This window comes from Burkholderia sp. SR8 (assembly GCF_052851275.1).
In genome coordinates, this window is the sequence record NZ_JAULUC010000029.1 from 1 (window position 1) to 57,671 (window position 57,671).

General features: G+C 67.0%; 49 protein-coding genes and 1 pseudogene (1 of these 50 running past the window's edge). 17 read left to right on the forward strand and 33 right to left on the reverse strand.

What is annotated here, in order from left to right; translation table 11 throughout:
- Positions 1-283 precede the first annotated feature (283 nt).
- Positions 284-1,405 carry a molecular chaperone DnaJ gene (locus Q3A80_RS27310; RefSeq protein ID WP_446331930.1) on the forward strand — a complete coding sequence of 374 codons (1,122 nt, stop codon included), beginning with the start codon at positions 284-286 and terminating at the stop codon, positions 1,403-1,405.
- Positions 1,406-1,420: 15 nt separating this feature from the next.
- Here Q3A80_RS27310 and Q3A80_RS27315 read toward each other — a convergent pair whose 3' ends face one another.
- The 6 genes from Q3A80_RS27315 to Q3A80_RS27340 all read right to left on the reverse strand — a co-directional run bounded on the left by Q3A80_RS27315 (position 1,421) and on the right by Q3A80_RS27340 (position 7,014).
- Positions 1,421-2,326, reverse strand: a complete 906-nt coding sequence (locus tag Q3A80_RS27315) for a LysR family transcriptional regulator (RefSeq protein ID WP_446331931.1) — start codon at positions 2,324-2,326, stop codon at positions 1,421-1,423.
- Positions 2,327-2,405: 79 nt separating this feature from the next.
- Entirely contained in the window at positions 2,406-3,650 is a 1,245-nt protein-coding gene (locus Q3A80_RS27320) for an acyl-CoA dehydrogenase family protein (protein WP_446331932.1), read from the reverse strand.
- A gap of 39 nt (positions 3,651-3,689) precedes the next feature.
- Positions 3,690-4,448: an SDR family NAD(P)-dependent oxidoreductase gene (locus tag Q3A80_RS27325; RefSeq protein WP_446331933.1), complete on the reverse strand. Its 759-nt coding sequence runs from the start codon at positions 4,446-4,448 to the stop codon at positions 3,690-3,692.
- A 7-nt stretch (positions 4,449-4,455) separates the two neighbouring features.
- Positions 4,456-5,220, reverse strand: coding sequence for an SDR family oxidoreductase (locus Q3A80_RS27330; protein ID WP_446331934.1), 765 nt, complete (start codon positions 5,218-5,220; stop codon positions 4,456-4,458).
- A gap of 67 nt (positions 5,221-5,287) precedes the next feature.
- Positions 5,288-6,319: a phosphotransferase gene (locus Q3A80_RS27335; RefSeq protein ID WP_446331935.1), complete on the reverse strand. Its 1,032-nt coding sequence runs from the start codon at positions 6,317-6,319 to the stop codon at positions 5,288-5,290.
- A gap of 20 nt (positions 6,320-6,339) precedes the next feature.
- On the reverse strand, positions 6,340-7,014 hold the full coding sequence (locus tag Q3A80_RS27340; protein ID WP_446331936.1) for a histidine phosphatase family protein: 675 nt from the start codon (positions 7,012-7,014) through the stop codon (positions 6,340-6,342).
- 219 nt (positions 7,015-7,233) lie between these two features.
- On the opposite strand from Q3A80_RS27340, the gene Q3A80_RS27345 reads away from it, so the two are divergent.
- On the forward strand, positions 7,234-7,389 hold the full coding sequence (locus Q3A80_RS27345) for a DUF3309 family protein (RefSeq protein WP_006749320.1): 156 nt from the start codon (positions 7,234-7,236) through the stop codon (positions 7,387-7,389).
- Positions 7,390-7,540: 151 nt separating this feature from the next.
- Here the strand turns inward: Q3A80_RS27345 and Q3A80_RS27350 are convergent, their stop codons facing one another.
- The 19 genes from Q3A80_RS27350 to Q3A80_RS27440 form a co-directional block, all read right to left on the reverse strand.
- Positions 7,541-8,830, reverse strand: a complete 1,290-nt coding sequence (locus Q3A80_RS27350; protein WP_446331937.1) for an acyl-CoA dehydrogenase family protein — start codon at positions 8,828-8,830, stop codon at positions 7,541-7,543.
- A gap of 180 nt (positions 8,831-9,010) precedes the next feature.
- A complete protein-coding gene (locus Q3A80_RS27355) occupies positions 9,011-9,685 on the reverse strand; it encodes a TetR/AcrR family transcriptional regulator (RefSeq protein WP_446331938.1) in 675 nt (224 codons plus the stop codon).
- Positions 9,686-9,852: 167 nt separating this feature from the next.
- Complete coding sequence (locus Q3A80_RS27360; RefSeq protein ID WP_446331939.1) at positions 9,853-11,340, reverse strand: FAD-dependent oxidoreductase; 1,488 nt, start codon at positions 11,338-11,340, stop codon at positions 9,853-9,855.
- 11 nt (positions 11,341-11,351) lie between these two features.
- Positions 11,352-12,593 (reverse strand): thiolase family protein, encoded by a 1,242-nt coding sequence (locus Q3A80_RS27365; RefSeq protein WP_446331940.1) that lies wholly within the window; start codon positions 12,591-12,593, stop codon positions 11,352-11,354.
- A 25-nt stretch (positions 12,594-12,618) separates the two neighbouring features.
- The gene (locus tag Q3A80_RS27370) at positions 12,619-14,172 is read right to left on the reverse strand and encodes an AMP-binding protein (RefSeq protein WP_446331941.1); all 1,554 of its coding nucleotides are present in this window, start codon (positions 14,170-14,172) and stop codon (positions 12,619-12,621) included.
- Between the two features lie 42 nt (positions 14,173-14,214).
- Entirely contained in the window at positions 14,215-15,345 is a 1,131-nt protein-coding gene (locus Q3A80_RS27375) for a saccharopine dehydrogenase family protein (RefSeq protein WP_446331942.1), read from the reverse strand.
- Between the two features lie 172 nt (positions 15,346-15,517).
- Positions 15,518-16,225, reverse strand: a complete 708-nt coding sequence (locus Q3A80_RS27380; RefSeq protein ID WP_446331943.1) for a c-type cytochrome — start codon at positions 16,223-16,225, stop codon at positions 15,518-15,520.
- Positions 16,226-17,704 carry a flavin monoamine oxidase family protein gene (locus tag Q3A80_RS27385; RefSeq protein ID WP_446331944.1) on the reverse strand — a complete coding sequence of 493 codons (1,479 nt, stop codon included), beginning with the start codon at positions 17,702-17,704 and terminating at the stop codon, positions 16,226-16,228. It abuts the gene before it with no gap.
- 42 nt (positions 17,705-17,746) lie between these two features.
- Positions 17,747-18,715: a WD40/YVTN/BNR-like repeat-containing protein gene (locus Q3A80_RS27390; protein WP_446331945.1), complete on the reverse strand. Its 969-nt coding sequence runs from the start codon at positions 18,713-18,715 to the stop codon at positions 17,747-17,749.
- Positions 18,716-18,745: 30 nt separating this feature from the next.
- Positions 18,746-19,030 carry a hypothetical protein gene (locus Q3A80_RS27395; protein WP_446331946.1) on the reverse strand — a complete coding sequence of 95 codons (285 nt, stop codon included), beginning with the start codon at positions 19,028-19,030 and terminating at the stop codon, positions 18,746-18,748.
- Positions 19,031-19,061: 31 nt separating this feature from the next.
- Positions 19,062-21,422, reverse strand: a complete 2,361-nt coding sequence (locus Q3A80_RS27400) for an efflux RND transporter permease subunit (protein WP_446331947.1) — start codon at positions 21,420-21,422, stop codon at positions 19,062-19,064.
- A gap of 61 nt (positions 21,423-21,483) precedes the next feature.
- Positions 21,484-23,328, reverse strand: coding sequence for a DUF1302 domain-containing protein (locus Q3A80_RS27405; RefSeq protein ID WP_446331948.1), 1,845 nt, complete (start codon positions 23,326-23,328; stop codon positions 21,484-21,486).
- 78 nt (positions 23,329-23,406) lie between these two features.
- On the reverse strand, positions 23,407-24,774 hold the full coding sequence (locus tag Q3A80_RS27410) for a DUF1329 domain-containing protein (protein WP_446331949.1): 1,368 nt from the start codon (positions 24,772-24,774) through the stop codon (positions 23,407-23,409).
- 215 nt (positions 24,775-24,989) lie between these two features.
- Positions 24,990-25,403, reverse strand: coding sequence for a RidA family protein (locus tag Q3A80_RS27415; protein ID WP_446331950.1), 414 nt, complete (start codon positions 25,401-25,403; stop codon positions 24,990-24,992).
- A 17-nt stretch (positions 25,404-25,420) separates the two neighbouring features.
- Positions 25,421-26,254: a phytanoyl-CoA dioxygenase family protein gene (locus Q3A80_RS27420; protein WP_446331951.1), complete on the reverse strand. Its 834-nt coding sequence runs from the start codon at positions 26,252-26,254 to the stop codon at positions 25,421-25,423.
- A 244-nt stretch (positions 26,255-26,498) separates the two neighbouring features.
- A complete protein-coding gene (locus Q3A80_RS27425; protein ID WP_446331952.1) occupies positions 26,499-27,122 on the reverse strand; it encodes a TetR/AcrR family transcriptional regulator in 624 nt (207 codons plus the stop codon).
- Positions 27,123-27,195: 73 nt separating this feature from the next.
- The gene (locus tag Q3A80_RS27430) at positions 27,196-27,870 is read right to left on the reverse strand and encodes a hypothetical protein (protein WP_446331953.1); all 675 of its coding nucleotides are present in this window, start codon (positions 27,868-27,870) and stop codon (positions 27,196-27,198) included.
- A gap of 35 nt (positions 27,871-27,905) precedes the next feature.
- On the reverse strand, positions 27,906-28,565 hold the full coding sequence (locus tag Q3A80_RS27435; protein WP_446331954.1) for a c-type cytochrome: 660 nt from the start codon (positions 28,563-28,565) through the stop codon (positions 27,906-27,908).
- Positions 28,566-28,575: 10 nt separating this feature from the next.
- Complete coding sequence (locus tag Q3A80_RS27440) at positions 28,576-30,060, reverse strand: flavin monoamine oxidase family protein (RefSeq protein ID WP_446331955.1); 1,485 nt, start codon at positions 30,058-30,060, stop codon at positions 28,576-28,578.
- A 418-nt stretch (positions 30,061-30,478) separates the two neighbouring features.
- On the opposite strand from Q3A80_RS27440, the gene Q3A80_RS27445 reads away from it, so the two are divergent.
- From Q3A80_RS27445 to Q3A80_RS27455, 3 genes are all read left to right on the forward strand, one after another.
- Positions 30,479-31,207 (forward strand): response regulator, encoded by a 729-nt coding sequence (locus tag Q3A80_RS27445; protein WP_446331956.1) that lies wholly within the window; start codon positions 30,479-30,481, stop codon positions 31,205-31,207.
- Positions 31,204-32,331 (forward strand): ATP-binding protein, encoded by a 1,128-nt coding sequence (locus tag Q3A80_RS27450; RefSeq protein ID WP_446331957.1) that lies wholly within the window; start codon positions 31,204-31,206, stop codon positions 32,329-32,331. The genes Q3A80_RS27445 and Q3A80_RS27450 overlap by 4 nt, the downstream gene beginning before the upstream one ends.
- A 233-nt stretch (positions 32,332-32,564) precedes the next feature.
- Positions 32,565-33,866: an MFS transporter gene (locus tag Q3A80_RS27455; protein ID WP_446331958.1), complete on the forward strand. Its 1,302-nt coding sequence runs from the start codon at positions 32,565-32,567 to the stop codon at positions 33,864-33,866.
- A 57-nt stretch (positions 33,867-33,923) separates the two neighbouring features.
- On the opposite strand, the gene Q3A80_RS27460 is transcribed toward Q3A80_RS27455, so the two are convergent.
- On the reverse strand, positions 33,924-34,130 hold the full coding sequence (locus tag Q3A80_RS27460; RefSeq protein ID WP_446331959.1) for a hypothetical protein: 207 nt from the start codon (positions 34,128-34,130) through the stop codon (positions 33,924-33,926).
- Positions 34,123-35,070: a LysR family transcriptional regulator gene (locus tag Q3A80_RS27465; RefSeq protein WP_446331960.1), complete on the reverse strand. Its 948-nt coding sequence runs from the start codon at positions 35,068-35,070 to the stop codon at positions 34,123-34,125. The genes Q3A80_RS27460 and Q3A80_RS27465 overlap by 8 nt, the downstream gene beginning before the upstream one ends.
- Positions 35,071-35,225: 155 nt before the next feature.
- On the opposite strand from Q3A80_RS27465, the gene Q3A80_RS27470 reads away from it, so the two are divergent.
- The 7 genes from Q3A80_RS27470 to Q3A80_RS27500 all read left to right on the forward strand — a co-directional run bounded on the left by Q3A80_RS27470 (position 35,226) and on the right by Q3A80_RS27500 (position 41,984).
- Entirely contained in the window at positions 35,226-36,272 is a 1,047-nt protein-coding gene (locus Q3A80_RS27470) for a 4-hydroxythreonine-4-phosphate dehydrogenase PdxA (protein ID WP_446331961.1), read from the forward strand.
- A gap of 50 nt (positions 36,273-36,322) precedes the next feature.
- Complete coding sequence (locus tag Q3A80_RS27475; RefSeq protein ID WP_446331962.1) at positions 36,323-37,495, forward strand: L-rhamnonate dehydratase; 1,173 nt, start codon at positions 36,323-36,325, stop codon at positions 37,493-37,495.
- A gap of 8 nt (positions 37,496-37,503) precedes the next feature.
- On the forward strand, positions 37,504-38,421 hold the full coding sequence (locus Q3A80_RS27480) for a dihydrodipicolinate synthase family protein (RefSeq protein WP_446331963.1): 918 nt from the start codon (positions 37,504-37,506) through the stop codon (positions 38,419-38,421).
- 106 nt (positions 38,422-38,527) lie between these two features.
- Positions 38,528-39,820, forward strand: coding sequence for an MFS transporter (locus Q3A80_RS27485; protein WP_446331964.1), 1,293 nt, complete (start codon positions 38,528-38,530; stop codon positions 39,818-39,820).
- A gap of 60 nt (positions 39,821-39,880) precedes the next feature.
- Positions 39,881-40,828 (forward strand): YncE family protein, encoded by a 948-nt coding sequence (locus Q3A80_RS27490; protein WP_446331965.1) that lies wholly within the window; start codon positions 39,881-39,883, stop codon positions 40,826-40,828.
- Positions 40,806-41,765 (forward strand): amidohydrolase family protein, encoded by a 960-nt coding sequence (locus Q3A80_RS27495; protein WP_446331966.1) that lies wholly within the window; start codon positions 40,806-40,808, stop codon positions 41,763-41,765. The genes Q3A80_RS27490 and Q3A80_RS27495 overlap by 23 nt, the downstream gene beginning before the upstream one ends.
- Positions 41,766-41,837: 72 nt before the next feature.
- Positions 41,838-41,984, forward strand: coding sequence for a hypothetical protein (locus Q3A80_RS27500; RefSeq protein WP_446331967.1), 147 nt, complete (start codon positions 41,838-41,840; stop codon positions 41,982-41,984).
- A gap of 111 nt (positions 41,985-42,095) precedes the next feature.
- Here the strand turns inward: Q3A80_RS27500 and Q3A80_RS27505 are convergent, their stop codons facing one another.
- The 5 genes from Q3A80_RS27505 to Q3A80_RS27525 all read right to left on the reverse strand — a co-directional run bounded on the left by Q3A80_RS27505 (position 42,096) and on the right by Q3A80_RS27525 (position 51,235).
- Positions 42,096-44,981 (reverse strand): beta-propeller fold lactonase family protein, encoded by a 2,886-nt coding sequence (locus Q3A80_RS27505; protein ID WP_446331968.1) that lies wholly within the window; start codon positions 44,979-44,981, stop codon positions 42,096-42,098.
- A gap of 270 nt (positions 44,982-45,251) precedes the next feature.
- Positions 45,252-47,186, reverse strand: coding sequence for an SMP-30/gluconolactonase/LRE family protein (locus tag Q3A80_RS27510; protein WP_446331969.1), 1,935 nt, complete (start codon positions 47,184-47,186; stop codon positions 45,252-45,254).
- A 442-nt stretch (positions 47,187-47,628) separates the two neighbouring features.
- A complete protein-coding gene (locus Q3A80_RS27515; RefSeq protein ID WP_446331970.1) occupies positions 47,629-48,936 on the reverse strand; it encodes a dicarboxylate/amino acid:cation symporter in 1,308 nt (435 codons plus the stop codon).
- A gap of 197 nt (positions 48,937-49,133) precedes the next feature.
- Positions 49,134-50,339: an MFS transporter gene (locus Q3A80_RS27520; protein WP_446331971.1), complete on the reverse strand. Its 1,206-nt coding sequence runs from the start codon at positions 50,337-50,339 to the stop codon at positions 49,134-49,136.
- Between the two features lie 278 nt (positions 50,340-50,617).
- On the reverse strand, positions 50,618-51,235 hold the full coding sequence (locus Q3A80_RS27525) for an LssY C-terminal domain-containing protein (protein WP_446331972.1): 618 nt from the start codon (positions 51,233-51,235) through the stop codon (positions 50,618-50,620).
- Between the two features lie 242 nt (positions 51,236-51,477).
- On the opposite strand from Q3A80_RS27525, the gene Q3A80_RS27530 reads away from it, so the two are divergent.
- The 5 genes from Q3A80_RS27530 to Q3A80_RS27550 all read left to right on the forward strand — a co-directional run bounded on the left by Q3A80_RS27530 (position 51,478) and on the right by Q3A80_RS27550 (position 57,350).
- Positions 51,478-52,908: a porin gene (locus tag Q3A80_RS27530; RefSeq protein WP_446331973.1), complete on the forward strand. Its 1,431-nt coding sequence runs from the start codon at positions 51,478-51,480 to the stop codon at positions 52,906-52,908.
- Positions 52,908-53,465: an FMN-binding protein gene (locus tag Q3A80_RS27535; RefSeq protein WP_446331974.1), complete on the forward strand. Its 558-nt coding sequence runs from the start codon at positions 52,908-52,910 to the stop codon at positions 53,463-53,465. Before Q3A80_RS27530 ends, Q3A80_RS27535 begins: the two co-directional genes overlap by 1 nt.
- A gap of 1 nt (position 53,466) precedes the next feature.
- Positions 53,467-54,417 (forward strand): FAD:protein FMN transferase, encoded by a 951-nt coding sequence (locus tag Q3A80_RS27540; RefSeq protein WP_446331975.1) that lies wholly within the window; start codon positions 53,467-53,469, stop codon positions 54,415-54,417.
- A 194-nt stretch (positions 54,418-54,611) separates the two neighbouring features.
- The gene (locus Q3A80_RS27545) at positions 54,612-54,899 is read left to right on the forward strand and encodes a cytochrome b/b6 domain-containing protein (protein WP_446331976.1); all 288 of its coding nucleotides are present in this window, start codon (positions 54,612-54,614) and stop codon (positions 54,897-54,899) included.
- A gap of 303 nt (positions 54,900-55,202) precedes the next feature.
- The gene (locus tag Q3A80_RS27550; RefSeq protein ID WP_446331977.1) at positions 55,203-57,350 is read left to right on the forward strand and encodes a TonB-dependent receptor; all 2,148 of its coding nucleotides are present in this window, start codon (positions 55,203-55,205) and stop codon (positions 57,348-57,350) included.
- A 217-nt stretch (positions 57,351-57,567) separates the two neighbouring features.
- Here the strand turns inward: Q3A80_RS27550 and Q3A80_RS27555 are convergent.
- A pseudogene (locus Q3A80_RS27555) lies at positions 57,568-57,671 on the reverse strand (sensor histidine kinase) (its annotated part continues 91 nt past the right edge of the window); the annotation flags it as partial.

The following is a 57,671-nucleotide window of genomic DNA, read 5'->3' on the forward strand; positions in this document are numbered from 1 at the left end:
CGTGAGTTCGCCGACCGCCGCGAAACTCGGCCGCGACCACGATGAACTGATCGACGCGATCGTGCGGCGCGATGCGGACGCGGCCGAACGCGCCGCGCACGAGCACACGATGCTGTTCCAGAAGCGCTTCCTCGATTACATGCGGCAGAACATGACGGAATCGATGGCGGTGCTGTAACGCTTCGGCATCGGCGTCGGCGCGCCGCAGGCCGGAACGCATGCGCCCGTCCGGCTAAAATACCGGCCTGCCGCGCCCCCCTGTCGCGGCCGGAGGATATTCACCATGACCGCACGTCGCGGTGCCGCGGTCGCCATCGCGCCCGATCACGAGACAGCCAGCCTGTCCAAAGCCCAGAAAACGTTCAATACGCTCGTCAAGCACATCGAAAAGCGGCGCGAGCGGCTCGGCGCGTGGGAAGCCGTGATGCCGGCGTTCCAGAAGAAGTTCGTCGACGGGCTGTTGCCGCTCGAACGGGAATCGACGTCGCTGCGCATCAAGCTGATCCATTTGCTCGACGACGCGTTCCTGCAGAAGGGCTGGAGCAAGGCCGAGCAACGCACGCTGTCCGACCTGATCGCCGACATGGCGCGCGATCTGCTGCAGGTCAGCGACGACGCGACGTTGAAGGTCATTTACAACCGGCATGTTGCCTCGGGGGACGTCGGCAGTGCGACGCCCGAACCCGAACCGGCGAAGGCCGGACGGACACCCGAACCTGAACCGCCGGAAGATCTCGATGCACTGTCCCCCGACGAACTCGCCGAGCGGATGCAAGCCGAGCTCGACGCCCAGTTCGAACGCGACATGGCCGCTCACGCGGCCCGCGAGGCGCAGCGCGCGAAGCGCAAGAAAGCGCCGAAGCAATCGGCCGCGCAGGCGCGGATCGAAGCCGAACAGGCCGAATCGAACAAATCGATCCGCGAGATCTATCGCAAGCTGGCGAGCGCGCTGCATCCCGATCGCGAAACCGATCCGCAGGAACAGCAACGCAAGACCGCGCTGATGCAGCGGGTCAACCGCGCGTATGAGAAGGGCAACCTTCTGCAGTTGCTGGAGTTGCAGCTGGAGATCGAACAGATCGACCGGCGTGCGATCGACGGCCTCGGCGAAGCGCGGCTCACGCGTTACAACGGCATCCTCGAGGAACAGCTGCGCGAACTGGATCAGGAGATCCAGCACGTCGAGAACGATTTCCGGCGCACCTACGGCATCGCGTCGTCGACCAAGGTCGCGCCCGATACCGTGCTGCGCATGCTCGCGCGCGACATCGCCGGCATGCAGCACAGCAACCAGGACCTGGCGGTTGCGCTGCGCGAGTTCGGCGATCCGGACAACGTCCGGGACTGGCTGAAGGACATGAAGCGCCGCCCCGCATCGTCGCGCTTCGACGACGATGCGTATTGAGCGGCCCCGCTTGCATCATCGCGGCTCGCCCATCCCGCCCATCAGCATCATCAACTGCTCGCGCAGCCACTGACTGCCCTGATCCTGATCGGCGCTGCGATGCCAGTAGCAGTAATATTCGAGCGTCGGCATCTCGAACGGCAGTTCGAGAATCCGCGCCGGATAGCGCTGCAGCAGCCTGAGCGGCGCCGTCAACGCGAGATCGCCGCGCATCGCGATCAGCGGCGCGACCATGTAGTGCTGCACGCGCATCTGGATGTTGCGGCGCAGCCCGAGCCGCGTCAGTTCCGCATCGACGTGCCCGCTGCCCTTGCGGCGGCTCGACACGTGGATGTGCCCCATCGACAGGTAGTCGTCCATGGTCAGCGTGTCGCCCTTGAACGGATGGTCGTCGCGGATCATGCACGCATAGCGGTCGCGCACGAGCAGCGCCTGGTGCAGGTGCGGGTCGCCGATCAGCGGCGCGTCGATCGCGATGTCGACGGAGCCGTTCGCGAGCGCGGTCGCCACTTCGCGGCGGTCCATCGTGTAGCTGCGCACGTGCATGCCGGGCGCATGCGTCTGCAGCAGTTCGCCGAGCGCGGGCAGCAGCAGCGCTTCGGTCAGGTCGCTCATGCTCAACCGGAACACGCGCTCGGACGAAGCCGGATCGAACACGTCGCCTTCATGCGCGCTCGAATCGAGCAGTTGCAGCGCCTCGCGCACACGGCCGACGATGTTCTCGGCCATCGGCGTCGGCATCATCCCGGCCGGCGTGCTGACGAACAGCGGATCGTTCAGCGTCTTGCGCAGCCGCGCCAGCGCATTGCTGACGGCCGGCTGCGTGAGGTTCAGCACCTCGGCCGCGCGCGTCAGGTTGCGCTTGTTGTAGATCGCCTCGAATACGACGAACAGGTTCAGATCAATCTTCGAAAGGCGCATCGCCGGATCTCCTTGCCGGCATCTTAATACGGCTTGCGCGTCCCGTTCGTTCACGTCGCTCTACCGCGCGCCGCGCCGCTCAACCGCGCGGCGGCCGCGTCAGGTACGGCTCCGTCGAGCCGCGCACCGCGTCCTTGATCTCCATCCGCGCGATCGCCTGCAGGTGCACCTCGTCCGGGCCGTCGGCGAAGCGCAGCGCGCGGCCCCAGGTCCACAGATCGGCGAGCGGCGTGTCCGGGCTCAGGCCCATCGCGCCGAACACCTGCATCGCGCGGTCGCACACGTCGGTATAAACCGTCGGCACGAGCGCCTTGATCATCGAGATCTCCTTGCGCGCGGCCTTCGCGCCGACCTTGTCGATCATCCACGCGGTCTTCAGCACGAGCAGCCGCGCCTGGTCGATCTCGATGCGCGAGCGCGCGATCCATTCGCCGATCGTGCCGTGCCGGTTCAGCGGCTTGCCGAATGCCTCGCGCGACTGCGCGCGGTCGATCATCAGCTCCAGCGCGAGCTCGGCCGCGCCGATCGAACGCATGCAGTGGTGGATGCGGCCCGGCCCGAGGCGCGCCTGCGCGAGCGCGAAACCGCTGCCTTCTTCGCCGAGCAGGTTGCGCGCCGGCACGCGCACGTCGTCGAACGTGATCTCGCAGTGCCCTTCCGGCGCGTAGTGATTGACCACCGTGATGTTGCGCACGACCGTCACGCCCGGCGTGTCGCGCGGCACGAGGATCATGCTCTGCTGCCGGTGCGATTCGGCGTGCGGGTCGGTCTTGCCCATCACGATGAAGATCCTGCAGTTCGGATGCGCGGCGTTCGTGATGAACCACTTGCGGCCGTTGATCACGTAGTCGTCGCCGTCGCGCTCGATGCGCGTCGTGATGTTGGTCGCGTCCGACGATGCGACGTCCGGTTCCGTCATCGCGAACGCCGAGCGGATCTCGCCGCGCAACAGCGGCAGCAGCCACTGCTCGCGCTGCTCGGGCGTCGCGAACATGTGCAGCAGCTCCATGTTGCCGGTGTCCGGCGCGTTGCAGTTGAACACCTCCGACGCCCAGCTCACGCGCCCCATGATCTCGGCGAGCGGCGCGTATTCGAGGTTGGTCAGTCCCGTGCCCGGCTCGTCGTCCTTCAGGTGCGGCAGGAACAGGTTCCACAGGCCTTCGGCCTTCGCGCGCTCTTTCAGCGCCTCCATGAACGACACGGGATACTGCCCCGCATGCACTTCGTCGTTCCACTGCCGGATGCGCGGCACGATGTGCGCATCCATGAACGCACGCACGCGTTCGCGCAGTTCTTCCACTTTCGGGGTGTAGCCAAAGTCCATGATCGACTCCTCGAGATTCGGTGTTGCCGTTCGTTCGGTTCAGAAGGCCGACACGCCGCCGTCGACGGCGACGGCCTGCCCGGTCAGATAGGTGTTTTCCTTCGCGCACAGCATCAGCATCGCCGCGACGACTTCGTCGGGCCGCCCGAGCCGCTTCATCGGCGAACCCTGTGCGAGAAACTCCTGGCGGCCGCTCATGTCGCTGTCGGTGACCATCGGCGTCGTGCTGTAGAACGGGCACACCGCGTTCACGCGAATGCCGTGACGCGCGTATTCGAGCGCGGCCGTCTTCGTGAGCCCGACCACCGCATGTTTCGATGCCGCATATGCGGCGAGCTTCGGCGCGCCGCCGAGCCCGGCCATCGACGCGACGTTCAGGATCACGCCTTCGCGCTGCGCGAGCATCTGGCGGATCTGGTGCTTCATCCCGAAGAACACGCCTTTCGCGTTCACCGCGAAGCTCAGGTCGAGATCGGCTTCGTCGGTATCGATCAGTGCCTTCATCGGCGGGGCGATGCCTGCATTGTTGATGCCGACGTCGAGCCGTTCGAAGCCCGCGACCGCCGCCTGGACCAGCGACGCGACGTCGGCTTCGATACGCACGTCGCAGTGCTGCGCGATTACGTCCGCGCCGCCGGCGCGCAGCTGCGCGGCCACACGTTCGAGCGCGGCGTCGTTGACATCGCCGAGCGCGAGCCGCGCGCCCATCGCGGCCAGCTCGCCCGCGAGCAGCGCGCCGAAGCCGCTCGCGGCGCCGGTGATCATCACGGACTGCCCCGCGTAGCTGTCGAGTCTCATCGCGCGCTCAGATCGTCAGGCCGCCGTCGACGACGATGCATTCGCCGTTCGTGTAGCTCGCCGCGTCCGACACCAGATACAGCACGGTGCCGGCCATCTCGCGCGGCTCCGCGTGGCGACGCAGCGGGATCTTCGTCATCCAGTTTTCGTAGATGTCCTTGTCCGCGAACAGCGCGCCCGCGAACTTCGTCTTCGTGAGGCCCGGCAGCAGCGCGTTCACGCGGATGCCGAACGGCCCGCATTCCTTCGCGAATGCCTTCGTCATGTTGACGACCGCAGCCTTCGTGATCGAATAGATGCCCTGCCGGTCGCCCGGCTGCAGCGCATTCACCGACGCGGTGTTGACGATCGCGCCGCCGCCCTGCGCCTTCATCAGCTTGCCGGCTTCGACCGACATGAAGAAGTAGCCGCGGATGTTCACGTCGACGGTCTTCTCGTACGCGGCGAGATCGGTATCGAGGATGTGCCCGAAATACGGATTCGCCGCCGCGTTGTTCACGAGGATGTCGAGCCGCCCGTGCTTGCCGCGGATCGTCTCGAACGTCGCGGCGATGTCCTCCAGCCGCCCGACGTGGCACGCGAGCGCTTCCGCGCGGCCGCCTGCCGCGACGATCGCGTCGGCCACGGCCCGACAGTCGTCGAGCTTGCGGCTCGACACGATCACGTGCGCGCCCTGCTGCGCGAGCAGCTTCGCGATTTCCTCGCCGATGCCGCGGCTCGCGCCCGTCACCAGCGCGATCTTGCCCGTCAGGTCGAACAGATTCGTTGCCATGTTGCTGTGCTCCTCCATTGATGTGTTGTCGTGTCGCGGCTTCGCGATGTCGGCGACGCCAGCGATTTCAGCGATGCGCGTCGATCACGCCGACGGCCATCTCGGCCAGCCGGCCGGCCATCGCGCCGACGCGCAGCGCCTGCTCGCTCGATGCGTTGCCCTGCAGCGCGCGCGCCTTCACGCCCTGCGCGATCGCCGCGAGCCGGAAGAAGCTGAACGCGAGATAGAAATGCCAGTCGCGGATCGGCTCGATCCCGCGCAGTTCGCAATAGCGCGCGACGATCGCCGCTTCGTCCGGAATGCCGAGTGCCGCGCGATCCTGGCCCGCGAGTCCGCGCACCTGGCCGCCGGACGGCAGCCGCAGGCACATGCAGAAATACGCGAGATCGGCGAGCGGATTGCCGAGCGTCGACAGCTCCCAGTCGAGCACGGCCTGCACGCGATAGTCGTCGCGCGCGAACATCAGGTTGTCGATCCGGAAATCGCCGTGCACGAGCGACGGCCGGCCCGTGTCCTCCGGGCATGCGTTCGGCAGCCAGTCGATCAGCGTCTCCATCGCGTCGAGGCACTCCGTTTCCGCCGCGCGATACTGCTTGGTCCACACGCCGATCTGCCGCTCGAAGTAGTTGCCGGGGCGGCCGTAGTCGGCGAGGCCGACTGCATCGACGTCCACGTCGTGCAGCGCGGCCATCGTGCGAATCAGCGCGTCGTAGCAGGTCGCGCGATCGGCCTGCGGCAATTCCGGCAGCGCGGGATCCCAGAAGATCCGGCCGTCCTCGAAGCTCATCACGTAGAACAGGCTGCCGATCACGTCGCGGTCTTCGCACAGGTGATACGGATGCGCGACCGGCACCGCGGTGCCCGACAGCGCGGTGAGCACGCGGAATTCGCGATCGACCGCATGCGCGGACTTCAGCAGTTCGCCGGGCGGCTGGCGGCGCAGCACGTAGCGGCCGCTTTTCGCGTGCAGCAGGAAGGTCGGGTTCGACTGGCCGCCGGCAAACTTCTCCATGTCGAGCGGGCCTTCGAAACCCGGCACGTGCGCTTCCAGATAGCGCGTGAGGCGGGCTACGTCGAGGGGCTGGGAAGGGTTCGTCATCGTCGCGATCGTTCGTAGGGTCAGCCGTAGGTGCGCCACGCATGTCGTTCGGGGTCCTCGAGATGCGGGATGCCGTTGAACGACGCCAGGTGGAACGCGTCGGCGTTGAAGAAAAACTGCGAAAGACTGCTGTTGCGGATCTGCAGGTTCAGCGCGATCGCGCTCGACGGCGGTGCGGCGAGCACCTGCTGCACGGTCACCGCGATCGGGCCGCCGGAACTCACCGCAAGCACGCGCTGGCTGCCGCCGGCGCGGATCGCGGCGCGCGCGTCGGCCACGCGCTGCTGGAAGTTCGCCCACGTTTCGGGCGCGGTATCGCCGAGCTTGTCGTCGGCCCACAGGTGCAGCACCTGCCGCAGCGCGCGAAAGTGCTCCTTCATCGAGCCGGCCGCGAGCCGCGCGATCTCCGGATAGTCGCTGGCCGCCGCCGCGAACAGCCCGTGGAAGTCGTATTCGTTCAGGCCGGGATGGCGATCGACCTGCACGCCTTCGCGGCTCATCCCGCGCAGGATCGCGGCGACCGTCTGCGCATGCCGGTTCATCGTGCCGCAGATCACGCGGTCGAACGTCAGGCCCTGCCGCGCAAAGTACTCGCCGAGCCACACGCCCTGCTGCTCGCCCGCCGCGGACAGCCGGTCGTAGTCGTCCGTGCCGAACGACGCCTGCCCGTGCCGTACCAGAAAGAGTTCCGCCATTTGCCTGCCCGCCGCTTGAGGGAAACCGAAGGTCCAGCATAGCGACCGGGCCCGCATTTTTGAAATTTATTTTCTGAATCGAGCGGTATTCATCGCATGAATTCCGTGTGTTCCACGCATTCAGACAATGCGCTTGCACCGCCTTTCGGCATCCTCGCGTCGCGGCACGTTAATTGCGACAGCAACCACCGTCATGTCACCACGTTCAGGAGGGAAGCGATGCTCGGTACCATCCTCATCATCGTTCTGATTCTGCTGCTCATTGGGGCATTTCCGGCGTGGCCGCACAGCCGCGGCTGGGGCTACTGGCCGTCGGGCGGTCTCGGGCTGGTCGTCATCATCGTCGTGATACTGGTGCTGCTGGGTCGCATTTAGGCGAAAAGGCGCATGCCGGTTGCACGGCATGCGCCTTTTCGTGTCGTCGTCGCTTCTTTACAAAAGTGGGTGATGAACGGCAGGCCGGCGGCTGCATGCAAACTGCGCCAGGCCGCCGAACCTCCGGGCGGGGCGCGCCGCCAGGCACCGCTTACTCGCGCGTCCACCCGTTCTGATACAGCTCGCCGGCCAGCACGCCGAGGCGCGACGCCAGCACGTAGTTCTCGCCATCCTCGATCAGCGCCGAACGCACGTCGCGGAACAGCTTCTCGATCGGAAACTCGCGCGTGGTGCCGTTGCCGCCGAACAGCTGAAACGCCTCGTGCGTGATCTTCATCGCTTCCTCGGTGACGCTGACCTTGGCCTGCGCGGTCGCGTACGGATGGCTCTGCGGCGACATGCGCGAGAACGCGAGGCTGCGCCGCGCGATCGCGCGTGCCATCTCCAGCCGGCGCAGCATCTCGCCGATGCGCAGGTGCGTCATCTGGTGATCCATCAGCAGCGCGCCGCCCTGCTTGCGCTCGTGGCAATACGCGAGCGCGAGTTCGAACGCCGCGCGCGCGACGCCAACGAATACCTGGCACATGTGCGTGCCCGCATACGACCACGTCGACGCGAGATTGCCGAGATAGTCGTCCTTCAGCGCGATCGCGAAACGCTTCGGCACCTTCACGTTGTCGAAATAGATCTCGCCCTGCGGCAGCGAGCGCTGGCCGATCTTGTCGAGCGGCTTGCCGCGCGACACACCCGGCAGATCGAGCGGCAGGATCATCGCGATGCCGTTGGTGAACTGGCTGCGTTCGCCTTCGCCGTAGAACCCGTCGCCGTAGTCGGCGGCCATGTACGCGAGCGCGACCTGCGCGACCGACCCGTTCGAGATCCATGCGGAGCTCTGGCCGTTGATCACGATCTCGTCGGCACCGACCTTCGCGGTCACGTTGCCGACCGGCTGCCGGCCGTTCGCGCCGAGTTCCTGTCGATACAGGATCGCCGCGTCGGAGCCGCGATCGGGCTGCGTGTTCATCCAGCAGCCGACCTTGCCCGCGCACATCTCGACCAGCTCCGGATTGCCGACCGAATGCGCCATCATCAACGGCATCGTCGCTGCGCCAATCGACACGGCGAGACCCGAATCGCCCCAGCCGAGCTCCTCGCCGATCAGCGACTCGATGCGCACCGCGGTTTCCGGCGGAAACTGCGCGATCAATTGCGGATCGAGGCCGAGCTTCGCGCTCTCGACGATCGCGGCCCAGTACGGCGAGCCGGGCGCGATCACTTCCTCCGGCGTCATCCGGTCGAGCTCGCGCCCGATCGGCCGCAGCACGTCGCGCGCAAAGCGGTGAACCGTGTGCTGGATCGCGCCTTCCTCTTCGCTCAGCGGCGTCTCGAAGCCGGTCAAGCCGACCAGCGGCAGCGCCGCGGACTTGTTCAGACGAATCATTTCCGTTCTCCTCCTGGACTCCAGTCATGTCGACCAGGCAGCAGATGCACCCGGCCATCCCACGTCTAGTAACACCTACCAAACATAGGTCATCATGACAAACAGAGGAGGCAAAAAAAAGACAGGGTATTCCCCTGTCCGTTCATGCGCTGTCTGCCATGCGCAGCGCGGCGCTATTAGCTATTTCCCGGCCGGTGCCGTCAGCGTGCCGTATGCAATCGCGCGTGACGTCGCGGTGAAATACGCGTCGAGCGCCTGCGTCTGGCGCCCGGTGCCGTACTGCATCGCGAGACCGTCCGCGAGCGCGATCAGCATCGTCGCCGCATGCTTGCTGTCGGCCGCGCTGAATGCGGGATTGACCGCGCGCAGCAGTTGCGCGAGGTCTCGCGTCAGCGTCGCGTACCACTCGTCGTACAGCTTGAAGCACTCGGAGTCGGTGGCCGCGAACGACAGGAAATGCCGGAACAGTGCGTTGTACTTCGCATCCTTCGCATCGGAGATCGAGCGCTGGATGATCTCGTCGAACACGTCGCGCGGCGACGCATCGCTGCTGAGCGCGCGCTTCATGTCCTCGAGATAGGTATCGATGACCGGCTCGATGACGGCCCGCAGCACGGCGATCCGCGTCGGGAAGTAGTACTGCAGATTACTGACGCTGATGCCCGCGGCTGCGGCGACCGCGCGCTGCGAGAATTCCAGCGGGCCGCCTTCGAGCAGCAGCTTGCGCGCGACCCGAATGATCGTGTTGCGCGTGCGCAGCCCTTGCGCCCGCAGACCGTCGGGGTTGCCCGCTGCTGCGGCGGCAGTCGAAGTGCGCCGCTTTCTCGTGCTGCGCTGCTCGTTGGACACTGTCATCGTGTTCGTCGTGAAGATGGCGTTTCGGCTTCGTCGAATGGACGCTCCGTCCCTTACGGAGCGCAAACGACTATACCCGATGCGAGCCTCATTTTCCATCGAGCCGCCCGGTCGCCGGGCGGTCCGGCCGGATCCGCGTTCCCGCGCCGCGACGAGCGCATGCACCGCTACACCGGCTTCACCTTGCGGTTCACGCGTTCGTCGAGCAGGTTCGCGACGCCGAGCATCGCGGTCATCGCACACCATCGCAGCGGCTCGGGCGGCACCGAGGGCGTCCTGTGCGTCAGTGCGTCCAGCAACGCCGATTGTCCGTCGTGGATGCGCTCGGCGAGCACGCGCCCGATCAGCGACTGCGTGCCGACACCGTGCCCCGAACAACCGGCCGTGTAGAACACGTTGCGGTGCGCGCCCGCCGCGCCGACCACCGGCAATGCGTCGCCGGCGAACGAGATGTAGCCGCTCCAGCATGCGCGCACCGGCACGTTGCCCAGTTGCGGGAAGCGTGCGTGCAGCGCCTTCGCGAGTGCGCGATACGCATCGTCGTCCCGCACGTTCGGCGTCTGCGAGCCGTACACGTAGTGCAGCCGCTTGGTCGTCAGCAGCAGCGTGTTGCGCGCGGTGAGGCGATGGCTTTCCATCGTCAGGTGCGACGTCACGATGCCTTCGCGGTTCGGCCAGGCCAGCGCGTCGAGCTGCGCATCGGACAGCGGCTCGGTTTCGAGCGCCGATACACGCAGCGGCATCACCTTGTCGCCGAGCAGACCCAGTTGCGGCGTGTACGCATTGGTCGCGAGCACCGCCACCGGCGCGCTCGCGCTGCCGCGTGCGGTACGCACGCGCACGGTCGGGCCTTCGTCGAAGCCGGTCACCGCGGTGTTCTCGTAGAGCCTCACGCCGGCCGCCAGCGCCGCGCGCCGCAACCCCGCGACGTACTTGCCGGGATCGAGCGTGCCGCCGCCCGGCACGTATGCGCCGAACAGGAACGCCGGCGGAATCCCGCGTGCGCGCATCGCCGCGCCGTCGAGAAACTGCGCGGGCGAGCCGAGCTCGATGCCGGTTTCCATACTTTCGCGCAGCCGCTTCTCCTGCGACGGATGCACGCCCGCGCGAATGATGCCTGACGCGCGGTAGTCGCAATCGATCGCGTATTCGGCGAGCTTGCGCTCGACATAGGCGACGCCTTCGTCGTAGAAGCCGACGATCCGCCTGGCCTGCTCGTGGCCGACGCGCTTCACGAACAGTTCGTATTCGAGCCCCTGGCCGCCGGCGAGATAGCCGGCGTTGCGTCCGCTCGCGCCGAAGCCTGCGAACTCGCGTTCGAGCACGACGACGCTCGCGCCGCGCGCGGCCAGCTCCAGTGCGGTCGACAGCCCGGCGAAGCCGGCGCCGACCACGACCGCGTCCGCGTGCACGTCGCCTTCGAGTGCCGGCTGCGCGCGATCCGGCGCGTCGATCCAGCCGCCGATCGGGCGATACTTCTGCAGCGCGGCGTCCGCGCGGATGTCCTCGCCCCAGCGCGCGAGCGGACCTGCCGCGTCCATGCCGGCTCCCTGCATCGCCGCCGCCTCGCCAACGCCGCCCACCGATCGCGCAGCCGCCTGCGGTCGTGCCGGCCCCGTCCGTCCCGCCGCCATCGCGCCGTATGCGTCGCTCATGTTCGCCTCCGTCAGTCCCTGCTGAGAATGTGAATCGCCAGCGCCGCTTCCTCGATGCCCTGCAAGCCGCCGCCGTTCTCCTGGATCGCATGGCGCGCGCCGTCCACTTGCCGCGCACCGGCCTCGCCGCGCAGCTGCGTGACGAGTTCGTAAAGCTGGCCGATGCCCGTCGCGCCGAGCGGGTGGCCCTTCGATTCGAGCCCGCCCGACGTGTTGATCGGAATCCGGCCGCCGAGCGTGAACTCGCCGCGCTCGGCCGCCGGACCGCCTTCGCCGAACGGCACGAAGCCGAGGTTCTCGGCCTGGATGATCTCGCCCATCGCCGACGCGTCGTGCACTTCGGCAACGTCCATGTCCTCCGGACCGACGCCGGCCTGCTCGTATGCCTGCAACGCGGCAAGCCTGCCGATGTGCTTGTGCGGCTCGTCGATCCGCCGGCGCGTGAAGCTGCGGATCACGCTCGCGGCGATCCGGATGCAGCGGCTGCGGTCGGCACCGATGCGCGCGAGCCCTTCCTCGGTACAGAGAATCGCCGCGGCCGCGCCGTCCGACAGCGGTGCGCACATCGGCAGCGTGATCGGATACGTGATCGGCGGCGCCGCGAGCACCTCGTCGATCGTGAACGGCTGACGGAACTGCGAGTACGGGTTGTGCACCGAATGCGCGTGGTTCTTCGCGGACACGGCCGCGATCTGCCGCTGCGTCGTGCCGTACGTGTGCATGTGATGCCGGCACAGCGCCGCATAGATCTTCATGAAGCGGCTGTACGGGCGCTCGGATTCGGAGCCGGGCGGCGGCTCGATCCCTTCGCCGAGGCGCGCGAGCGTCGCGAAATTCTCGTCGACGCGCGCAACGTCCCAGCCGGCCTCGAACAGCGCGAACGATTTCGCCTTGTCCGCGACGTTCATCTTTTCCGCGCCGAGCGCCAGCGCGACGTCGCACGCGCCGGCCTGCAGCTCGCGCACGGCGAGGTGCACGGCCGTGCTGCCGGACGCGCACGCGTTCTCGACGTTGAACATCGGAATGCCGTCGAGGCCGATCTTGCTGAACACGACCTGACCGGGAATCGACAGCTGCCCCTGTAAAGCGCCGTTGGTGATGCCGGAGTAGAACGCCGCGCGAATCGCGTCGGCGTGGCAGCCGGCGTCGCGCAACGCGCGCTGCAGCGCCTCGCGTGCGAGATCGTCGATGCTGCGGTCCGGGTGTTTGCCGAACACGGTCATCGCAATGCCGGCGATGTAGATGTTGCTCATCGGGTGGATTCCATATCGATCGGGTTCAGATCCTGCGTTGCCGGCCCTGCCAGTACTGTTCGCGCAGATCCTTCTTCAGCACCTTGCCGGCCGTGCTGCGCGGCAGTGCGGCGACAAAATCCACGCTCTTCGGCGCCTTCACCGAGCCGAGCTGCGCCTTGCACAGCGCGATGAGTTCGTCGGCACTCACGTGCTGGCCCGCATTGAGTTCGACCACGGCCTTCACGGCTTCGCCCCACTTGTCGTCGGGCACGCCGATCACCGCGCAGTCCTGCACCGCCGGATGCGACCAGATGACCTGCTCGATTTCGCTCGGATACACGTTGAAGCCGCCGCTGATGATCATGTCCTTCTTGCGGTCGGTGATGTGCAGATAGCCTTCCCGGTCGAGATGGCCGATGTCGCCGGTGTGCAGCCAGCCGTCGACGATCGTCTCGGCCGTCTTGTCCGGCGCGCGGTAGTAACCCTTCATCACGAGGTCGCCGCGCACGCAGATCTCGCCGGTCTCGCCCTGCTTCAGCACGTCGCCGCGTTCGCCGACGATCTCGACGCGCACGAGCGGATTCGGGCGGCCGACCGAGGCCAGCCGTTCGTCCGGCGCCAGCTTGCCGTCGACGAAATGTTCGGCCGGCGTCAGGTACGAGATCGACGCGGGCGCTTCGGTCTGGCCGTAGCCGCCCGTCATCACCGGCCCGAATACCTCGATCGCGCGCTTGAGCTTCTCGACCGACATCGGCGCGGCCCCGTACAGGAAGTAGCGCAGCGACGAGAAGTCGACCTTGTCGATGCCGGGGATGTCGAGCAGCCGGTAGATCACGGTCGGCGGCAGGAAGAACTCGGTCACGCGGTGCTTGACGATCGCGCCGAGCAGCAGCGCCGGATCGGGCTTCGGCAGCACGACGACGGTGCCGCCGCGCGCGGTGCACGGCAGCGACAGCATCCCGGCGGTGTGTGTCATCGGCGCCGCGGCGAGATTCACCGGCCGCTCGTCGCCGTACGACATCGCGATCATGAAGTTCGCGAAATACGTCTGGAACGAGCGGTGCGTGTTCATCACGCCCTTCGGCAAGCCGGTCGTGCCTCCGGTGGCCGACAGCGTGACGACGTCGTCCATCGCGTAGTCGACGACCGGCGGCGTGGCCGGCTGCCCTTCGGTCCACGTCGCGAGCGACGGCGCCCACGGCAGGTCGGCGTCGATGCACACCCACAGCCGCACCTTCGGCAGCCTCGGCCGCAGCGCGTCGATCGCATCAGCGAACGCATGGTGGAAGAACAGCACCTCGCAGTCGAACGCGTCGAGCACGTACTGGTTCTCGGCCGGCGCGTTGCGGCCGTTGACCGGGATGTACGCGAGCCCCGCGCGCCACATGCCGAGCGCACAGCTCCAGCCGGTCACGTCGTTGTCCGCCCACACCGCCGCCTTCGCTTCCTTCGCGAAGCCGGCGGCGAGCAGCCCGTTCGCGATGCGGCACGACAGCTCGCCGATTTCCCGGAACGTGTAGCTGCGCTCGTCCTGGATGTACGCGATGCCGTCGGGATTGATGCGCCACCCGCGGTCGTAGAAATCGATAATGGCCATGTCACTGGTTCCGTTGGGTCTGTGCCGGTGCGGCGGCGGCCATCACAGTTGCGTGACCGTCGCGCGCGCGAGCCCGCGCTGTTCGAGGAAGCCGAGCAGGTAGCGATGGCCGAATGCCTTCGAGCCCGACGCGAAGCCCGTGCGCGCGGTATCGCCGTCAAGCAGCTTGAGCACGCCGGCCGCGTGAATCGCGCCCGTCGAGATGTACGGCGTCACCCCGTGCACGGTCGCGCGCACCGCCGCGAGCTGGCCGCGGCCGATCGCGAAGTCGACGCTGCGCTGGATCGTCGTGCGCTCGCGCGGCGGCATCGTCGGCGTGGTCGACGCGACGACCTGCTTCAGCACTTCGTCCTGCTGCTCGCGCGGCAGGTGCTTGTACTCGGCTTCCCACTTCTGCCCGAACTGGTGCACCAGCTTCATCACGTTGTTGTCGTAGAAGCCCACGCACGAAATGCAGCTGCGCACGCGCGGATCGCGTTCGAAGTAGACCGGCAGCGACGTGCCGCCCCACGGCAGGCAGAACACCGGCTGCATGAGTTCGGGCGTCGCGACGGTGAACGACGCGTCCGCCGCGTGCGGCACCAGCGCCTTCTCCCACAGGTAGCAGGACTCGTGGCGCGCGCCGTCGAAGATGGTCGCGGTCGAGCCGATGCTCACACCGGCCGCGCCGCGCGGGCCGCGCGTCAGCGTGGCCGTCTCCAGCGCGTCGATGCCCGGCGTTTCGAGCGCGAGCTCGGCCGCGATTTCGGCGAACGTGTACATGTACGCGTTCGACGACGACACCAGCAGGCCGGCCTGGCGATACAGCTCGCCGAACCGGTCGCGCACCTCGCGGATATACGACTGTTCGCCGGTCGTGTCGAGATGGTGGCAGCCGGCCTTCAGCGCGGCCTCGACGCCGACGAGCCCGAAGCTCGAGAACGGCCCGACCGTGTTGCAGACGACCTTTGCGCCGCGGAATGCGTTCACGAGCGCATCGACGTCGTGCTCGGCCTCGACGATTTCGTATTGCGCGGATTCGAGGCGCACGACGCGCTGCGCCATCATTTCCTTCGCGCGGCCTGCGTTGCGCGCGACCGCGGTGAACGGGATGTTCTGGTCGATCAGCCAGTCCATGATCAACATGCCGGTGTAACCGCTTGCGCCATATACGACGACGGGGTGCTTAGCCATGGTTGTCTCCTGAAACGTGAGTTGTTGAAAACCGGTTCGGCCGAACGGCCGTTACTGCCGCTTCGCATTCGGGTGCTTATTTATAGAACACATTACCAATCTTAGGTCACTATGACAAAGTAAACCGCGAAGAAAAAGACAGGGTATTCCCGGCCCCGGCGCGCCGTCCGCATCATCGGGCCGTACCGCCCGCGGCATTCCGGTCGACCGCACCGCCCGCGCCGTCCGGCGGCAGACCGGCAAGGTAGTGCGCGATGGCGCGCGTGTCGTCGCCGGACAGCGTCGCGGCCACACCGTTCATCGCGCCGCTCGGATCGTGGCGCTGGCCCGACCGGAATGCGGCAAGCTGCGCCTCCAGATAGAGCTGCCCCTGGCCCGCGAGGCGCGGCATGTGGTCCTTGCCCGTCAACGCCGCACCGTGGCACGCCTGACAGCCGCGCGCTGTCACCAGTGCCATCCCGCGCTGTGCGAGCGCCGCATCGGCCGGCACCGCCTCGTTGCGCTCCGGCGCTTGCCGCGCGAAATAGGTCGCCAGCGCATCGATCTTCGCGTCGTCGAGCTCGCGCGCAAGCGGCCCCATGTACGCATTGCGACGCGCGTCGCTCGCGAACGCACGCAGTTGCGCGGCGATGTAGGTCGCAGGCTGCCCCGCCAGCGACGGATACCACGCGTTGCGCGACTGTCCGTGCGTACCGTGGCAGAACGCGCAGGTCTCCTGCAGCTGCGGCCACGCGCCGCCGTTCGCGTGGTCCGCGCCGCCGATCGCGGCCATCGCCTTCTCGTAACGCATGCCGTCGAGCAGGTCGGGCCCGTACAGCGTGCCGGCTGTGGCAACGCCCGCGATCACCAGCACGGTGCCGATCATCCAGGTTCGCTTCATTCACGCCTCCTTGCCGCGGCCGGCCAGCTTGCCGAGCGCCTGCAGCGCCGCGCGGTGCCCGGAGCGCACGGCGCCGTCCATCGCGCCGGGCCACAGGTCGGCCGTTTCGGTTCCCGACCAGATCAGCCGGCCGGCCTCCGGGCGCAGGTACTTGCCCCACTTCGTCCAGAAGCCGGGCGGCAGCGGATGGATGCACTGCAGCGTCCAGGGATCGATGCGGCCCCAGTCGTAGTCGTGGAACTGGGTCGGATGCAGCGCCTTGTCGCCGAGCGCGCGCGCGAATACGGCCGACAGCGCCCGCTCGGCGGCCTTCGGCTCCGCCGGCAGCGCACCCGGCGCGACGAACGCGGCGAGCACGCCGACCGAGCCGTCCGGCGGCGAGTTGTCGTACGCCATGAAGACCGGGCCGCCGACCTCGAAGATCTGCCCGTTGTAGCCGTCGTCGCGCCAGAACGGGCGGTCGTACACGTGCACCGTCTTGCGCATCGGCGCGTTCGCGGGCCAGTTGCGCTGCAGTTGCGCGCGGCCCGCGGGCAGCGGCGGATCGAACACGATCTGCTCGCAGAGCGCCGGATTCAGCGCGACGATCACGCGCCGCGCGCGGAACACGCCACGATCGGTCTGCACGTCGACGACGTCGCGGTCCCAGCCCGAAATCCTGCGCACCGGGCAGGACAGTCGCACCTTCGTGCCGAGTTCGCTCGCCATCCGCAGACTCAGTACCTGCGAGCCGCCGACGAAGCGCGTTTCCTGTGCACCGCCCTTGGTCGACTCAAGCTTCGCGTAGTCGCAGTCGGCGCTGTTGATCATCGACAGGTAGTGCAGCAGCCCGAGCTGCGCCGGAGCGCCGCCGAGCGACAGCTTCGCCGCGAGGCCGAGGAAGTAGCCGTCTTCGTAAGTCACGCCCTGCCGCAGCAGCCAGTCGCCGTAGGTAAGCTTGTCGAGTTCGGCCGCGTGCTGCGCGGTCCACGGTTCACGCGACGGCACGCCGCGCGCGAGCGCGCCGAGCTTCGCGCCGATCGCCTCGTCGCCGCCCGAGCCGCCGTGGAAATCCTGCGCGACGCGCGCGTCGCCGGCGAGCACGACCGTCTTGCCCGCGTAGTAGGTCGGAAACGTGTCGACGCCGAGTTCGCGTGCGAGATCGGCGATCGCCGTCTGGCCGGGCCCGATCCACTGGCCGCCGGCCTCCGACACGACGCCGTGCCCGAGGTCGTGGTTGTAGGTCCGCCCGCCGACGCGGTCGCGCGCTTCGACGACGACGAACGCGTCGCATCCGGCGCGCTCGAGGTCGCGCGCGGCGGTGAGGCCCGCGAGGCCGGCGCCGATGATCACGACGTCGAGAACGCCGCTCGCGCTCGCCGCGGGCGTCGCCGCGCCGGCGAGCGACACTTCCCCGGCCGCGAGTGACGCGGCGCCGGCCGCCGCGACGCGCAGAATCCGCCGCCGGGTCTGCGCGTCCGGCTTGTGCTTGCGATTCATGTTGAACTCCATCCTTCGTTGCTTCTCCATCTGGGAATCAATTCATCGCGCGGCCAGCACGCCGTCCTGCGAAAACAGGATCGGCTTGCCGCGTGCGTCGATCAGCGCGGCAGTAAGCGTCGCGCGGTCCGCGCGCTGCGCGATGTCGAACGGGCCGCCCGCGACGCGCTGCGTGAACGTCAGCCCGTCGAGCCCGACGCCGACCAGCCCGCCGCCGCTCGCGACGAGATCGGTGATCGAACTGCGCGCGCCGGTATTCAGCGCGGTCCACGTCGTGCCGCCGTCGTGGCTCTCGAACAGGCTGCCGAGCAGCCCGCCGACCACGAGCCGTCCGTCGGGCATCGCGACACCCGACCACAACGTGCCCTTGCCGCCGGTCGGCAGATAGGTCCAGTTCGCGCCACCGTCGGCCGACTTCAGCACCATCCCCTGTTCGGACACGACGTAGCGCGCCTGCGCGGCGTCGGCGAACACGTGATAGAGATTGCGGTCGGCCTTGCCGCCGCCCGGCGGCTTCGGCAGCGTCGTGCGCGCCCACGTCTTGCCGCCGTCGTGCGTCTGCAGCATCAGCGACCACAGTCCGACGGCGATGCCATCCTGAGCGCTCGTGAACAGCACGGAGAACAGCGGCTGGTCGACCGATGTATCGAGCCGCTGCGTGACCCACGTGTCGCCGCCGTCGTCGGTCGCGAGAATCGCGCCCCACTGGCCGACGGCCCAGCCGTGCTTCGCATCCGCGAACGACACGGCCGACAGCGTCGCCGATACCGGCACGCGATGCGCCTGCCGCCACGTGTTGCCATCGTCGTCGGACAGCAGCACGATGCCGTGCTCGCCGACCGCGACGATCCGCGCTCCGGCGCGCGCCGCATCCATCAGCATCCGGTGCGTCGGCGCGGCCCACGCATGCGCGGGCTTCGCCGCCCAGGTCGCAACCGTTCCGTCCTGCGGTTGCGCGAAGGCCATCGCGGCGGCGCAGAGCGCGGTACAGGCAATTAGCGTCTTGATCATGGCAAGTCTCTGAAGTGGTGTGCTCATGCATCAGTGATTGAACAGGCGCGCCCAGCCGGCAGTCGCTGCGTCGAGCGCAACGAGGGATGGCTTGTCGGCACCCGGCTCGGCCGGCGCCGGCCGCCCGACGTTGCCGTCGTTCGACGATGGATCCACGCCTCGTCCGTCGATCGTGGCGTTGCGCGCACCGACACGTCCTGCGTCGGCCGCGAACGCATGAGCCGGCGCGGGTCGGTCCGCGACCGCTTCATGAAAGCGAGCGAAGGCTGCCGCCGCGAGGCAAAGCGCGCAGCAAACGGCGAGGGTCTTGACCATCAGCGAATCTCCGTCGGAATGTTCTTCAGCGTCAGTGGCTGAACAGGCCCGGGGCACGGGCCGGCTTGCGGCGCGGGAACCAGCGTTCGAGCAGCGATGCGAGAGCCGGCAGCGCGGTCATCGCCATCACCAGGTTCACGATGAACATGAACGCGAGCAGCTTGCCCATGTCGGCCTGAAACTTGAGCGCCGAGAAGCTCCACGTCGCGACGCCGATCGCCAGCGTGATCGCGGTGAAGATCGTGGCCACGCCCACTTCGAGCATCGCGTGCTGCACGGCCTTCACGATGTCCTGGCCGCCCGCGAGATGTACCTGCAGCCGGTTGTAGATGTAGAACGCGTAATCGACGCCGATGCCCACGGCCAGCACCATCACCGGCAACGTCGCGACGGTCAGCCCGATCTGCAGCTCCTTCATGAACCAGTAGCCGATGAACGTTGCGACCGACAGCGGCACGCAGCATGCGAGCATCGCGCGCCAGTCGCGATAGGCGAGGAACACGAGCACCAGGATCGCCGCATACACGTAGAGCATCATCGGCAGCTCGCTCTTCTCGACCTCGTCGTTCGTCGCGGCGAGCACGCCTGCGTTACCTGCGGCCAGCCGCACCGTGATGCCCGGGAACGGATGCGACGCACGGTATTGCTTCACGTCGTCGAGGATGCGGTTGATCGTCGTCGCCTTGTGGTCGGTCAGGAACAGGTGCACGGCCGTCATCCCGCAGTCGCGGCTCATGAAGCCCTTCACGCGCGACACGTCGACCGACACCGCGCCGTAGTTCTCGGCATCGATCGGCACGACGTTCATCTTCGGGTAATCCTCGTTGTAGCCCCGGTTATAGGTACGCAACATCGCCGAGTACGACTGCACCGACACGACGCCCGGCTCGGTCTTCATCGCGGCCGAGAAGTCGTCCTCGTACAGCCCGACTGCCGGGTTGTCGCAGGCCTTGCCGTTCGATTCGATCGCCACCGTCAGCCAGTCGAGGCCCATGTCGTAGTTGCCGGCGATCGACGTCGCATCGCGGTTGAAGCGCGCGTCGGCGCGCAGCTCCGGCGCGCCCGGCTGCAGCGTGCCGATCACGCGATCGCGGCTTTGCCATGCGGCGAGCGCGAAGATCGCGACCGTCAGCGCGACGGTGATGCCCGCGTACTTCGGCTCCGCCACGCGTGCGAGCAGACGCAGCGGCTTCGCACGCTGCTGCGCGCGCTTCAGCGCGTTGTCCGCATAGGTCTTCGTGAAGTTGAAGCACGATGCGGCGACCGGCAGCAGGATCAGGTTCGTGACGATCTTGTATGCGACGCCGAGCGACGCGGTAATCGCCAGCTCGCGCACCATCGGAATCGGAATCAGCAACAGCGTGATGAACGACACGAACGCGGTGATCAGCGCGAGCACGCCGGGAATCAAGAGGCCGCTGAAGCTGTGGCGCGCCGCATCGAACGAACTCTGCCCGTGCGCGATCTCGCGGACGATGAAGTTCACCTGCTGCACGCCATGCGACACGCCGATCGCGAACACGAGGAACGGCACCAGCACCGCGAGCGGATCGAGGCCGAAGCCGAGCAGCTTCAACGTGCCGAACTGCCATACGAGCGACGTGAGCGAGCATGCGACCAAGAGCACCGTGAAGCGCACCGAATGGCAGTACCAGTACACCGCGAGCGTGGTCAGCAGCAGCGCGACCGCGCAGAAGCCGAGCACGGCCGTCGCGCCGTCGGCGATGTCGCCGATCTGTTTCGCGAAACCGATGATCTGGATCTCGTAGCCGGCATCCTCGAACGGCTTGCGGATCTTCTCTTCGAGCAGGTGATTGAACGCCACGTAGTCGAGCACCTTGCCGGCGCTGTCGCGCTCGTTCAGCTCGGCCGTGATCATCGCGCTGTCTTCGTTGTGCGACACGAGCGTGCCGACGTAGCCGCCGAGCGTCGTCGCGCGGCGAATGCCCTGCACGCGCTCCGGCGTCAACTGATCGGGCGTGATCGTGCCGGAGATGATCGGCTCCGCGCGAAAGCCCTCGTCGGTCACTTCGTTGACGAACGCGTTCGGCGTCCACAGCGAGCGCACGCCGATGCGGTCGACGTTCGGCAGGTACGTGACGGCTTGCGTGACGTCGTACAGCCGCGTCAGCCCTTCCTTCGACCAGATCGAGCCATGCTTCGCACGCACGACGACGGTGATCCGGTTCGCGCCAAGCAGGTCGTTGCGGTATTGCTGGAACGTGCGGATGTACTCGTGCCCGATCGGCATCTGCTTCTCGAACCCGGCGTCCATCCGCAACTGCACGGCGAATACGGCCATCGCGACGGTGAACAACGCGATCGCCGCGAGCACGATCGCGCGATGACCGAAGAAGAGCCTTTCGAGGCGGCTGACCAGACGATTGAGCACGACATTACCCCTTGATGATTGGCGGCGACGCGCCGCGCGCGCGCCCGTAAGCGCATCGGCGTCAGAAATTCCGCGTGACGAACAAGCCGACGAAATTGCGATCCGCATACGGCTGGCCCACCGTGTTGTGGCCGCCGAAGAACGCGGTGAAATTGATGCCGGCCTGCCAGTTCGGCGGGTTCTGGTTGAACAGCACGTAGACGTTCACCGACTTCGCGCCCTGCATGTAATTCGCGGTGAAGGTCGGCGTGTAGCCGTACAGGCCGTCCGAGAACGTCACGCCCGGCGTGACCTGCCAGCCCGGAATCAGCGTGCCGTCATAGGTCCAGTTGAAGTCGATCGTCGCGCCGACGGAGCTCGCGGTGCCCTGCCCCATCCCGATCGGATAGCCGAGCGCCGACCCGTTGTTCAGCCACGGCAAATAGCCGGCCTGCGGCACCTGCGTGACGGTCTGTCCGTCGACGGTGCGCGTGACGCCGCTCGGGCTCAGGCCCGGGTAGTAGATCCACGTGAGTTCCCACGTGAGCGCGGCCGAATCGGCGCCGAGCCACTTGAGGAACGGATACTCGCTGCGCGTGAGCGCGAGCAGCCCGTTCAGGTCGTACTGGAATTTCTTCTTGTCGACCCATTGCGAACAATTGATGCCGGCCACGCCGTTGGTGTTCAGGTCGAGCGGGCCGCCCGCGCCGTAGCAGCTCGACAGCGCGACCGCATCGCGCGGCCGGTACGACAGTTCGGTGCCGATCGCCCACGGACCGACCCCGAAGTTCGCGCTGACGCCGAACAGCTGGCGCCGGCCGAGATACGACCATTGTTCGGTGCCGTTCGCGAGCGACGCAAGCACCGGTGACTTGTCCGTGTAGTTCAGGTAGTAGAACGCGAAGTTCGCATCGAACGAGCGCGGCGAGTAGTTGAACTTCACGCCGAACTGCGGCCGGTACTTTGCGGGCAGGTTCGTGACCGACGGCAGGCCGATGCTGTTGAACGGCGGCCCGGCGTACGCGCCGTTCACGAGCCCGTTCCTGATCGCGTCGAGCGTGTCCTGGTTGCCCGCGGCCGCCCCGCCGCCGATCGCGTTCGCGATCGTGCCCGCGCTCGGGCCGGCCACGTTCAGGTTGTTCGTGTTCAGCGTGAACGGTTCGGCGCCGCGGCCGAATCCGTTCGTCACCGACCAGTACGAGCCGACCGGCGGATAGCGGTTGCCGTTCCACTGGAACTGGTAATAGCCCTCGGTGCTGAACCCGTGCGACAGGTCGGCGGCAAAGCTCACCATCGGCGCGGGCAACAGCGCCTGCTTCAGCTGCGAGCCGGGGATCAGCAGTTTCTGCACGTCGAGCGAGTTGGTCGCGTTGATCCCGCTCTGCGCGAACATGCTCTCGCCCCAGTTGATCACCTGGTTGCCGAGCCGCACGTGCGCGTTGCGCCCGCCGATCGTGAAGTCCTTCTGGGCCCACAGGTCGAGCAGTTGCGCGTTGTAGACCACCTGCGCGGAGGCCGTGCTCGACAGCGGCGTTCTCGCCGTGTTTCCGGCGAGGAAGTCGTACATGCCGGTGCCGCGCACCATGAACTTCAACCCTTCGCTCGGCATCTTCAGCAGCAGCTCGCTGGTCGCGCTGATGTAGGTGCTGAACGGCTGGCCCTTGCGGTAGTTCAGGTCGCCGCTGTCCGCGTAACCCCATTGATTCGTGTTCGCGGCGGCACCGCAGCCGTAGGCGTTCGGGTCGCCAGTGAGCGAGCAGCTCGGGCTCTTGGTCCGGATCCCGGCGCCGGCCGTCAGGTTGGTCACCCACGAGCCCTGCAGGTCGTTGATGCCCGTCGTGAAGTCGTAAGCGTATGCGTTCGATGCCGCGGCACCCGCGAGCACGACCGATACCGTAGTATTCCTGATCAACCTTGCCGATTCCATGATCCGCCTCCCACCCCTTTGCGATGCCGGCGCGCGGTCGTTGCGCGCGCCGGTCCCTTGTGCTTCAGCCGATGACGGTCAACGTTCGCTGACCGAGCGCAGCGATTCCGCCGTGTAGAAATCCTGCTTGAAGCGCGGATCGTCGGCCTGTTCGAGCCAGCGAACGTCCTTGCCCTGCCCGATCGACGTCGCATCGAGCACGTAGCGGCCGTTGTTCATGTCGTACTGCGCGAGCGGTTCGTTGTCGCACGTGCCGCCAAGCTCCCACACCGGGATCGGGTAGCTTTCGCGCACCTTCCACAGCTTGCCCTGTGCGTCGTAGTCCTCGCCGACCAGCGCGAGCCAGCTGTCTTCGTCGAGATAGAACACCTTCTTCGATGCGACGTGCCGTGCGCTCGGCTTCAGCGTCGCCTCGACGATCCACACGCGGTGCGTCTCGTAGCGCCGGCTCGCCGCCGCGACGCCGTCCGGCGTCGCGACGTCGTGCAGCTTGCTCTTGAACTTGTACATGCCGAACGCGTTGTACGGGACGATCATTTCCTTCTTGCCGACCAGCTTCCAGTTGAAGCGGTCGAGCGAGCCGTTGATCATGTTCGCTTCGTCGATCAGGTACTGGTTCTCGAAGCCGATCAGCGGCGCATCGTGCGTATAGGCCGGCATGCGCCGCACGCGGCGCTGGCCGGGGAAGTAGTAGTACGTCTCCGACGGCTTGTCGAAGTACTGACGCTGCACGAACGCCTGCCCGGCCAGCGCCGCCGGCGAGTTCATCTGGAAGTACACGGCCGCGCTGAGCTGGTCGACGTCCTGCGGCGAATGCTTGCCGAGCTTGCCGGACGGGAAGTAGAACGTCTGCGGGCCGACCGCGTCGATCCATTCGCTGCTGCCCGGACGCGGCGACACGGTCGTCGCCATCTGCGCCCAGTCGATGCCTTCGCCGCGATAGCGCATCTCGTAGTTGAGGATCGCCTCGACGCCGCTCTTCGGCTGCGGGAACGGCACGCCCGGCAACATGGCCGACGCGAGCGTGTCGCCGGCCGACCCGAGCTTCGCGGCGCTCAGGTTCGCCTTCGAGTTCTGCTCCGCCGCATCCGGCAGCTGGCATTCGCGATGGGACGGATAGACGTCCATCCGGTAGCCCTTCTTCTGCCTGATCAGCGCGACCTGCCCGGGCGACAGCTTGTCCGCGTACTTGTCGACGTTCGCCGCATCGATCGAGTACAGCGGTTTCTCGTTGCGATGCTTCCAGAAATCGGCGCGCACCTTGCCCCATTCCCAGCCGGCGTCGGGCGACTGCTTGCCGGCGTATGCCGGCACCGTGCCGTCCTTGCTCGCCGAGCGATCGGCGCCGGCCGGCGTCAGGTCGTCCGCCGCGACGGCCGTGCCGATCGCGAGACATGCGGCCGCCGCGAGTGCGGACACGGCCCGGAATCGATGCTTGTTCATCATGGTGCTCCTTCCCACTGCGCGTTCGCTCGCCCGTCCCGGGTGCGACGCATTCATTCCGCTCGCGATCGTCGACCGGCAATCGCATCGCTCCCTGATGACGGCCGTCCGCGATGACGAACGGCCGCCTGCCTGTTTCGATGCCCTTCCGTCATTCCATCAGGAGTACGATTCATCAAGAACGCCCGTCCGGAATGAATGGCGCACTGGCGCCTGTCTCAATCCCTTCCCGATCCGGCCACCGCCACCGCGCGCACTTCGACGCACAGCCCCGGCAGCGCCAGTTGCGACACGCCGACCGCCGTCCACGACGGATAGCGGTCCGGGAAATAGGCGTCCTTGACCGCCGAGAAATCCTGCGTTTCCTGCTGAAGGTTGGTATGGAAGGTCGTCAGTTCGACGACATCGGCAAGACTCGCGCCCGCCGCCTCCAGGATCATCTTCAGGCTCTCGAACGCGATCCGCGCCTGTGCCTCGACGCCGTCGGCCGGCTGCATCCGAGCGTCGAGACCGACCTGGCCGGACACCCAGATCGTGTCGCCGACGCGCGTGGCGGGCGAGAAGTGGTAGGCGTCGTACCACGGCTGGAACGGCGGCGGCACGATCGAGTGCCGCTTCGGGGTTGCTGACATGGTGAAGAACTCCTTGCTCAGACGAGTTGACGGAAACACGGTGCACGGAACGGATCGCCGGCCTTCAGCCCGGCGAGTTCGTCGACGAACAGCACGCCGGCCGGCGTGAAACCCGAGCGGCTTTGATCGGGCAGCGGGCTGAACGTCGCGTCGTCGCCGAAGAAGCGCAGCACGAGCGTGTGGCGGTCGGGGAACGCGGCATCCACCGCGCCACCGCCGTGCAGCACGCCCGGATGGAGCAGCAGCACGTCGCCAGGCTTCGTTTCCCACGAAAGGATGTCGTACGCGCCGGGCGCCGCGCGGCGCTCCGCTTCGATGTTCGGCAGCCGCGGCCACACGTCGCCGCCGTGCAGCGGGTCGGTCGGGTCCTCCGCGTTCTGGAACGTGGTGCCGTCGTGGCGCACGCCGAGATGCGAGCCGCGCACGATCTCCAGTGCGTTGCGCTTCGGCACGTGCTCGAAGCTGATCCACGCATTGCCGAAGTGCATGCCTTCCCACGGCAGGTACGACGTGTCCTGGTGCCACGGCGAGCGCGCGCTCTTGCCACCGGCCTTCATGAACAGTTCCTCGGCGAAGTACCACACGTGCTTCGAGCCCCACAGGTCGGCGAACAGCTTGCCGAACGGCAGCGTGCCGACCAGTTCGTCGAGCCGCGCCTTCGCGTACGGATTCGCGTTGTCGTTGTGCGACCGGTATTCGGTGCCGTCGAGCAGCGTCGTCGCCATCGGGCCCGGGTTCTCCATCCCCCAGTCGAACGCGGCGCGGCACTGCTCGAGCTGCGCTGCATCGAGTACGCCTTCGACGAGGACCGCACCGTCCTCGAAGAAAGCCTTGCGCGTAAGTGCATCCATCGTAGATCTCCTGATTCGTCCAACCGCTGCCGGCCGCGAACGGTCATTGCCGGCGCCTGCAGTAGAACATGGTGACAATGTTAGGTCATCATGACAAAAATACGAGAAAGAAAAAGACGGGGTATTCCCTGTTTCGTCTGCATGTTCGAGCGTGCGTCGGGGCGGTCTGTCGTCCCGCCATGACAACCTGCTTTCAGCCTTCATACAATCGAGCGACGACGCCGGCCGCGGCGTCGCCGTCACGTCATCCGCGCATGCGATCGAACACCGTATGCGCGAGGAACGCGGCCAGTACCGCATCGGCCAGCGCGTCGGTCGCGCTGCTCGCATCGGCGGCGCAGCACGACTGCACGCCGTCGCACAGTGCGCTCAGGCCGAGCGCGAGCACCGGCGAGGGCAGCGGCAAGCTCTCGCCGGCACAGGCCGCGAACGCATCGATGCACGCGGTCGCGAGCGCCTGCCGCTTGCGCAGCAACGCGCCGAATTGCGCACGGAACTGCGGATCGCGCGCCGCCTGCAGTTGCGCCTCCAGCCATATCAGCCCCGACGCATCGCGCGCGGCACCCCGCCGCCAGTATGCGAGCAGCGCGTGTTGCACGTCCTCGGGCGAACCCGCCCGCATGGCGGCGATCCGTTGCAGCGCCGTCGCGGTGTCGTCGTGATCGCGCCGCAGCAGCTCGAACAGCATCTCCGTCTTGCTTCGAAAGTGCGCATAGAACGCGCCGCGCGTATGTCCGGCTGCCGCGGCGATATCCTCGACACTCGCGGCCGCATAGCCCTTCTCCGCAAAAATCGCGCGCGCGGCGCCGAGCAGGCGTTCGCGTGTCGCATCGCGTCGCTGTGCGCGGGTCAGCCTGACCGGGGCCATCCCGGCGCTCCGAGGTCATCACTGCCGGGTCCGCACATCGCCCGGACAGATTCCGCTTGCTCCGTACTACTATTCATTTCGGATACGACAATACGTTCGCATTCACCTTGCCGCGTCCGGCCTCGCGTTCCAGCGCGCCATACGCGTAATAGAGCGCGACGGTCAGGTACGACCAGGTCAGCAGCGCAAGCACGTAGAAATTGAACACGACGTTGGTTTCCTCGCCCGGAATCTTGTAGAAGTCGTAGATGCACGCGATCGCCTGCGAAGCGACGAGCGCGATCGTCGTCGTCAGCGCATGGAGCGCGTGGCCCGCGCGCACGAGCCGCAGCACGAAGCCGGCGAGATAGATCGACATCAGCGCCCACATCGCCACGTAGAAGTACGGCAGTGCGTTCTGCAGCACGCCGGCCACGAGCGCGATCGTCCCGAGCGTCGCGAGCACGAACAGCGTCACGTCCTGCCGCATCGACGGCCGGAAGCCGTGCGTGACGGCCATCAGGCCGGCAACCGCGATCACCGGCATCCCGAAGCCGCGCGAGAACGCGTCGAGAAAGTGCGAAATGGCGTACGACAGCGGCGATTCGGTCGCGAAGAAAATCACCGCATTCGATGCGGAAATCGTCACGATCCACCATTCGAAGCCGAGCAGGAAATTGCGCTTGCGGACGAACTTGAAGCCGTACAGGCCCGTCGTTGCCGCCAGCGTCGCGCTGGAAAGACAAAGTGCAAGTGTTCTGTGATCCATGGTTCGAACTCCCGAGGTCGATTGCTGCCGTTGATTCACTGCTTGACCGGGCTCAGGCTCGCGAGATAGGTCGCGACCGCCACCCGATCCTCCGCCGACATCGCCCGAGCGACGCGCTGCATCGTGCCGGTCGCCTCGCTGCGCGCGCCGTTTGCGAACGCGTCGAGCTGCGCGCGCAGGTAGTCGTATCCTTGCCCGGCGAGCCGCGGAAACTGCGCCTGACCCGTCAGCCGCGCGCCGTGGCAGGCGACGCACGCGCCGCCCGTCACGAGTTGCTCGCCCTTCGCGCGCAGTCGCGCGTCCGGCTTGAAATAGCGGTTGGCCAGCGGTGCCTGTTTCGCGTAGTAGCCGGCCACGCGCGTGATTTCGGCTTCGCTCATCGTCATCGCGAGCGGCCCCATCGTCGGGTTCGCGCGTTGTCCGCTGGCGAATGCGTGAAGCTGCGCGGCCACGTACTGCGCCGGCTGGCCGGCGAGGCCCGGATACGCGTCGCTCAGCGAGTTACCCTTCACGCCGTGGCAACCCATGCACGCGTCGGTCGTGCGCGGCCATGGGCCGCCGTCGCCGTCGTCGGCCTGCGCCGTCTCGTCGATATGGCGCTGCAGCCGATAGAAGCCGAGCAGCGGGGGGCCGTAGACGGCCAGGAGCGCGCCGGCGACCACGAGCACGGCGAGCAGCACGATACGTTTCTTCATTTCCGGTCTCCTACGCGCGGCGCAGTGTATTGAGCGCCTGAAGCGCGGCCTGGTGACCCGAGCGGACGGCGCCGTCCATGTAGCCGGCCCAGATGTTCGCGGTCTCGGTGCCGGACCAGATCAGGTTGCCGCACGGCGTGCGCAGCGCGTCGCCGTGTGCGGTCCAGAAGCCCGGCGGAATCGCGGAAACGCACGTGAGCGTCCACGGATCGGCGAGCCCCCAGTCGCGATCGTGGTACGACACCGGCGCGCGCGCGTCGTCGCCCCAAGCCCGCGTATAGAGGTCGATGTGCATTTGCCTGGCGGCCTGCGGGTCCGAAGGCATCAGCGCATTGCGCACGAACGCGTTGATCACGCCGATCTCGCCGCCCGGCGGCGAATTGTCGTAAGCCCAGAAGATCGGCCCGTCGGTCTGGAAGATGTGGCCGTTCAACCCCTTGTCGCGCCAGAACGGCCGGCGATAGACCATCGCCGTCTTGCGCGCCGGCGAATGCGCGGGCCACGCGCGCTGCAGCGCGTTGCGCCGGTCGGGCAGCGGCGGATCGAACTGCACCTGATGGCAAAGCGCAGGGTGCAGCGCCATCACGACCTTGCGCGCGCGCACCGTGCCGCGGTCCGTCTGCAGCGTGACGACGTCGCGATCCCAGCCGACGATCCGGCGCACCGGCGACGCGAGCCGCACCTTGTCGCCGAGCTGTTGCGCCATCCGGATGCTGAGAAGCTGCGAACCGCCGACGAAACGGGTTTCCTGCGCGCTGTGCCGGATCGAATCGAGCTGTTCGTAATCGCAGTCCGCGGAATTGATCATCGACAGGAAGTGCAGCAGTCCCATCTTCGCCGGCGCGACACCGCCCGACAGCGAGATCGATGCATTCCAGCCCATCCGGTCCTCGGGTTTCACGCGCTGCTGCGCCAGCCAGTCGCCGACCGACAGCCGGTCGAGTTCGGCTGCCTTCGGCGACGTCCACGGCGCGCCCGACGGCACGTCGCGCGACAACCGGCTCAACTTCGCGGCGAGCGCCTCGTCGGTGCCGAACGTGCCGTTCAGGTCGATCTCGGCGCGGCCGTCGCCGCCGAGGATCACCGTCTTGCCCGCGTAGTAGCTCGGAAACGTGCCGATTTCGAGTTCGCGCGCGAGATCCGCGACGGCCGTCTGGCCCGGGCCGATCCACTGGCCGCCGACTTCCGTCACGTAACCGCCGCCGACGTCGTAGTTGAGCGTGCGGCCGCCGACCCGATCGCGCGCCTCGAGCACGACGAACGATTCGCAGCCCGCGTAGCGCAGGTCGCGTGCGGTCGTGAGGCCCGCGAGCCCGGCGCCGACGATCGCGACGTCGAGCACGTCGCCGTCGCTCGCGACGGCAGGCGCCGCATCGGCGCTCGCGCGTGCGGCGCCGAGCGCAAGGCCGCCGGCCGCAACCGATGCGCCGGCGAGCTTGAGCCACTGCCGGCGCTGCAGGTCGGCCGACCTGCGGGAGGATGAGTTGCTGGACATGATGATCGAGTTCCCGCCTGCAAATGGCGCGAGCGACGGCGTGCCCCGCGGCACGCGGCCTGCTCGCGCGAAATCCGACATCCGAATACGGCCTTGCTCCGCTTCGCCGGCGCGCCGCACGGAGTGCGAGCGTGCGTTGCAGCCGGTTGGTACCCGGCTGCGACGCGTGCCGGATTGCCGATCGATGCCGAAGATTCGCCGCTTCCCTTATTTAGTACATGATGCAAAAGTTAGGTCATGATACATAAAATGGAAACGAGAAAAAAAGACAGGGTATTCCCCTGTCGTACGATCGATCGCGCCCACACTGAAAGGCAGCGGAAAGACAGCCGGCGCGCCTCGCGTCTCCGTTCGACGTCGTGAGCGGTACGGTAGTATGGCGACTCGATGGAACCCCGATGCACGTGAACCAGCGGCCATGTCCGATATTTCCTCTTCTTCCGGCGCCGGCCAGGCGCTCGTCCTGATCGCCGAAGACGAACCCGAGATCGCCGAGATCCTCACCGCGTATTTCGCGCGCAGCGGCCTGCGCACCGTGCATGCGGCCGACGGCCGCCGCGCACTCGAACTGCACCTGTCGCTGAAGCCCGACCTCGTGCTGCTCGACGTGCAGATGCCGCACGTGGACGGCTGGAAGGTGCTCGCCGAGATCCGCCATCGCGGCGACACGCCGGTGATCATGCTGACCGCGCTCGACCAGGACATCGACAAGCTGACGGGCCTGCGCATCGGCGCCGACGACTACGTGGTCAAGCCGTTCAACCCGGCCGAAGTGGTCGCGCGCGCGCAGGCCGTGCTGCGCCGTACGATGGGCGGGTCGCGTCCGGAAGAACAGCGCGTGCTGCGCGCGGCCCCGTTCGAGATCGATCTCGACCATCACGAAGCGACCGTCGACGTCGGCGGCACGCGGCATACGCTCGTGCTGACGCTCACCGAATTCAAGCTGCTCGCGCAGCTCGCGCGTGCGCCGCGCCGCGTGTTCAGCCGCGCCGAACTGATGGCCGCCTGCCTGCCGGAAGGCGACGCGCTCGAACGCACGGTGGACAGCCACGTCAGCAAGCTGCGCAAGAAGCTCGACGATCTCGGCGTCGGCGGCGTGCCCGTCAGCGTGCGCGGCGTCGGCTACAAGCTGTGGAGCGGCGAGTGAAGCTCGACGGACTGAGCCGGCAGATCGCGCTGACGATGGGCGCGATGGCGTTCGCGGTGACGCTGCTGGTGGTGCTGACCGCGTACGGGTTCTACTACCTGCTGTACCTGTACCGTCCCGCGTCGTTCAACCAGACGAACTGGTTTCCCACCGGTCCGGAATGGGTTTGGCTGATCGCGACCACGGCCGTCGGGCTCGTGCTGTCGCTCGTCGTCGCGATCAATCTGTCGCGCCGCATCCTCGTGCCGCTGAACTCGGTCACCGACGGCATCCGCCGCGTCGCGCGCGGCGATCTCGGTGCGCGTGCGGTCGCCGGCGATCGTTCGCTGCGCGAAGCGGCGCTGCTCGCCGACAACTTCAACGCGCTCGCGAGCGAGCTGCAGCGCGTGACCGACGAACAGACGTTCTGGAACGCCGCGATCGCGCATGAGCTGCGCACGCCGGTCACCGTGCTGCGCGGCCGCCTGCAAGGTCTCGCCGAAGGCGTGTTCGCGCCGAGCGAAGCGCAGTTCCGCAGCCTGCTCGCGCAAGTGGAAGGGCTGACGCGGCTGATCGAGGATCTGCGCGTGGTCAGTCTCGCCGATAGCGGCCACCTCAGCATCGAGATCAGCGAAGCCGAGCTCGCGGCGGACATCCGCGCGGTCGTCGACGTGTTCGCACATGCGATGCAGGCCGTCGGTCAGCATCCGGAGCTCGATCTCGACGCACGCCCGATGCGCTGCGATCCGGTGCGAATTCGTCAGGCGCTGCTCGCGCTGCTCGAGAATGCGCGTCGCCACGCGGTGCCCGGTGCGATCCGGATCGCGACACGCATCGAAGGCGGCCGATGCCGGCTGAGCGTCGAGGACGACGGTCCCGGCATTCCCGCCGACTTTGCGCCGCACGTATTCAAGGCATTCCGGCGCGTCGACGATACGCAGCCCGGCGGCAGCGGCCTCGGGCTCGCGGTCGTCGCGGCGATCGCGCATGCGCATCGCGGTGAAGCCGTGTGCACGCCCGCTGCGGGCGGCGGCACGCGCTTCGACGTGACGTGGCCCGACGATCTCGAGCCGACGCCGGACGAACAGCGCTTTCCCGCGCGGTCCGCCGCGCCGTCGGCCCCGCTGCCCGGTGCAGCCGACTGATCCGGCGGACCGCCAACCGGCCCGATGCACGGTCATCCCGGCTGCCGCCGCACCGATCGTGGAAAACCCGCACCGCTCGCGCTCCGGGGCCCGACCGCCACACAACCGAACACCTCCGGTTATCAATTGATCGAAAAGATTCAATAGACGATGCGTCGTCCAGCGCGCGATGCTGGGCCGGCCCGTGAACGCGACGTCATCGCAACGCCGCGCACGAACATGGAGCGAGACACATGCCTACCGATCACCGTCAACGGCGCCACACGCTGTGGCTGCTGTGCGCGCTGTCGTTCATCCTCTACGTCGACCGCGTAAACCTCGCGACCGCGGCCGGCGCGATCAAGGCCGAACTCGGGCTGTCGAACACCGAGCTCGGCATCGCGTTCTCCGCGTTCGCGTATTCGTACGCGATCTGCCAGATCTTCGGCGGCTGGATCGCCGACCGCTTCGGCTCGCGCATCACGCTGATCGGCTGCGGCCTGATCTGGGTCGCGTCGACGTTCATGACGGGGCTCGTGCACAGCCTCGCGCTGCTGTTCGCCGCGCGCCTGCTGCTCGGGATCGGCGAAGGCGCGACGCTGCCCGCGCAAGCCCGTGCGATCACGCACTGGTTCTCGCGCGAGCGGCGCGGCGTCGTGCAGGGCTTCACGCATTCGTTCTCGCGGCTCGGCAACGCGGTCACGCCGCCGATCGTCGCCGCACTGATGACGTGGCTGTCGTGGCGCGCGGCGTTCTTCGTGATCGGCGCGGTGACGCTGGTGTGGCTCGTGTGGTGGGTCGTCGGCTTTCGCGAGTATCCGGCCGATGGCGAAGACGCCAACCGCAACGAAGGCGCGCGCACCGCGGCGGCCACGGCCACCGCCCGCCCCGCCCCGTCGTCCGGCCCGACGCCATGGGGCGCGCTGTTCCGCCGGATGGCGCCGACGATCTTCGTGTACTTCTGCTACGGCTGGACCGCGTGGCTGTTCTTCACGTGGCTGCCGACGTTCTTCCTGAACGGCAAGGGCCTCGACCTGAAATCGACCGCGCTGTTCGCATCCGGCGTGTTCTTCGCGGGCGTCGTCGGCGACACGCTCGGCGGCTGGCTGTGCGACCGCATCTACCGCAAGACCGGCAATCTCGCGCTGTCGCGCCAGAGCGTGATCGTCGCGAGCTTCACCGGCGCGCTGGTGTGCATGCTGCCGCTCGCGTTCGTCCATTCGACGGCCGGCATCGCGCTGTGCCTGTCCGGGTCGTTCCTGTGCCTCGAACTGACGATCGGGCCGATCTGGGCCGTGCCGAGCGACATCGCGCCGGCGCATGCGGGCATCGCGAGCGGGATGATGAACGCAGGCTCCGCGATCGCGGGGATCCTGTCGCCGATCCTGTTCGGCTATCTCGTCGACCGCACCGGCAGCTGGACGGTGCCGTTCGTCGGGTCGGTCGCGATGCTGCTGATCGGCATCGTCGCCGCGCTGCGGATTCGGCCCGACCGGGCGCTGTCGGAATCGATGCCGTCGCTCGCGGAAGCGCCAGCTGCTCCGTCGGCGCGCTGAAGCGGTTCGCGTCGGGTTCGCCTGCCTCGGCCGCGTCGCCGGCGTCGCCATCCCGCTTCACCGCGTTCCGTGATGGTGGCGGCTTGGCGTGCTTGGCTGGTTCGGCTGGTTCGGCTGGTTCGGCTGGTTCGGCTTGATCGGCTTGATCGGCTTGATCGGCTGGATCGGCTTGATCGGCTTGATCGGCTTGATCGGCTTGATCGGCCAACGCGGTTGGCGCGGCTGGCTCGGCCGCCTCGGCTGGCAAACCGCGCCATTACGCATCGCCGTCCTCCCCCGCCCCGTCCCCGTGGAACAGCGCGAGAAAATGCTGCGCCGGAATGCTCAGCGGCCGGTCGCGCCGCACGAGGCTCCCGTACGACGGCAGCTTCTGGTCGAGCTCGTAGTCGAGGATCGCGACGAGCCCGTGTTCCGCGTTGCGCTGCGCGACCGTGCGCGGAATCACGCCGAGCATCTGCGAACGGTCGACGAGATTCATCGTCGTCAGGATCGAGCCCGTCTCGACGAGCCCGCGCGGCATCGGCTGGTGCCGCGCGCGGAACTCGCGCTCGACGACCTCGCGCGCCGGGCTGCCGGCCGGCTGCAGGATCCACGTGTAGTCGAGCAGCGCGTCGAATTCGACCGGCCCCGCGCCCGCGAGCGGATGGTCGCGGCCCGCGATGATCGCGAGCGCCTCGTCGTCCACCACGCGGAAGTCGCAATCGGTGCCGACGTTGCGGCCGATCACCACCTCGAGCACGCCTTCGCGCAACTGCGGCATCAGCCGGTCGCTGGTATCGACGGCGATGTCGATCGCAAGCAGCGGATAACGCGCCTTCAACTGCACCAGCGCCTCGGTGAGCCGCCCCGGCGACGCCGCCATGATGCTGCCGATCGCGAGCCGCCCGGCGCTGCCGAGCTGCAGTTCGCCGAGCTCGCGATTGAGCGCCTCCATGCTGCCGCGAATCCCGCGGAAATAGCCGAGCACGCGCTCGCCGGCCGCGTTCAGCACCAGCCCGCGCCCGACGCGATCGAACAGCCGCTGGCCGAGCGCGCTTTCCAGTTCGGCCAGCATCTTCGTCGCGGCCGGCTGCGTGAGGCCGAGCTGCCCGGCCGCCGCCCGCAGCGTCGAGCATTCGTCCACCGCGAGCAACAGCGCGATCTGCCGCATCCGCAGCCGGTTCAGCAATTGCGGAGTCGAGTCTCGTCGATCGATCGAGCCCATTTTGATCACTCCAGGTTATCGATTCATCAAGAGTTTTCAATTTACCGACTCATTCCGTCTACCTAGCATGAACCCCATACACCAACGGCCTCGCGCCGCCACCGGAGACACCTCATGAACATCCAGCCGCCCGCCGCCCGCCACGGAGACGCCGCATGACGACCGCCGCGTCCCTGCCCGTCGTCGCGCTGACGCTCGGCGACCCCGCCGGCATCGGCGCCGAACTGATCGCGAAACTGCTCGCGCGGCCCGACGCCACCACCCGCGCCAATCTCGTGCTGATCGGCGACCGCTGGCTGTGGGAAGCCGGCCAGCGCGTGGCCGGCGTGACGGTCGACGTCGAGCCCGTCGCGTCGCTCGCCGCGGTGCGCTGCCGCCCGTCCACCGCGCGCGCGGCGTTCGTCGAGCTCGACACGATCGATTCCGCGCAGGTCACGGTCGGCCAGGCCGGCGCCGCCGGCGGCCGCTCGACGCTGACCGTGCTCGACCAGTGCCTCGACGCCGCGCTCGCCGGCGACATCGACGCGATCTGCTTCGCGCCGCTGAACAAGTACGCGATGAAGCTCGGCGGGCTGCAGCACGACGACGAACTGCACCACTTCGCCGCCGCGCTCGGCGTGACGGGCTACTTCTGCGAATTCAACACGCTCGGCGAGCTGTGGACCGCACGGATCTCGTCGCACATTCCGCTGAAGGATGCGGCGGCCCAGCTGAGCGTCGAGCGGATCGAACAGGCATCCGAACTGATCTACCGGTCGCTGCTCGCGAACGGCGTCGCGGCGCCGAAGGTCGCGATCGCCGCGTTCAATCCGCACGGCGGCGACGGCGGCAGCTGCGGCCGCGAGGAAGTCGACATCATCGAGCCCGCGGTGCGCAAGCTGCAGGCGCGCGACTGGCCGACCGACGCGCCGTTCCACGGCCCGTTCCCGGCCGACACGATCTTCCTGAAGGCGCAGGCCGGCGACTACCAGGCGATCGTCACGATGTACCACGACCAGGGGCAGATCGCGATCAAGCTGCTCGGCTTCTCGCGCGGCGTGACCGTGCAGGGCGGGTTGCCCGTGCCGATCACCACGCCCGCGCACGGCACCGCGTACGACATCGCGGGCCGCGGCACCGCCGACGTCGGCGCGACCTGGCAGGCGCTGCAGATCGCGTGCCGGATGGGCGCCGCGCGCCGCACCGCCACCGTTTCGGCGTGACGCTCGCACGCCCTCGCCACACGACAACATCGATTTCCGGAGACACCATCATGAAGATCCGTTCCGTGCGCGCCCGCGTATTCCAGTGGAAAGGCAAGACCGTGCCGCCGCAGGGCAACTTCTGCTCGAACGCGATGGACCTGCTGTACGCGCCGCAGGAAACCATGAGCACGTTCCGCTTCCATTCGTGGACGGTCGTCGAGATCGAGACCGACGACGGCATCGTCGGCCTCGGCAACGTCGCGCTCGCGCCGCATGTCGCGAAGGCGATCATCGACCAGTACCTCGCGCCGCTCGTGATCGGCCAGGATCCGTGGGACTACGAATACCTGAACCAGCGGATGTATCGCGCGACCCACGCATGGGGCCGCAAGGGCATCGGCATGGCGGCGATCTCCGCCGTCGACATCGCGATCTGGGACATCCTCGGCAAGAGCGTCGGCAAGCCCGTGTTCAAGCTGCTCGGCGGCCGTACCAAGGAAAAGATTCCCTGCTACTACTCGAAGCTGTACCGCACCGACCTGAAGGCGATGCAGGAGGAGGCGCAGCAGTACCTGAAGGAAGGCTTCCGCGCGTTCAAGATGCGCTTCGGCTACGGGCCCGCGCACGGGCAGCAGGGCGTGGTGGAGAACCTGAAGTCGGTCGCGGCGATCCGCGAGGTGATCGGCTACGACAACGACCTGATGCTCGAGTGCTACATGGGCTGGAACCTCGAGTACGCGAAGCGCATGCTGCCGAAGCTCGAGAAATACCAGCCGCGCTGGCTCGAGGAGCCGGTGATCGCCGACGACATCGACGGCTATGCGGAATTGAACCAGCTCACGAGCATCCCGATCTCGGGCGGCGAACACGAGTTCTCGCTGTACGGCTTCAAGCAGCTGCTGGACCGCAAGGCCGTGTCGGTCGTGCAGTACGACACGAACCGCGTCGGCGGGATCACGATGGCGCACAAGATCAATGCGCTGTGCGAAGCGTACAGCGTGCCGGTGATTCCGCATGCGGGCCAGATGCACAACTATCACCTGACGATGAGCACGCTCGCGTCGCCGATGAGCGAGTACTTCCCGATGTTCGACGTGGAAGTCGGCAACGAGCTGTTCTACTACATCTTCGATGGCGAGCCGGTGGCCGAGAACGGCTTCCTGCAGCTGCGCGACGACGTGCCGGGCCTCGGTCTCACGCTGAAGACCGAGTTCCTCGACCAGTTCGACATCGTCGAGTGAGGGCCGTCATGAACGCACGTTACCAGGGCGTCTTTCCGGTCGCGCCGACGATCTTCGACGCGCACGGCGCACTCGACCTCGACGGCCAGCGCCGCTGCGTCGACTTCATGATCGATGCCGGTTCGCACGGCATCTGCATCCACGCGAACTACTCGGAGCAGTTCGCGCTCGGCGACGACGAACGTGATCTCATCACGCGCACCACGCTCGAACACGTCGCCGGCCGCGTGCCGGTGATCGTCACGACGTCGCATTTCAGCGCGCGGATCTGCGCGGAACGCAACCGGCACGCACAGGCGCTCGGCGCGGCGATGGTGATGGTGATGCCGCCGTATCACGGCGCGACGTTCCGCGTGCCGGAAGCCCAGGTGCGCGCCTTCTTTCGCGAAGTCGCCGACGGCCTCGACATTCCGCTGATGATCCAGGACGCGCCGGCCAGCGGCGTCGCGCTGCCCGCATCGCTGCTCGCGGCGCTCGCGCGCGAGATCGACGCGGTGTCTTACTTCAAGATCGAGACGGCCGGCGCCGCGTCGAAGCTGCGCGAGCTGATCGCGCTCGGCGGCGACGCGATCGAAGGGCCGTGGGACGGCGAGGAAGGCATCACGCTGCTCACCGATCTCGATGCGGGTGCGACCGGCGCGATGACGGGCGGCGGCTATCCGGACGGCATTCGCCGGATCACCGACGCGTATTTCGCCGGCCGCCGCGACGAAGCGTGCGAGCAGTACGCGCGCTGGCTGCCGCTGATCAACTACGAGAACCGCCAGTCGGGCTTTCTGACCGCGAAGGCGCTGATGAAGGAAGGCGGCGTGATCGCATGCGACCGGCCGCGCGCGCCGTGGCCCGAACTGCACCCGCAGGTGCGCGCGGGCCTGCTCGACGCGGCGCGGCGGCTCGATCCGCTCGTGCTGCGCTGGGGACGCTAAACGTCAGACATCGTTTCTGCACCCGCAACGCGCATGCGTTGCGCATCGGCGTGACGGCGGCCCGACAGAAGGCCGCCGCCGCCAGTCACATGGATTCGGAGACACCATGAACCTGCTGAACCCCGCCAACCCGGCCTATGACGCCGGCGAAGCCATTCCGCGCCGCCGCTGGCTGCGCGTGATTCCGCCGCTGCTGCTCGCGTGCGTCATTTCGTACATGGACCGCGTGAACATCGCGTTCGCGATGCCGGGCGGCATGAACGCCGACCTCGGCATGGACGCGACGATGGCCGGCCTCGCCGGCGGCATCTTCTTCTTCGGCTACCTGTTCCTGCAGATTCCGGGCGGCCGGCGCGCGGCGCTCGGCAGCGGCAAGAAGTTCATTGCATGGTCGCTCGTGAGCTGGGCCGTGCTGTCGGTACTGACCGGGCTCGTCACCCATACGTGGCAACTCCTGACGCTGCGGTTCATGCTCGGCGTGGCCGAAGGCGGGATGCTGCCCGTCGTGCTGACGATGGTCAGCCACTGGTTTCCGGACCGCGAACGCGGCCGCGCGAACGCGATGGTCATCATGTTCGTGCCGCTCGCCGGGATGATCACCGCGCCGCTGTCCGGGCTCGTGCTCGCCGCGTACGACTGGCGCCACCTGTTCTTCAGCGCCGGCGCGCTGTCGCTCCTGTGCCTCGTCGCGTGGCTGATGCTCGCCGACGACGGCCCCGAAACCGCGCGCTGGGTGTCGCCGCGCGAGAAGGCGTACATCCTCGACGCGCTGCGCGACGAACAGGCGCGCAAGCAGGCCGCCGGCACGCCGGCCGCCGCGTCGTTCGGCGCGATGCTGCGCAACCCGACGATCTGGCTGCTGATCGCGATCAACTTCTGCTATCAGGTCGGCATCTACGGCTATACGATGTGGTTGCCGACGCTGCTGAAGAACCTCACGCACGGCGGGATGGGCAAGGTCGGCCTGCTCGCGATGCTGCCGTATGTCGCGATGATGATCGGGATGTTCGCCACGTCGTATTTATCCGACCGAACCGGCAAGCGCCGCCTGTTCGTGCTGCTGCCGCTGGTGGGCTTCGCCGCGTGCCTCGCGCTGTCGGTGCTCACGCATGAATCGATGGCCGTATCGTTCGCGTTCCTGATCGGTTGCGGTTTCTTCCTGCAGGCGGCGGCCGGCGTGTTCTGGGCGATTCCGCCGAAGCTGTGCAGCGTCGAGACCGCCGGCAGCGCACGCGGCCTGATCAACGCGCTCGGCAACCTCGGCGGCTTCTGCGGCCCGTATGCGGTCGGCGTGCTGACCCAGCACGTGAGCGCGGCGGCCGGCGTATACAGCCTCGCCGTCACGCTCGCGGTGGCCGGCCTGCTCGCGCTGACGCTGCCCAAGCGTTGCGAAGACTGACCTGACGCGCCCGCATCGACGGACATGCGGACCACGCGAACGAAACAACGGAGACACACCATGAACGACATCCTGTTGCTGGTGCAGAAATGCGCGCACACCTTCAGCTTCTACGATCTCGAAACCCAAGCCGCGCTCAAGCACGTCGTGCTGCCGAACTTCCCGCACGAATTCACCGTCGACGTGAACGAGCGCTACGCGTACGTCGGCATCTTCGGGATCGAGACCGCGTGGTCGCGCGGCCATGAAGGCGATCACCGGATCGCCGAGATCGATCTGGTCGAACGCACGCATACGCGCATGCTCGACCTGTGGCCGTACTACCGTCCGCACGGGATGGCGGCCGATCGCGACGGCCGCCTGTACGCAATGAGCGAAGCACACGACATGCTGCTCGTGTTCGACGAGCCGACCCGACAGGCCGTGCCGAACATGGCCGTGCCGTCCGGCGGCGTGAAGACCCACCTCGTGACGCTCACCCGCGATGCGAGCCGCGCGTACGGCGTGCATCTGCTGTCGAACACGGTCACGCAGTTCCATCCGCGCGACGCGACCGTCGCGCCGCGTGCGGTGATGCCCGGCCCGCGCCCCGAAGGCAATGCACTGTCGAGCGACGAGCGCACGCTGTTCGTCGCGAATCGCGGCGACGACACGCTCGTCGAGATCGACACCGGCACGATGACCTGCGGCCGCCGCGTGAAGACGCGCAGCGATCCGAACCGCATCTATCGCACCAGCGCGCCGGACGGCCGCGACCTGCTGCTGCTGACCAACTCGGGCGAACGGTCGATCTCGGTGTTCGATGCGCGGCAGCTCGAGGAAATCGAACGCGTCGCGCTGCCCGCGAACCCGACCGCGCTGTCGTTCCATCCGTCGCGGCGCGTCGCGTACGTATCGTTCCAGGACGATTACGTGCGCGAGCTCGATCTCGATGCGTGGCGATTCGTCAGCGCAATGCCGACGCTGCGCGAACCGGATGCATCGTATGTGCTCGCAGGCGCGCGCTGAGCCGCACGGCGACGTGCGGCCGGCGGATGCGATGCCGGCGGCGCTCGTCGATGCGCACCACCATCTGTGGCGGCTCGAGGCGGGCGCGCATTACCCGTGGCTGCAGGCGCAGTACGATCCGGCGCGCTTCATGTTCGGCGATTACGCGGCGCTGTGCCGCGACTTCGGCGTGGACGACTACCGGCTCGCCGCGCAAGGCGCGCCGATCGTCGCGAGCGTGCACGTCGAGGCCGAACGGGCGCGCGACGAGGCGCTCGCGGAAACGCGCTGGCTGCACGAGGTCGCCGCTGCGCACGGGTTGCCGTCTGCGGTCGTCGCCTGGGTCGATCTGCTGGCCGACGACGCGAACGAGCGGCTCGCCGAACAGGCCGCGTGGCCGCGCGTGCGCGGCGTGCGGTTCAAGCCGCGCACCGCCGCGTCGGCGGATGCCGGCGTCGATGGCGAGCCCGGTACGTTGCGCGATCCGCGCTGGCCGGCCGCGCTGGAACGCCTCGCCGCGCATGGGTTGAGCTGGGATCTGCGCGTGCCGTTCTGGCATCTCGGCGATGCGGCGGCACTGCTCGCCGATGCGCCTGGCGTCGACGTCGTGCTCGAACATGCAGGGCTGCCGTGGGATCGTTCGGATGCGGGGCTCGCGCGCTGGCGCCGCGGGATGGAGGCGTTGGCCGCATTGCCGCGCGTGACCGTGAAGATCTCCGAACTCGGCCTGCGCGACGCGGCGTGGAACGACGCGGACAACGCGCGGATCATCCGCGACACGATCGCGATATTCGGCTGGCAACGCTGCCTGTTCGCGAGCAATTTTCCGGTGGCGGGGTTGCGGGTGTCGTATCCGGCGCTGCTGCGCACGTTTGCCGCGGCGATGGCGGATCTCGATGAAGTCGCGCGGCGCGCGATCTGGCATGACAACGCGATGCGGGTGTACCGGATTTCGTGAACGGGCTTGACCTGGCCCTTGGGGCCGCGTTTATGCTGAACGTCACGAATCGACGACACACCGAGGTGACGAATGAGCACGTCCACGCTTCGCCTGCGCGCTTCAGCGGCAGCGGCGCGGCTCGGCGTATCGGTCAAGGCGCGGCGGCTCTACGAACGGCTCGGGTTCCGGCTCGTGGCGGAAACGGAAAGCAGTGCGACGCTAATATGGCGCGCGTGACGTTGCGCGGCCCCGCCGGCGGTCGGCGATGCCCGCCGTTGTCGCGCGCGATGCAAACGACATGGGCCCTCCCGCCGGGAGGGCCCGCTTGCAGACGGTCCGCCCGGACGATCAGTCGTCGTCGCGGCTCGCGACCTTCTGCGTCACGCCGCGCAGCTTCGGATACGGCCGCGCACCCATCATGCCCTTCCACAACACGCGGTTGAACTGATCGGCCGGCACCTCGTCGGCGTCGTCGAAGTCGAACTTCGCCGTCACCTTCGCCCAGTACGCGGCGTCATGCGTCGGCGTGACGTCCGGGCCGGCCGCGTATCGCAACGCGTTCTCGCCCGCCCCTTCGGCCACGCGCAGCCCCGTGCCCTTCAGCGCCGTCGACGCGACGGCCGTATAGCTCCACGATGCGGGGCCATGCACGTCGAACACGTCCGTCATCGGCCGCTGGTACGCGGTATTCAGGTTCATGTGCTGCGTGCCGAGCACATCCTCGATGGTGCGCAGCGCGTTGACCTGGCTGTAGCGCGTACGGATCACTGCGCCCTGCTTCACATACGGCCCGACGATGTACGCGGGCCCGCGGTGCGAATCCACGTGATCGGGGCCGTCCTGCACGTCGTCCTCGGTCACGACGATCAGCGTGTCGTTCGCATACGGGCTCTTCGCCACCGCCTCGACGAGCCGTCCGACGGCCAGGTCGTTGTCCGCCTGCTGCGTTTCCGGCGTATTCACGCCGGCGAACGCCGTGCCGAACGCGCCCATGTGATCGTGCGACAGCCGCACCAGCGACAGCGTCGGCAAATTGCCGCCCGCGACGTACTGGTCGAACTCGCGTTTCCACTCGTTGAGACGCCACTGATCCGGATACGTCTGGTCGAAGCCGCGGAAGTACACGTCGGTCAGCGGCGCGAGCCGCGGATCGAGCGCGGCGGCCTGCACGACGCCGGCCGCGTGCGGATCGACGATCGGGTTGGCGGCCGTGCCGATGCTGCCGATGTTGTTCACGAGGAAGCCGTAGTTGCGAACCGTGCCGCCGCCGGCCAGCACCGCGTCGAAGATGTAGCCGCGCTGGCGGCCGAACGGCGCATCCGACGACGCATGGTTGCCGGTGCCGGGCAGCAGGTTCGCCGCACCGCCCGGCAGGGCCGCCGCCGCGTTGCTGTAGTTCGTCGTGCCGGCCGGGCCGGCCGCCGCGTCGCGCTGCTGCACCGTTTCCCAGTTGACCGGCACGCTGCGGTTCGTGCCTTCGCTTTCGTACGACAGCCCGCGATTGACGGCCGCGTAATTGATCTGCTGCGTGATCGTCTCCGTGTTGGTGACGCGCCCCTGCAGCGCCCACGACCAGCCGTCCATGCTGCCGTCGCCCGGGTTCATGAAATTGTCGAGCGTGACGAACTGGCTCGCGAGGCGATGGAAGTTCGGCGTGATGTTGCGGCCGAACTGGGCGAGCCGCGGATCGCCGTCGGCGCCGTTGCCGATGTCGCCGAGCACCTGGTCGAACGTGCGGTTTTCCTTGACGACGTAGATCACGTGCTTGATGTGACGACGCAAAAAGCCCATCACTTCGTTGTCGCGGTCGTTGTCTTCCGGACGATAGAAGTTGTTGCGCGCGGCCTGCTGCGTCAGCATCGGCAGCTCGTGCGCCGCCGGCACGGGCGCGCTCACCAGCGACGCGCGCTCGAGCTGGAACTGGTATTCGTTCGACGCGCGCGACGCGGCCGCCTGCGCCGGCGTTGCGCCGGACAGGTGGCCGGGGTTCGGGCCGGTCGTGCTCTTGCCGTTGACCACGTACATCCACGTGCCGTCGGCGCTGAACGTCACGTCGTGCGGCTCGAACGCGGTCGGGATCAGACCGGTAACGCGATACGCGCGCTCGCCGACGAGCGGGATGACGGCGATCTCGTTCGCGCCGGCATTGGTCGCATACAGCGTGCGGCCGTCACGCGACAGCGTCACCGCATACGTTGCCGCGCCCGTGTGCGCGTGGCCGTGCGCGAGCACGCCGGCCGGCGCGCGCGCGTCGATCCGGTTCACGATCGCGTTGCTGTTGGTGTCGATCACCGCGACCTGGTCGGCGTTGTCCTGCGCGACGAACAGCATCGACTGCGATGCGTCGAGCGTCATGCCGAGCGCGTTGCCGTCCAGCTTGATGCGCTTCACGAGGCGGCCGTGCGACGGCGACGATACGTCGACCGCGACGATCTCGCGATCGCGATCCGACGACACGTATGCGACGCCGTTGCCCTTCATGACGACGGCGAACGGGAACGTGCCGCCGGCCTCGCCGCTACGGCCTTCGTTGCCGGAGAAGAACGGACGCAAGTCATGCTCGTAGCGCACGCTGCCCGTCGCGGTATCGATCACGCTGATCGAATCGTTGTAGTTGTTCGCCACGACGAGCGTCTTGTCGTCGGCCGACAGCGCGAGACCCGCTGCGTTCGGCTGCACGCGGATGCCGACGCCCTTGCCGCCGTGGCCGAGCGCGATCGTGGTCGACAGCGCCCACGTGCCGCCGTGCTGCGCATACACGTAGACCGCATCGTCGCTGCCGCCCGTCGCATAGAGCTTGCTGCCGTCGTGCGAAAACACCAGGCCGACGAACGCGTTGGTCTGCTGCAGCACCTGCTTGAGCGCCGGGTGCGTCTTGTTCGCGCCGGCGACGTCGTACAGGAAGATGAATTGCGTCGAGGCTGCGGTGTCGACCGAACCGTCCGGCTTGTACAGCGAGTTCTGGCCGGCGGTGATGATCGCGAGCGTCTTGCCGTCCGGACTCAGTTGCGAGCGCACGGCCTCGCCTGCGACGAAATGCGGATAGGCCGACAGCCCGGGATTCAGGAACTGCTGGACCGCGCCGCGCACGGCCATCGGCGTGACGAACTGGCCGCTCGGCACGCGCGCGGCATCGGCGGCGTTGAACCCGTCCGCGGATGCATGCGACGCAAGCAGCACGGCCGACATGATGGCGCCCAGCCGGAGCGCACGCTTGACCTTGGTATTTTTCATAGGAATCCTCTGTAGTATCGGGAGCGAGTTTCGTCTGACGTGTCCGGCATGATCGTGGCGTCGTCTGCCCATATCGCGCGTCGGCGAGGGCCCGTGCCGATCGATCGAAATACGCTGCGTCGGCTATCGCCGACATGCCGGCATTACATCGCCGCCCAATGTCAAGCGCGTGACCGGTTCCATTGCGAACCGGCAAATTACACATCGTTACAGCGAAGGCGTTTCGATGACAGCCATCGTACTGTCATCGTCGCAATCGCTGCTTCCCGGTCATGGCGTCCACCGATAAACGGTGATGCTGTTCCCCTTCACGTTGTTCTTCGTCACCACGTATTCGCCGTTCGTGCGGCGATACGCGCGCACGCTGTACATCGCATCGATCGCGCTGCTCGTATCGACCGTCGCCGGGCTCGTGTTGACGAGCGTCGTGTCGAGATTCCCCGTGTCGAGATTGAACGCATCGATGTTCGGCCACAGCGGCCCGCTGCTGCTGAACCAGTAGCCGACGAACAGATGGTTGCCGGCCGCGTCGATCGCTTTCGCGCCGCTGTGCGGCAGCGTGATCACAGGATTCGGCTTCGTCGTGTTGCCCGCGAGCCAGCCGTGATAGACCTCGATGCGGGCGCCGATCGACGTCCAGTCGGTGCTGCCGACGACACCTTGCGCGAGCACCATCGTGTCGCTGTCCGCGAGATAGACGATCCGCGTGAGCGGCTGGATGCTCGCCGGAATCGGCGTGGGCACGCCCGGCCCCCACGACGGCTTGCCGCTCGCGTCGAAGCCGGTCAGCGGATAGTGATAAATCGCGCCGGTCTTGTCGAGGCCGGCCCATACGCCGCCGTTGCTGTCGACGGTGAAGCCGGCCGACACGCGCCGCGTGGTGTTAAACGGGGCGCCCGGGATCGATCCATCCGGAATCGCGACATAGCCGTTGGCCGCGTTGAAGTGGAAGAAGTAGTAGACCGGCGGATTCTGGCCGGCCGCGACGAGAATGCGGTTCGCGCCGACCGACGTCAGCAGCCCGAAGTGCTCGTCGCGCTGCGTGTCGCTCATGTTGATGCGCGGGTCCGACGGATACGCGAACGGATCGACGGTGTTCGCGACGAACGTGCCGCCCGCGGTGCCGCCATACACGTGCGTGCCGCTGTAGAACAGCGCGCCGTCGGTGACCGGATCCGGCGCGGCGATCCCTTCGAAGTTGAGCGACTGCAGCGTCCATCGCAGGCTGCCGGTGCTGCTGTATGCATGAATGTCGGTCGCGCCGTTGCGGCCGAGATCCCAGCTGCCGCCCCACGGGTTGTTGAGCACGTACAGGTTGCCGCCGGTGTCCTTGCCGATGCCGGCGATGCGGGTGAAGCGCTTCGCGCCGACCTGCCCCTTGATGCCCGTCGTCGTGTCGAGATAGCCGCCGCGCACGCCGAACGTGCCGGCCAGCGCGGGCCGGCCCGACACGGAATAGCGCTTGACGTTCATGTCGGGGCCTTCGTCGCCGACCCACAGCTGCGCGGCCGCCGCATCGTAGAAGAGCGCCGACGGCCGCGATCCGGCGGCCAGCCGGATCGTGTTCAGCAGCGCGCCGGACGGGCTGAATTCGACGATCGAACCCGCGCCCTTCTGCGCGACCCAGACGTTGCCGGCCCCGTCGACGGCCAGCGCGCCCGGCGACGACACGCCGATGTCCCGCTGCCACACGCCGTCGGTCGTGAACACCCGCACGCGATTGCCGTAGAAGTCGCTCGCATAGAGCAGCGAGCCGGCCGTCGCGAGGCCGGTGACGACGTCGATGCGCGGCTGGTTGGTCGCCGCGGTAACCTGAATCAGCTTGTCGCGATAGTGGGTCGTGCGGTTGTAACGCCCGACCGCGCCGCTGCCGTATCCGCTGCCCGGCTGCAGCGCGACGAACAGCGACGTCGCGTTGCCCGTGATCGCGCTGCCCTGGAATTCGGAATGGCTGCCGATCGAGCCGGCGCTCTTGCCGTTCTGATAGATCGCGACGCCGCCCTCATCCTCGTCCCACATCGACGCGGTGTAGATCGCGCCTTCGGGCGCGACCCACATCGAACGCGCGACGTTGCCGACGTGGGCGGCGAGCGTGCCGTAGGTGTTCGCGATCCAGTCGGTCGTATTGCCCGCGTGTCCGGCCGGCGCGATCGCGGCAATCGCGGCCGCGAACAGCACGGCCTGAATCGGTTTTCTGGCGACCATGGCTGAGACTCTCCTGAATGGTGAGGTCATTCACATGACGCGCAGCCGGGCGATCTGAAAATCGGCCATGCGTAAATACTTCCGCTGACTCAGCCGGCGCGCTCGGTATTACATCGGGCGTGCGATTCGATAATCGGCACGGCCGAGAATAACTTCATATAAATGGAAAAAAATTGCGGACCGCCCACGCGGACGGCGCGCGCGACTACGCGACAGTGAACGTTCACTCACACTGGCGCGTTGATATCGGGAGGGTGTGGCTTTCGCCTTCTGGAATATCGCCGCCGGTTCGAATACGGCGTGTCGATAATGGCGGCGGGTAATGCGGCGAATCGGGAAAATCGCCGGAGGGAGATAAGGAAATGTTCGCTCGCGGGTATCGTCGCGCCGGCCTGAATCCCTATCGCATCCAGACCGGCGCGCCTCGCTTATAGCCGGACAATCACGCAGACGTCGCCGTCTCGCGCACTTCGACCTGCTTGATCTCGCCGCCGCCGTCCGCATCCGCGTCGTCGCGCGGATCGCCGAGCTGGCCCTCCCACTTCGCGACCACGGCCGCCGCGATCGAGTTGCCGACCGCGTTGGTGGCCGAGCGGCCCATGTCGAGGAACATGTCGACGCCCATGATCAGCAGCAGCCCGGCTTCCGGCAGATGGAACTGGTTGAGCGTCGCCGCGATCACGACGAGCGATGCGCGCGGCACGCCGGCCATCCCCTTCGACGTGACCATCAGCATCAGCAGCATCGTGATCTGCGTGCCGAGCGGCAGGTCGATCCCGTACACCTGCGAGATGAACAGCACCGCGAACGTGCAGTACATCATCGAGCCATCGAGGTTGAACGAATACCCGATCGGCAGCACGAAGCTCGAGATCCTGCGGTTCACGCCGAACCGGTCGAGCGCATCGAGCAGCTTCGGATACGCGGCCTCGGAGCTCGCCGTCGCGAACGACAGCAGGAACGGCTCGCGGATCAGGCGGATCAGCGTGAACGCGCGCTTGCCGAGGAACGTCACGCCGGCGAGCGTCAGCACGCCCCACAGCAGCGCGAGTGCGAGATAGAAGCTCGCCATGAATTTCGCGAACGTGAGCAGGATGCCGAGCCCTTCCGTCGTGACGGTCGAGGCCAGCGCCGCGAACACCGCGACCGGCGCGAAGCCCATCACCGCTCCCGTCACCTTCAGCATGACCTGCGCGAGGTCGTCGATCACGGCGGTCAGGCGCTTGCCGGCTTCGCCGAGCGCGGACAGCGCGGTACCGAAGAAGATCGAGAACACGACGATCTGCAGGATCTCGTTGTTCGCCATCGCCTCGGCGATCGACTTCGGCACCAGGTGGACGACGAAGTCCTTCAGCGTGAACGCGCCCGTCTTCAGGTTCAGCGCGGCATCGGCGGCCGGCAGCGGCAGGCTTAGGTGGCTGCCCGGCTTCAGGACCGTCGCGGTCACGAGCCCGAGCACCAGCGACGTTGCCGACGCGATGAAGAACCAGCCGAACGCCTTCACGCCCACGCGGCCGACGGACCCGCTGTCGCCCATCTGCGCGATGCCGACCGTCAGCGTCGCGAACACCAGCGGCGCGATGATCATCTTGATCAGGCGCAGGAACACGTCGGACAGCAGCGACACGTAGCCGGCGACTTCCTTGGCCATTTTCGGGTCGGGAAACGCGCTATGACAGGCGTAGCCCACGGCGATACCCAGCGCCATCGCGATGACGATGTACCGGGTGATGTTGTGCTTCTTCTTCATTAGCAATCCAAATTACAGAACGTGTGTTTCCAACGGCAGGTCGATCGCCGGCGTTGAAACGGGCGGAATTCCGCGAGCGCGGCGCACGCCGTTTCGGGTGCCGGAGCCCGTCCGTGGGCAGGGCCACGGCGAACAGGGGGGGCATTCTATCGCAAACGCCGCACGATCTTTCAAATGTGAAAGCGGCCGGCGACGCGTCACGCGGGCGACGAACCCGGTCGCGGCATGAACCGGCACAGGCACAGCGGCACCACGACCAGCGCGGCGCCGGCGAGAAACGTGGTCGACGCGCCGTAGCGTACCCACAGCGCGCCGGCGATGCTGCTGGCCAGCAGCATGCAGAGGCCGCTCACCAGGTTGAACACGCCGAATGCGGTGCCGCGCAGCGCGGCCGGCGACGTCTCCGACACCATCGCGGCGAGGATGCCCTGCGTGAAGCCCATGTGCAGCCCCCACACGGCCACGCCGACGAACATCGACAGCGTCGACGTGCCGATGCCGAGCAGCAGGTCGGCCGCGATCAGCAGCACCATGCCGGCTGCGAGCAGCACGCGGCGATCGAGCCGGTCCGACAGGATGCCGACCGGCCACGCGGACAGCGAATACGCGACGCTCATCGCGACCATCACGGCCGGGATCCACGCGGCATCGAGCCCCGCCTGCTGCGCGCGCAGCACCAGGAACGCCTCGCTGAAGCGCGCGAGCGTAAACGTCGCGCCGGCCGCGACGACGAACCAGTAGCTGCGCGGAAACTCGCTCAGCGCACGCCAGCGCAGCGGCGAGCGAAACCCGCGCGGCGGCTTGTCGTGAGCGGGCTCCCGCACGCCGAAGACGATCAGCGCGATCGCGACGAACGCGGGCACCACCGCGAACCACAGCACGGTCCGGATGCGGTCGCCGAACCACAGCATCAGCCCGATGGCGAGCAGCGGGCCGAGAAACGCGCCGACGGTGTCCATCGACTGGCGCAGGCCGAAGCACGCGCCGCGGATCTCGGGCGGCGCGACGTCGGCCACCAGCGCGTCGCGCGGCGCGCCGCGAATCCCCTTGCCGACGCGATCGAGCAGGCGGGCCGTCACGACGACGGCCGGTGTGGACGCCAGCGGAAACAACGGCTTCGTCAACGCCGCGAGCCCGTAGCCGAGCAGCAGCAGCCCCTTGCGGCGCCCGAGCCAGTCGCTGATCGCGCCGGAGAACACCTTGACGATCATTGCGGTGGCTTCGGCCGCCCCTTCGAGCACGCCGAGCGCGACGACGCTCATGCCCATCGTCGTCACCAGATAGATCGGCAACAGCGCATGGATCAGCTCCGACGACAGATCCATGAACAGGCTGACGAGCCCCAGCGCCCATACGGTGCGGGGAATCGCGGGCTTTCCGGCAATCGAGGATGGAACGGTCATGATCGGTCGACGTCAAGGTTGAGGGTCGCGCAACGTGCGCCCGGGTTCGCCGTCGCGGCGCCCGCGCGGCTTCGCGGAAGTGCGTCAGCGAGCGGCACACCGCGCGGCAATATCAGCGTGACGCGCCGATGCGCCGGATCGCCGGCCACCTCGACACACGACCCCGCCGTGGCCACGTCTGCCAGGCCGGGCATCCCGACAGTATCCTGCCGGTTCGTGACACCGACCGTGACGAGTCGCCACGGCCGCCTGAACGTCTCAGGATACAGCGCGCCGTATCAGACCGGCACGCGCGCCGCGCCGCCCGTCGCCACGTCGTAGTCGGATCGCCAAAGCCGCAATCCCGAGCGATTCGATGGCCGTGCCGGATCGACCCTGACGAAGGTGAGCGCCGCGTCCTGGCTGTTCGACAGTCCGGGCAGCACCGGCAATGCGCCGACGGACGCACGGGGCGTCAGCCACTGCAACGCGGATTGCACCGACCATGCGGGAGCCGGGCGCCAGCCGGTGGCCGCGAGCCGCAGTGCAACGGTGTCCGGTTGATCGGCCCACTGCAGCGCGAGCGCCTCCTCGCGATCGCCGCTCGAATCGATACGTGTCGCCGGAAGCGCGCGCCAGCCGCCCTCGGTCCACTGCCGGATCGTCAGCGCCGTCGTCGACCTTGCTCGACAACAGCGCGCTGCGTTCGCGACTCGCGTCGAGCGCAAGCAGCGCGTCGCGTACCTGCGGCGCGAGGGCGGCTCGGCGAGCCGACCGGCAAATCGAAAGCTTACGGTCGAATTAACCCGACAAATCAGAAAGCATTCTGCAAAAAACATTACGAAAAACATACGCAAATCATTGATTGCAAACGAGAATTGTTTCCAGTAGCATCCGCGAACGAAAATCAGTCGCATTACCAAATATGACAGAACCGGCAATCAGGGAGACCTTCGTATCGAGCCGTCCAGCGTCCGGCTGGACCCGCGGCTCACGCATCGGATGTCCGCGCACGTCGGATAGCGGCTGCTAGTCCGCCCGCCAGCGCACGTCGACCACATTCGCGCATCTGCATCGACCGCCGGGGCACCGGCGGACGAGGCCCTGTTTCGTCGTCAAGAAACGTCGCTCCGGTTTATCAACCCTTGTCTGGAACATCATGCATCGCCCTTGCCCGATTCGTTCGCTAACTGCAATTGCTGCCGCCGCTGCGCTCGCCGTTTCGCCAATGGCCCACGCTGCGTCATCCGCCTCGACGCAGAAACTCGAAGCCAAACTCGATCAGATGGCGCAACAACTGCTGGAAATGCGGAGCGAACTCGCGCAACTCAAACAAGAAAACGTTCAGCTCAAGGCGCAACAGCAACAGCAGGCGCAAACCTCGCAACAGACGGTGGCCGACCAAGCGACGCTCAAAACCCAGGTCGAGGCGACCAGCCAGTCGGTGCAGACTGCGCTGGCGAAACCGTCGCCGCTCGACAACCTCAATATCTGGGGCTATGGCGAGATGTACTATTCGCGTCCGACGCGACAGTCGGAAAACACGCGTGCCGATCTCGCGCGCGGCGTGTTCGGCATCGGCTACCAGTTCGACGACAAGACCCGCTTCAACTCGGAATTCGAGATCGAGCACGGCGTGACGTCGTCGAGCGACCCCGGTGAGTTCGAAGTCGAGCAGTTCTACGTCGATCACAAGTTCAACGACTCGCTGTCGGGCAAGGCCGGCCTGTTCCTGATTCCGGCCGGGCTGATCAACGAAAATCACGAGCCGACCAACTTCTACGGCGTCACGCGCAACTTCGTCGAGACGTTGATCATTCCGAGCACATGGCGCGAAGGCGGTCTCTCGCTGTCGGGCGACACCAAGTTCGGGCTCGGCTGGAGCGCGGGTCTCACGACCGGCCTCGATCTGTCGAAGTGGAACTTCACGCCCACCACGCCGCTGTACACGTCGGCGCTGGAGATGCAGAACAACGGAATCGCGCCGATGCAGGCGACCCATCAGGAGATGGCGCTCGCGAATGCGCAGAAGCTGTCGGGTTTCGTATCGCTGAACTATCGCGGCGTGCCAGGCTTGACCGTCGGGGGAAGCGTGTTCAACGGCGGGACGGTGAAAGCGACGTCCGACATGCCCGGGAGCCAGCGCGTGACGCTGTACGAAGCGCACGCGCGCTACCAGCCGGGGCCGTGGGATCTGTCCGCGTTGTACGCACACGGCAGTTTCTCGCATACGGCCGAAGCGAATGCATCCGCGGCTGCGACTGCGGCCGCGAACGGGCAGAGCCTGACCAACCCGATGCCGGCCAGCTTCTACGGCTGGTATCTGCAAGCGGCCTACAACGCGCACGTCGGCGGCTACCGTCTGGCACCTTTCGTCCGCTATGAGAAGTACAACATGGCTGCGAGCTACGAAGGCATCGGCTCGGGATTCTCGATGCCCGACGGGTCGGCTGTTCCGCATGACACGGTGTACACGGTCGGCGCCAATTTCTACCTGAATCAGAACGTCGTATTCAAGGTCGACTATCAACGTTTCAAGATCAATCGCGACTTCTCGCGCGTCGATCTCGGCCTCGGGGTGACGTTCTGATGAATCACGATCAAGCTCGCTGGATTCCCCTGGCGGCGCTTGCGACGACCGTTGGCGTCATGCCGACGGTCGTTTTCGGCGCCGATTATCTGTCGGTCGCGCAAGCCCAGAAGGTCATGTTTCCGGACGCGACGACCTTCGTCGCTCGACCCGTAATACTCACGGACGAGCAACGCAAGGCACTGTCCGAGCAGGCCGGCACGCGCGTCAATCCCGCGCAATGGAATGTGTTCGCTGCAAAATCCGGCGATACGCTACTTGGTTACGTGATCACCGATGCAGTCATTGGCAAGTTCCAGTTGATCAATTACGCGGTGGCGTTCGGGACCGACGGCACCATCCGTGACATGGAGATCCTGTCGTATCGCGAGGAACACGGCGGTGAAGTCCGCACGCGCGCATGGCGCAAGCAGTTCGAAGGAAAGACGGGCGCCGCGCCGCTGCAACTTGGCGAGGACATCCAGGGCATCAGCGGCGCGACGATGTCGTGCACGCATGTGACCGAAGGCGTCAGGCGGCTTGCGGTCTTCGTACAGGCCATGCTTGCAAGGAAGTAACTTGACGGGTGCATCCATCGATCTCCGTCGGTCCGGCGTGCTGCGCAGGGCAAAACCCCTGCTCGGCACGCTCGTCGACATCGGCGTCGGTGCAGCGGATGCCGATCTAGCGCTGGCGGCCGCCAATGCGGCATTCGCCGAGATTCGGAACGTGCATCGGCTGATGAGCTTTCACGACGCGTCGAGCGACCTGAGTCGCATCAATCGTGCGGCACCAGGCCAACGGGTCGAAATCGACCGGCGTACGGCCGACGTGCTGCGACTCGCGCTCGAGATTTGCGATGCGTCGGCCGGCGCATTCGATTGCACCGTTGCGCCCGTGCTGATGCGCCATGGCTTGCTGCCGCCGACGCCTGACGAGACAGCCCGGGTGTTGCGCGAATCGCCCGGCGCATCGCGCGGTTATCCCCGCGATACCGTGACGGCCGGTCTCCCGGCATTCGTGGTCGACGGTGGCACCGTGACCAAGCAGCGCGACTGCCTGCTCGATCTTGGCGGTATCGCCAAAGGCTATGCGGTCGACCGTGCCGTCGACGCGGCCCTCGCGCTTGCCTACGCGCGCGGACATCGACTCGACAGCGTGCTCGTCAACGCCGGAGGCGATCTCCGCTTTCACGGCGCAAGCGCGATGACGATTCGGCTGCGCGACTTCGACGATCCTGCCCGGCTGACCGGCGTGGTGGAAGTCTCGGCCGGCGCCCTCGCCACTTCGTCGACGCGCGGCCTGGACGGGCTCGCGCGCCGCGTGTCCGCGCTGATCGATCCGCTCGACGGGATGCCGCTGCCAATGGGGGCGGGCGTGACCGTTGCCGCCCCGACCTGCGCGATCGCCGACGCCTTGACCAAGGTCGCGCTGGTTGCCGGCGACCGCGCCCGCCCCGTCCTGGCGCGCTACGGCGCATCCGTCGTCCGCTTCTCGGCGCGACGTCCTTCCTGCTCCCAAAGACCATGAAGCAACCGAAAAATACGCAATCCGGAATGTTCGCGCCCATGCTGGCCTCGTCTTCGCGCCGGACGCTGTACCTACTCACCGCGCTGCTCGTCGTGACGGGCGCCACATGGCTCGCCGCTCACTTCGGACGTTCCGACGATGCGCTGCCGAGTCCGGTCGAACCGTGGTCGATGAAACTTCACGGCGCAGCCGCGATGATCGCGATCTTCATGGCGGGCACGATCGTCCATCGCCATGTATTGCCCGGCTGGCGCATGCGGCGCAACCGCGCCGCCGGCATCGCGATGTGCGTCGCCGTCGGCTCGCTCGCGGCAACCGGTTACGGGCTTTACTATTTCGACGGAGAAATGCTCCGCTGGGTCACCGAGCGACTCCATTGGGCGGCCGGATTCCTCCTTCCGGCAGTATTCGCGTGCCACGTCGGCGTTGCGCGGATGTCCCGCCGCGGCAAACGACGGTCGCCGCATCGCTCTTCCGCCTGAATCGCTCGGGCGCTCAGCGGTGGCAGCCGCCCACCGCACCATGCCGCACGATCGACACGCCCGGCCAGCATCCGATCGTGGACCGCCGCATCGCCGACTATCGTAGATCGTGAGCCCGCTGATCGAGCCTCCGGCCGCTGCTTCGGCCGTTCGGACTTTCAGATCATGTGCCCTTCAACACCGAAAACATCAGACAAATTAAGGACCTGGCGGGCACACAACACTTGTTGACCCACCTTTCCTTTCAAATGATAATGCGTCGCGTTACGAAATTACGAACCATTACACAGGACAGGTTGGGAGATGAGACACGTGTTGCACCCGGCACGACGGGCCATTTTGGCCGCCGTCGCGTGCCAGCCGATCATGGTCGGCGCAGCTTTCGCGCAGGACAATGCAATTGAACCGACCGGCACGACGACTGACGTGCTCCCGGCCGTATCGGTGAACGCGAGCGCGCTCCGCGATCCGGGTGAAGGTTACAACCCGTCCAGCGCGGTCAGTGCCACCAGGATCGACGCGCCGCTGCGCGATATCCCGCAGACCGTGAACGTGGTCACGGCCGAAGTGATGCGCGACCAGCATGCCAACTCGCTGCAGGACGTGCTGAAGAACGTCGCGGGCGTCGGATTCTCGACGGGCGACGGCCAGCGCGACCAGGTCACCATTCGCGGCTTCTCCGCGATCGCCGATCAGTTCGTCGACGGCATTCGCGACGACGCCTTGTATTTCCGGGATCTCTCGAACATCGACCGCGTGGAAGTCGTAAAGGGCCCTGCAGCCGTTCTTTATGGCCGTGGATCATCAGGTGGACTAATCAATCGTGTGACGAAAAAGCCGGGAATCGATGTCACGAACTTCGGTGTCAGCTACGGTTCGTGGGCCGATCGTAGAGTCGAAGCCGATGTCGGGCGCGCGTTCGCGAACGGCGCGGCCGCTTTCCGGATAACCGGCGCACACGAGGAAGCGAAGAGCTATCGCTCGCAACAGTTTCTGAATCGCACCGCGATTGCGCCATCGTTCGAATTCCGGATCGCGCCCAGGACGACCGTCCTGCTGCAGGCGGACTACCTCGAAGATCGCCGCGTGACGGACTTTGGCATTCCGGCCTATCGCGGGCGACCGGTCGACGTGCCGGCATCCGCGTATTACGGCGCGGCGAACGCCGGCGAAGTGGACTACACGCGATCGCGCGTCTACTCGAGCACCGCGACGATCAAGCACGCGTTCAACGACCAATGGTCGATCCGGAACGCCACCCGCTACTATCACTACTCGCTCGACCGGAACAACACGCTGGTCGGCAGCGTCAACGAGGCGACCCGGTCCTTCACCCTGAATCACGGCAACGTCTATCGCGAGGAGCACGGCTGGTTCAACCAGACCGATCTCACGCAAAAGGCCACGCTGTTCGGCATGAAACATGAACTGCTGTACGGGATGGAATTCGGCCAGCAGAACAAGGATCTCGTCAATTATTCGGCGCCCGTCACCGGCGCGAACGGCAAGCCGGTGAACTTCGACCTGTTCGCACCGGCCCTTCCGACGTTGCCGCTGCACACGTCCACCACGCCGGCCGCCAATAATCTCGGCATCTTCAAGACCCTGGGGTTCTACACGCAGGATCTGATCAGCTTCAACGAGCAATGGAAGGCGCTGCTCGGCATCCGCTACGATCGCTTCGAGCAGGAGACGCTCGACCGCCGTCCGAAGCAGCCCGGCCTGTCGCGCACTGACACGGCGTGGAGCCCGCGCGTGGGTCTCGTCTGGCAGCCGACCAGGACGCAGTCGTATTACGTGTCGTGGTCCCGCTCGTTCCAGCCTTCCGGCGAAGCATTTTCGCTGGCAGCCAACAATGCGGAACTCGCGCCCGAAACCACGACCAACACCGAGATCGGGGCGAAGTACGACTGGCTGGACGGCAAGGCCACGACGACGATCTCGCTGTTCCGGCTGGATCGCAGCAACATCAAGGTCGCCAACGCAGCCAATACGGCGCTGATTCCGATCGGCGAGCAACGGACCGACGGCGTGGAACTCAGCGGCGCCGCCGAGCTGAGCCACGGCTGGCGCGTGCTGGCAGGCTACGCGTACCTGGATGCCACCGTCACCCGCTCTACCGCCGCTTTGCAGGGCAAACGCGCCACCCTGACCCCGCGCCACTCCGGCAATCTGTGGCTCACGAAGAATCTCGGCAGCGGCTTCGGTATCGGCGGCGGTCTGAACTTCGTCGGTGCGCGCATGGCCGATCCGCAGAACACGGTGACCTTGCCGGGTTACGTGACGGCCGACGCGATGGCCTGGTATGCACACGGGCCGATGTCGCTCCAGCTGAATCTCTACAACCTCTTCAACAAGGGCTATATCGTGTCGGCCCACGGTTCGAGCCCCAACCTCAACATGCCCGGCGCACCGCGCAGCGTGATGGCAACGTTGCGATACGAAATGTAGAAACGGAGCAGCTTCGACGACGGATGCCGGTGCGGTGGGTGGCCGCACCGGACCGGCCTCCGCGCCGACAGCGCATTGCATGCTCGATGATGCGCCTGGCGTAACGCGTACAACGGGCGTCGCGAGGCGAACCCGTTCGTCAGAAATGTACCGGCGTGGCCGAGCCGCTTCCCGCAGGCGCCGCTGTCTTCAGCCGCAGCGACACGCGCGTACCGCAGAACGGCGGGAGCAGCGCCGGATCGCTGCGATACGAACGCACCACGCTCGCGAGAGCGTCGCGAATCAGCGCGGTGATGAGCCGCTCTTCCTGTGCCTCGGCGA

Excerpts from the sequence above, each read along its gene's own strand:
- Q3A80_RS27310 (WP_446331930.1), top strand. The coding sequence starts at position 284 with ATGACCGCACGTCGCGGTGCCGCGGTCGCCATCGCGCCCGATCACGAG.
- Q3A80_RS27315 (WP_446331931.1), bottom strand. The coding sequence starts at position 2,326 with ATGCGCCTTTCGAAGATTGATCTGAACCTGTTCGTCGTATTCGAGGCG.
- Q3A80_RS27320 (WP_446331932.1), bottom strand. The coding sequence starts at position 3,650 with ATGGACTTTGGCTACACCCCGAAAGTGGAAGAACTGCGCGAACGCGTG.
- Q3A80_RS27325 (WP_446331933.1), bottom strand. The coding sequence starts at position 4,448 with ATGAGACTCGACAGCTACGCGGGGCAGTCCGTGATGATCACCGGCGCC.
- Q3A80_RS27330 (WP_446331934.1), bottom strand. The coding sequence starts at position 5,220 with ATGGCAACGAATCTGTTCGACCTGACGGGCAAGATCGCGCTGGTGACG.
- Q3A80_RS27335 (WP_446331935.1), bottom strand. The coding sequence starts at position 6,319 with ATGACGAACCCTTCCCAGCCCCTCGACGTAGCCCGCCTCACGCGCTAT.
- Q3A80_RS27340 (WP_446331936.1), bottom strand. The coding sequence starts at position 7,014 with ATGGCGGAACTCTTTCTGGTACGGCACGGGCAGGCGTCGTTCGGCACG.
- Q3A80_RS27345 (WP_006749320.1), top strand. The coding sequence starts at position 7,234 with ATGCTCGGTACCATCCTCATCATCGTTCTGATTCTGCTGCTCATTGGG.
- Q3A80_RS27350 (WP_446331937.1), bottom strand. The coding sequence starts at position 8,830 with ATGATTCGTCTGAACAAGTCCGCGGCGCTGCCGCTGGTCGGCTTGACC.
- Q3A80_RS27355 (WP_446331938.1), bottom strand. The coding sequence starts at position 9,685 with ATGACAGTGTCCAACGAGCAGCGCAGCACGAGAAAGCGGCGCACTTCG.
- Q3A80_RS27360 (WP_446331939.1), bottom strand. The coding sequence starts at position 11,340 with ATGAGCGACGCATACGGCGCGATGGCGGCGGGACGGACGGGGCCGGCA.
- Q3A80_RS27365 (WP_446331940.1), bottom strand. The coding sequence starts at position 12,593 with ATGAGCAACATCTACATCGCCGGCATTGCGATGACCGTGTTCGGCAAA.
- Q3A80_RS27370 (WP_446331941.1), bottom strand. The coding sequence starts at position 14,172 with ATGGCCATTATCGATTTCTACGACCGCGGGTGGCGCATCAATCCCGAC.
- Q3A80_RS27375 (WP_446331942.1), bottom strand. The coding sequence starts at position 15,345 with ATGGCTAAGCACCCCGTCGTCGTATATGGCGCAAGCGGTTACACCGGC.
- Q3A80_RS27380 (WP_446331943.1), bottom strand. The coding sequence starts at position 16,225 with ATGAAGCGAACCTGGATGATCGGCACCGTGCTGGTGATCGCGGGCGTT.
- Q3A80_RS27385 (WP_446331944.1), bottom strand. The coding sequence starts at position 17,704 with ATGAATCGCAAGCACAAGCCGGACGCGCAGACCCGGCGGCGGATTCTG.
- Q3A80_RS27390 (WP_446331945.1), bottom strand. The coding sequence starts at position 18,715 with ATGATCAAGACGCTAATTGCCTGTACCGCGCTCTGCGCCGCCGCGATG.
- Q3A80_RS27395 (WP_446331946.1), bottom strand. The coding sequence starts at position 19,030 with ATGGTCAAGACCCTCGCCGTTTGCTGCGCGCTTTGCCTCGCGGCGGCA.
- Q3A80_RS27405 (WP_446331948.1), bottom strand. The coding sequence starts at position 23,328 with ATGGAATCGGCAAGGTTGATCAGGAATACTACGGTATCGGTCGTGCTC.
- Q3A80_RS27410 (WP_446331949.1), bottom strand. The coding sequence starts at position 24,774 with ATGATGAACAAGCATCGATTCCGGGCCGTGTCCGCACTCGCGGCGGCC.
- Q3A80_RS27415 (WP_446331950.1), bottom strand. The coding sequence starts at position 25,403 with ATGTCAGCAACCCCGAAGCGGCACTCGATCGTGCCGCCGCCGTTCCAG.
- Q3A80_RS27420 (WP_446331951.1), bottom strand. The coding sequence starts at position 26,254 with ATGGATGCACTTACGCGCAAGGCTTTCTTCGAGGACGGTGCGGTCCTC.
- Q3A80_RS27425 (WP_446331952.1), bottom strand. The coding sequence starts at position 27,122 with ATGGCCCCGGTCAGGCTGACCCGCGCACAGCGACGCGATGCGACACGC.
- Q3A80_RS27430 (WP_446331953.1), bottom strand. The coding sequence starts at position 27,870 with ATGGATCACAGAACACTTGCACTTTGTCTTTCCAGCGCGACGCTGGCG.
- Q3A80_RS27435 (WP_446331954.1), bottom strand. The coding sequence starts at position 28,565 with ATGAAGAAACGTATCGTGCTGCTCGCCGTGCTCGTGGTCGCCGGCGCG.
- Q3A80_RS27440 (WP_446331955.1), bottom strand. The coding sequence starts at position 30,060 with ATGTCCAGCAACTCATCCTCCCGCAGGTCGGCCGACCTGCAGCGCCGG.
- Q3A80_RS27445 (WP_446331956.1), top strand. The coding sequence starts at position 30,479 with ATGTCCGATATTTCCTCTTCTTCCGGCGCCGGCCAGGCGCTCGTCCTG.
- Q3A80_RS27455 (WP_446331958.1), top strand. The coding sequence starts at position 32,565 with ATGCCTACCGATCACCGTCAACGGCGCCACACGCTGTGGCTGCTGTGC.
- Q3A80_RS27460 (WP_446331959.1), bottom strand. The coding sequence starts at position 34,130 with ATGCGTAATGGCGCGGTTTGCCAGCCGAGGCGGCCGAGCCAGCCGCGC.
- Q3A80_RS27465 (WP_446331960.1), bottom strand. The coding sequence starts at position 35,070 with ATGGGCTCGATCGATCGACGAGACTCGACTCCGCAATTGCTGAACCGG.
- Q3A80_RS27470 (WP_446331961.1), top strand. The coding sequence starts at position 35,226 with ATGACGACCGCCGCGTCCCTGCCCGTCGTCGCGCTGACGCTCGGCGAC.
- Q3A80_RS27475 (WP_446331962.1), top strand. The coding sequence starts at position 36,323 with ATGAAGATCCGTTCCGTGCGCGCCCGCGTATTCCAGTGGAAAGGCAAG.
- Q3A80_RS27480 (WP_446331963.1), top strand. The coding sequence starts at position 37,504 with ATGAACGCACGTTACCAGGGCGTCTTTCCGGTCGCGCCGACGATCTTC.
- Q3A80_RS27485 (WP_446331964.1), top strand. The coding sequence starts at position 38,528 with ATGAACCTGCTGAACCCCGCCAACCCGGCCTATGACGCCGGCGAAGCC.
- Q3A80_RS27490 (WP_446331965.1), top strand. The coding sequence starts at position 39,881 with ATGAACGACATCCTGTTGCTGGTGCAGAAATGCGCGCACACCTTCAGC.
- Q3A80_RS27495 (WP_446331966.1), top strand. The coding sequence starts at position 40,806 with ATGTGCTCGCAGGCGCGCGCTGAGCCGCACGGCGACGTGCGGCCGGCG.
- Q3A80_RS27500 (WP_446331967.1), top strand. The coding sequence starts at position 41,838 with ATGAGCACGTCCACGCTTCGCCTGCGCGCTTCAGCGGCAGCGGCGCGG.
- Q3A80_RS27505 (WP_446331968.1), bottom strand. The coding sequence starts at position 44,981 with ATGAAAAATACCAAGGTCAAGCGTGCGCTCCGGCTGGGCGCCATCATG.
- Q3A80_RS27510 (WP_446331969.1), bottom strand. The coding sequence starts at position 47,186 with ATGGTCGCCAGAAAACCGATTCAGGCCGTGCTGTTCGCGGCCGCGATT.
- Q3A80_RS27515 (WP_446331970.1), bottom strand. The coding sequence starts at position 48,936 with ATGAAGAAGAAGCACAACATCACCCGGTACATCGTCATCGCGATGGCG.
- Q3A80_RS27520 (WP_446331971.1), bottom strand. The coding sequence starts at position 50,339 with ATGACCGTTCCATCCTCGATTGCCGGAAAGCCCGCGATTCCCCGCACC.
- Q3A80_RS27525 (WP_446331972.1), bottom strand. The coding sequence starts at position 51,235 with ATGCGACTGATTTTCGTTCGCGGATGCTACTGGAAACAATTCTCGTTT.
- Q3A80_RS27530 (WP_446331973.1), top strand. The coding sequence starts at position 51,478 with ATGCATCGCCCTTGCCCGATTCGTTCGCTAACTGCAATTGCTGCCGCC.
- Q3A80_RS27535 (WP_446331974.1), top strand. The coding sequence starts at position 52,908 with ATGAATCACGATCAAGCTCGCTGGATTCCCCTGGCGGCGCTTGCGACG.
- Q3A80_RS27545 (WP_446331976.1), top strand. The coding sequence starts at position 54,612 with ATGATCGCGATCTTCATGGCGGGCACGATCGTCCATCGCCATGTATTG.
- Q3A80_RS27550 (WP_446331977.1), top strand. The coding sequence starts at position 55,203 with ATGAGACACGTGTTGCACCCGGCACGACGGGCCATTTTGGCCGCCGTC.